Source organism: Pseudomonas mosselii, from assembly GCF_005796105.1.
Classification (GTDB): Bacteria; Pseudomonadota; Gammaproteobacteria; order Pseudomonadales; family Pseudomonadaceae; genus Aquipseudomonas; species Aquipseudomonas mosselii_C.
On record NZ_VAUO01000003.1, the window covers coordinates 1 to 56,936 of the forward strand.

A 56,936-nucleotide genomic window follows, 5' to 3' on the forward strand; every position below is an offset into this window, starting at 1 on the left:
GGGTTGGATTGGTGTCCAACTTCTTGGGGGCAGTCCAGGTATTGCACATGCCTGCAAGGCAGTGAACAGCCTGTGGGAGCGGGCTTGCCCGCGAATGGGCCGCCAAGCGGCCCCTGTTACTTGCGCCCCTTCACCGCCGCTGGCGCCTTGCCGGCTTTCATCTGCTGCAACAACGGCGTGCACTGGTTCGGCACATCGCCGCTGCTCGGCGCGATAAGCGCCAGCAAGCCCGCTGCTGGGCCGGCCACCACACCCAGCGCTACCATTCCCGCCCCCCGCAGCGCCAACGGCACCGCCTGCACCCCGGCACTCGGCTTGGCGAACGGGCCGCGAACGTACAGCGGCGAGCGCAGCGAGAACAGGCGCAGGCCCTTGGACTCGGGGTTGATCTTCAGGTCCAGTTGCTCACTGGTGAAGTTGGCGGTGCCGTTGATGTAGATGATCGCGTTCTCGGTATCGAAGACGAATAAACGCGTGGTCGCCAAGCCGTTCTTGACCCCGACATCGGCGGCGGCGCAATTGATCTTCACGTCCTCGTCACCGAACAACTTTCCGATCACGTAGTTACCCACGTTCAACCCGGCAATCTCCATCAGGCTACGGCTGATGGCGCCATCGTTGATCAGCAGGCGCAGGTCGCCGTTGGCGGTCCCGAGCAGCGCGGCCACGGAGTTGCCTCGACCACTGAGGTCGGCATCGCCGTTGAGTTCACCGAAACTGGTCTGCATGGGCGCGAACGTCGGGAACAGTTGCTTGAGCTTGAAGCCGCGTGCGGTCAACTGGGCGCGGCCCTCCATTGGCGTGGTGCGCCCATCCAGACGGATGTTGGCATCGAGGTTACCGCCCGCCACACCGAAGCGCAGCGGCTCCAGGCGCAGCAGGCCGTCGTCGAGGATCACATGCGCCGCCAGGTCGTTGAACGGCAGTTTCTCGCTATGCACGATGCGCTTGCCCGCGAAGCTGACGTCGGCGTCCATGGCACGCCAGCGCTCGGTGCGAAACGCTTCCACCGGCAGCACCTTGCCGCTCGGCTGCTTGCTGGCACCGCCGCGGGCTTTCTGCTCGCTGTTGGAGTCGGCACCGATCAACGGCGCGAGGTCCTTGAACAGCAGTTGGTTGGACACCAGGTTGCCCGACAACTTCGGCCGTGGCTGGCTGGCAACGAAAGCCAGGTCGCCGTGAATGTCGCTGTCACCGATCTTGCCGTTGAAACCTTCGTAGCGGAACTGCGCGCCGTCTGCGGCGTGCAGGTTGGCGGTCAGATGCCCGTCGGTGGCATACGCCGGGGTATCCGGCAGGGTGACGCCGGTCAGCGGGTAGAGGTTGCCCAGGCTGCTGCCGGAGAGTTTCAGGCGCAGATCCAGAGCACCAAGGTTGCGCGGGTCGGTCAGGGTGCCAGCCAACGCGACCTGGGTGTCGCCAATACGCGCATCGGCCTGCAAGGGGAACGGCTGGCGGGCGTCCTGCAAGGCCAGCAGCCCACCGATCTTGCCCGTGGCGGACACCGGCTGGTCCTTGTAACGCCCCTGGGCCTTGAGGCCGAAAGCATAGTCCTGAGCACCTGCGCTCTTCTCGGCGCGCGCCTTGCCGACGATGTCGCTGAACGGAATCGGCTTGCCGAGTGGATCGACCTGCACCTTCAAGCGGGTCTTGAGGGTTTGGTCGTCGAAACTGATGTTGCCTTGATCAAAGCCAATCGCACCGATATCCAGCACCCACTTGGAGGGCGGCTCATGCTCGTCCTTGGGCCCCAGGTCGAAGGTCCAGTTGGCGCGGCCATCGGCCAGGCGGGTGAGGCTGGCGGTGGGCTTGACCAGATCGATACGCGGGATGCTGATGCGCTGGACAATCAACGGCAACGGCGCCAGGCGAAACTCGACCCGCTGCAGGCTGACCATCTGCGGCGTCTTGAGCCAGTCAGGGTTGCCCAGCACCAGGTCTTCGGCGCTGAAGTGCGGCCAAGGCACGAAAGCCCGCCAGCCGCCCTCTTCAGGTTCGGTGCGCCAATGCACGGCCAAGTTGCCGTTGATCGCGAACGGCCGATGCAGGGCTGCGGAGACCTTTTCATTGAGCAGCGGCTTGACCCGGTTCCAATCGAATGTGGCGATCACCACGACCAGAATCGCCAGCAGCGTGGCGAGGGTGGCGAAACTCCAGACAAGGATTCTGGCGGGGCGCGTCATTGCGGGGTTCTCCTGACTGCGTGGCACGAGGCGGCGTAGCGGTGGCGCTTTGTATGTGGGACTGATGAAACACCGCTGGGTTTAATCCGCTGCACCATGATACCCAGGTTTTTCTGATGCCTTGCTCAGGTTTTGCCCGTCTCGACACCTCGATGTTACGCCCCGGCGCGCGTGAGGAATGCCTGCCGCGAGCGCCGGAACCCTTGATCCAGAGCCTCTGCGCTTAAGTATCAATGGCGTCGATTGTTACCATTATCCTGATGAACTTTTCTCTGGCGTTACTGGGCGTAGCATTGCCTTCGTACCCACTTTCCAGCCCTCCAGAGGAGCACCGAATCATGAAACGCCAACTGCTGCTAAGCCTGACCCTTTCCGTACTGGCTGCCAACGCCTTCGCGCTGCCTGCCGGCGACCAGCACCTGACCGCCGAGTCGCGCTCCAGCGCGGTGACCGTGGCCAAATCGCTCGACACCCTGGCCGAAGGTGGCGCAGAACGCCTGCAAGAACGCGCTGGTCGTCTGGCCGAAGGTGGCTCGGACCGCCTGATCGAACGTAACGACCGCGTTGCCGAGGGTGGCTCGGACCGCCTGATCGAACGCAACGACCGTGTTGTCGAAGGTGGCTCGGACCGTCTGATCGAACGTAACGACCGCGTTGCCGAAGGTGGCTCGGACCGCCTGATCGAACGTAACGACCGCGTTGCCGAAGGTGGCTCGGATCGCCTGATCGAACGTAACGACCGCGTTGCCGAAGGTGGCTCGGATCGCCTGATCGAACGTAACGACCGTGTTGCCGAAGGTGGCTCTGACCGCCTGATCGAATTCAGCCGTGTGAGCTGATCGCCATGGCCGAAAACAACAACTTACCCTGCTGTATCTGCTCCCCTCCAAGCCCGGTCCATTGACCGGGCTTCGTTTTTTTATCCAGAATGCCCAGCCGTACCCCCACAAGACCCTGCCCATGCTGCCGCGCGCCGAACAGAAGCTGCAAACCCGCCAGGCCCTGCTGGATGCCGCCTGCCTGCTGATGGAGAGCGGTCGTGGTTTCGGCAGTATCAGCCTGCGCGAAGTCGCCAAGGCAGCGGGTATCGTACCTACCGGCTTCTACCGCCATTTTCCCGATATGGATGCGCTGGGCCTGGCCTTGGTCGAAGAGATCGACGCCACCTTCCGCCAGACTATCCGCCTGGTGCGCCAGAACGAATTCGAACTGGGCGGTATCACCGACGCCTCGGTACGTATTTTTCTCGATGTGGTCGCCGCTCACCACGCGCAGTTTCTGTTCCTGGCGCGCGAGCAGTATGGTGGCTCACAAGCGGTCCGCCAGGCCATCGCCCGCCTGCGCCAGGCCATCAGTTCCGACCTGGCCACCGACCTTGCGCGCATGCCGCGCTGGCAGCACCTGGACGGCGCCGCGCTGGCAGTGATGGCCGACCTGGTGGTCAAGACCGTGTTCGCCACCCTGCCGGAACTGATCGACAGCCCCGAGCCGGGCAACCCTCAGGCCATCAGCGCCCAGGAAAAAATCACCCAGCAGTTGCGCTTTATCTTCGTCGGCGCGCGGCATTGGCAAGGGCTGGGTAACCCCAGCTGAGGCCGCTTCAAGCTTCAAGCTACGAGCGGCAAACAAGGCGCGCGCAGGCTTTTTCTTGCAGCTTGCAGCTTGCAACTCGCCGCTTGCTGCTACCATGGCGCCCTGCCCGACCGTCCACGAGCGCCAGCATGTCCGACCCCCGCCCCGCATTGACCCGCTTCCGCCAGCATTTCGCCGAACGCATCGTGCCGTTGTGGCAAGGTCCGGGCTGGAACGCCGACCTGGCGCTGCCCTATGAGGCGCTCGACGCCCAGCACCAGCCACTGCCCGTACAGCGCTACCGCGCCATGGCCTGCGCGCGCCAGCTCTACCTGTTCAGCAGCCGTATCGAGCAACCGGGCGCAGCCGAACGGGCTGGCGCGTTGTTCCGCTCGCTGCAACGCCACTTCCACGATGCAGAGCACGGCGGCTGGTTCTACAGCATCGACGCCGAAGGCAAGCCGCTGGACCGGCGCAAAGACCTGTACACCCACGCCTTCATCGTCTTCGCCTGCGCACATTACTGGGGCAAGGTGCGCGAAGGCTTGGTGGCGTCGGCGCTCGACGCCGCGCTGGAGATCGTCGCCGAGCAGTTCGCCCGGGACGATGGTCTGTACGAGGCAAGCCTTGGCGAGGACTGGTCGGACCTGGGCAGCGGCCCGTTGCAGAACCCGCAAATGCACCTGGCCGAAGCCTTCCTGCAGGTGCTGGCCGTGCGTGAGGACCACGCCACCCAGCAGGCCTTGCTGGACCTGTGCAACGCCTTGCAAACGCATTTCATAGAGCCGCAGCATGGGTTGATGCTGGAGAAGCCACGCGGAGCTGTGGATAACTGGTTCGAGCCCGGTCACCAGTTCGAGTGGTTCTATCTACTGGAGACTTCGCCGTTGCTGCGCGGCACGCCGTTGCATGCGTCCCTCGAACGTGCCTTCGGCTATGCCGAACGCTACGGCGTGAAGGATTCGGCCGTACTGGCGATGCTCGATGTGCACGGCAAGGTGCTCGACGCCACTCAGCGGATCTGGGCACAGGCTGAATACCTGCGCGCCCTGGCACTACGTCCAGACAGCGACGAGCAGCGGCAGGCGCAACTGCATGCCCTGCACGCAAGATTTCTGCACGACGCCGGCTGGTATGAATGTCGGGACGCTGCCGGCGCCGTCAGCCGGCATGACATGCCTTCGACGACCCCCTACCACCTGGCGACCTGCCTGGAAGGCCTGCAGCGCCTGCCCTGACAGCGTCCAGACGCTGACGCGCTCGTGGGCGACTGACATATCTAGTCGCCGCATGAGCGCGCAGGTCCGACGCCGCTGACACTCAGCCCTTGGCCGAACGATCGATCGAGAACCCGGCCCAGTCCTGGCTCACCGGCATCAGCTCAAGGTTGTTGATATTCACGTGGGCCGGCTGATTGAGCACCCAGAAGATGGTCTCGGCAATATCCTGCGGCTGGATTGGCTCGGCACCGGCGTAGGTGGCATCGTACTTGGCTTGGTCACCGCCGAAACGCACCAGCGAGAACTCGCTCTCGCACAGGCCCGGCTCGATGTTGGTGACTCGCACCCCGGTGCCGCGCAGGTCGCAACGCAGGCTCAGGGAGAACTGGCCGACGAAAGCCTTGGTGCCGCCGTAGACATTGCTGCCTGGGTACGGGTAGTTGCCCGCCACCGAGCCAACGTTGAGGATCGACGCACCGCGACCGTGAGCGATCAGGCGTGGCAGCAGCAGCCGGGTGGTGAACATCAAGCCTTTGATGTTGGTATCGACCATGGTCTCCCAATCGTCCAGGCTACAGTTTTGCGCAGCATCCACACCCAGCGCCAGGCCGGCGTTGTTGACCAAACCCTGAAGCTTGTCGAACGCCGGTGGCAGGCTGGCAATGGCCGCCTCCATGGCCTTGCGATCACGCACATCGACCACCAAGCCGTGCACTTCAGTCTTGGCCGACAGTTCGGCGCACAGAGCGTCCAGGCGCTCCTTGCGACGGCCGGTCAGAACCAGCTTCCAGCCGGCATCGGCAAAGCGACGGGCAGTGGCCTCGCCGAAACCGGAAGTGGCACCTGTGATGAATACGCTGGGCGTCATGCTTGTCTCTCCTCGCAGTGGATAATCGTCGGAAGGCCTCGCAGCATGCCCGTCGCGCGCGTTGACGACAACCGTTGCAGCGCTTGCTCAAAAAACGTACAGCATCGCCAAAGCCCCGTGACAGAGGGCTTGCATGAGGCTATGCGCACGTTATCCACAAGGCTTTCCCCACCGATTGGGGGCAACTCAGCAAAGCCGGTTTGCCCATTCGCGCCTGTGGAAATCTGCGGTGATGGCCCAACGCTTTCAAGCATGCCGCCTGCGGCAGTCTGTCCAAGGCTTTTGCACAGAGTTATCCACAGACTTTCTCACCTATGGAGAGACGCTTGCTTGTGCCGAAAAGTACAGTGAAATCCTGCACGAGGCACAGCTGCTCAAAAAACGACCAACCCCTTGAAAGCCTTGAAAAACAAGCCTTACAGAGAAGTGCCACCATGTTTTCCACAGCCGGTTCCACACAATCGGTGGAAAGCTTTGTACGTGTAGAAACAAGCGCTTGCGGCAGGATTGTGGAGTGCTTCGGGAAAGATATGCGACAAGTTGTCCACATGCTGTGCCTGATTCCCGTAGCACTGCGCAACAGCAAAATCCACCGCCCCCCTTGTAGGAGCGGCCTTGTGCCGCGAACACCGGCATAGCCGGTGCCATGCACCGCGCCGCCTGCTCCTGTAACGCATCGCGAAGCAGGCAAATCAGTGGATAGCGTTGGCTATGCGGGTGTTCGCGGCACAAGGCCGCTCCTTATAGCGCTGAACCGCGATGGGGGATTGTTCAGTGCCCGCCCAGATAGGCGTTACGCACCTCCTCGTTGACCAACAACTCCTGCCCGGTGCCGGTCATGCGAATCTGCCCGTTGACCATCACGTAGGCACGGTCCGATAACTTCAACGCGTGGTTGGCGTTCTGCTCGACCAGGAAAATGGTCATGCCGCTTTGCGCCAGCTCGCGCAAGGTGGCGAAGATCTGCTTGACCACGATCGGCGCCAGCCCCAGCGAGGGTTCATCGAGCAGCAGCAGCTTGGGCCGGCTCATCAACGCGCGGGCGATGGCAAGCATCTGCTGCTCGCCCCCGGACATGGTCATCGCTCGCTGGTTGCGCCGCTCCTTCAGACGCGGGAACAACGCGTACATGCGCTGCATGTCTTCGTCGGCATGCTGGTCGCCGATGGGGATGGTGCCCATCATCAGGTTTTCCTCGACGCTCATGTCAGGGAACACCCGGCGCCCTTCCGGCGACTGGGCGATGCCGTTGGAGGCGATGTAGTGCGACGACTTGCGAGTGATGTCGGTGCCACGGTAGACGATTTGCCCCGACGCCGCCCGAGGCTGGCCGAAGATCGACATCAGCAGCGTCGACTTGCCCGCGCCGTTGGCCCCGATCAGGCTGACCGTCTCGCCTTCGTTGATGTGCATCGAGACTTTCTTCAAGGCCTGGATCGGCCCGTAGAACACGTCCAGCTCCTTCAGTTCGAGAATGGGTGCACTCATACCAGTTCCTCTTCGTCGGCACCCAGGTAGGCGGCGATCACCGTGGGGTTGTTACGGATGTCCTGCGGCGCGCCTTCAGCGATCACGTTGCCGTGGTCAAGCACCACGATATGGTCGGAAATGCTCATGACCATGCCCATGTCGTGCTCGATCAACACTACGGTGATGTCGTGCTCGTCACGCAGCACCCGGATCATGCGGCTGAGGGCTTCGGTCTCCTGCGGGTTGAGGCCGGCAGCCGGCTCGTCCAGGCAGATGATCTTCGGCCGCGTGCACATGGCCCGGGCGATTTCCAGACGGCGTTGCTGGCCATACGACAGCTCGCCGGCCAGGCGGTTGGCGCAATCGACCAAGTCGACCACCTCCAGCCAGTAGAACGCATGGTCCAGCGCGTCGCTCTCGGCCTGGCGGTAGGCCTTGGTGTTGAGCACACCGGCCAACAGGTTGCGGTTGACCCACATGTGCTGGGCCACCAGCAGGTTTTCCACCACCGACATTTCCTTGAACAGGCGAATGTTCTGGAACGTGCGCGCCAGTCCTGCACGGTTGACCAGATGGGTGCCGCCGAACATCTTGTAGTAGAGGCGGTTGGCGAAACGTGCTGGCGAGACGAAGTCCGCCGGCTGGAAACGCTCGCCCAGCAACTGGATCACGTTGGTGGTAGCGCCGCGCACATTCAGCTCGATGCGTCCGCCGCTGGCCTTGTAGAACCCGGTGAGGCAATTGAACACGGTGGTCTTGCCGGCGCCGTTGGGGCCGATCAGGGCGAAGATCTGGTTACGCTTGACCTTCAAGCTCACGTCGCTGAGCGCCTTGATACCGCCGAACTGCATCATCAGGTTGTCGACTGACAGAATGATTTCATCGCTCATGGCGCCACTCCTTTACGCGGGACTACACCAGTACGGCTGATGCGAATCAGCCCCCGCGGTCGCCAGATCATCATCAACACCATCAACACGCCGAACAGCAGCACGCGGTATTCGGAGAAGCTGCGCAGCAGTTCCGGCGCCACGGTGAGCACGAAGGCCGCGATCACCACACCCACGGTCGACCCCATACCCCCCAGTACCACGATGGCCAGGATCAGCGCCGACTCGAAGAAGGTGAACGACGACGGGTTGACGAAGCCCTGATAGGTGGCGAAGAACACCCCGGCAAGGCCGGCGGTGGACGCGCCCAGGGTGAAGGCCGAGAGCTTGACCAGGACGTGGTTCAGGCCCATGGAACGGCAGGCGATTTCGTCCTCGCGCAGCGCCTCCCAGGCACGCCCTACCGGCATCCGGGTCAGTCGATGCTTGACGTACAGTACCGCCAGCACCACCAGGAACAGCACCGCGTAGATGAACACGAACTTGAGGTTGGCGTTGTATTCGAAGCCGAAGAACTCGTGGATCGGGACACCCCCATCCTTGGCTCGACGGCCGAACTCCAAGCCGAAGAAGGTCGGAGATGGTGCGGGCATGCCGTTGGGCCCGCCAGTGAACGACAGCCAGTTGTTCAACACCAGGCGGATGATCTCACCAAAGCCCAGGGTCACGATCGCCAGGTAGTCCCCGTGCATTCGCAACACCGGGAACCCCAGTATGCAGCCCGCCAGCGCCGCCGCGATGGCCGCCAACGGCAGCACGCTCCAGAAGCCCAGGCCCAGGTATTGGTAACCCAGCGCCAGGCCGTAGGCGCCAATGGCGTAGAACGCCACGTAGCCCAGGTCGAGCAACCCGGCCAGGCCCACCACGATGTTCAGGCCAAGGCCCAGCAGCACGTAGATCAGCCCGAGAATGACGACCGTCAGCAGGTACTTGTTGGCAAAGATGGGGAACACGATGGCGATCACGATCAACGCCGGAATGATGTAGCGCAGGCGGCTCTTGTAGTCCGGCGCCAGCACATGCACGCCGGAGCCGCCGCTGTCGAAACCTTGCTGGATGCGTTGGCCGCTGGCGGTTTGCAGGAACAGGCTGAGCGCAAAGCGCCCGACCATCACCGCACCGACCAGCCAGGCCACGCGCGACGGCTCGGCATTGAAGCTGTAGCCGTCGAGCACGACGCCCACGACCGGGCCGAACACGATGAGCGCCAGCAGACCGGCAACGACCGTTTCGATCAGGCTGCGCTTGAGGTCGAGACCCTTGGTTTGTGTAGCTTGGGCAGTATTGGCAACAGACATGTTCACACCTTAGCCACGAGCGGGCGGCCCAGCAGGCCTTGTGGACGGAAGATGAGGATGATCACCAGCAGCGAGAAGCTGAACACGTCCTTGTAGTCGGAGTTGATCAGCCCGGAGAACAGCGACTCGGAGATTCCCAGGATGATGCCGCCAAGCATCGCACCGGGTAGCGAGCCAATACCGCCCAGTACGGCGGCAGTGAACGCCTTGATGCCAATGATGAAGCCGGCATAGAAATCGAAGGTGCCGTAGTTCATGGTGATCAAAACGCCGGCCAGCGCGGCCATCACCGCACCGATGACGAATACGTAGGAGATCACTCGGTCAGTGTTGATACCCAGGATCGAGGCCATCTTGCGATCCTGCTGGGTCGCACGGCACATGCGGCCGAGCTTGGTGTACTTGATCACGTAGGTGAGCAGCCCCATGCCGACGAACGCGGCGACCAGGATGAAGATCTTGGTGTAGGTGAGCTGTACGAAGCCTGAGCCCACGTCGATGCGCATGGCGCCTTCGAGCAGGGTCGGCACGCCTTGCTGGCGAGCGCCTTGGCTGAGCTGGGCGTAGTTTTGCAGGATCAGCGAGATACCGATGGCGCTGATTAGCGGGGCAAGGCGGGTGGAGTTGCGTAGCGGCTTGTAGGCGATACGCTCGATGGTGAAGCCATAGACGCCGGTAACGACGACGGTGAACAACAGCGTGCCAAGCATCAGCAACGGGAAGGATTCGATGCCGAAGTAGGCCAGCAATGCCAGGCTGATCGCCGCGAGGTACGCGGAGATCATGTAAACCTCGCCGTGCGCGAAGTTGATCATGCCGATGATGCCATAGACCATTGTGTAGCCGATGGCGATCAGGCCATAGACCGACCCGAGGGTCAGGCCATTGACCAGTTGCTGCAGGAAAATACCATCCATAACGCAATCTCACCTGATTGAGATTGCACGAGCGCCGACCACGGGCAGACCACGCATGACGCGGCCCTCGCAGCGCAGAACTGTGCAGATCTACGGATAAAGACAGGTACCGCGGGGCCACGGCCCGGGCGCGCGAAGGCCCGGGCCGGTGGCCGTTGTTATTGTTGTTTTTCCAGCTGGTGGTACTTGCCTTGGGCATCCCACTGGTAGACCACGTAGTCCGAGACAGTCAGGTCACCCTTGCTGTCCCACTTCTTCTCGCCCATGACGGTCTTGACTGGGTTGGCCTTGAGCCACTTGGCCGCGTCTTCGCCCTTGTTCGACTTGGCGCCATTGAATGCGGCAGCCAGCGCCTGGAGCGAGGCGTAGGCGTACAGGGTATAGCCCTCAGGCTCGGTGCCAGCCTTGCGGAACTCCTCCACCACGGCCTTGCTGTCTGGCAGCAGGCGCGGGTCGGCGCCGAAGGTCATGTACACACCGTCGACGTACTGCGCACCGCCGGCAGTGGTGACCAGCTCGTCGGTGACGATGCCGTCGTCGGACATGAACTTGACGTCCTTCAGGCCCTGCTCGCGCAACTGACGGACCAGCGGGCCAGCCTCGGGGTGCAGACCGCCGAAGTAGACCACGTCGGCGCCGGCAGAGCGGATCTTGGTGACCACGGCGCTGAAGTCTTTCTCGCCACGGGTCAGGCCTTCGTACAGCACAGGCTTCACGCCGCGCTTCTCAAGCTGCGCCTTGGTGGCATCGGCCAGGCCTTGGCCGTAGGTGTCCTTATCGTGCAGCACGACGACCTTCTTGCCCTTAAGCACATCGACGATGTAGTTGCCGGCGACAATGCCCTGCTGGTCGTCGCGGCCGCACATGCGGAACATCGCGGACAAGCCGCGCTCAGTCACTTGTGGGTTGGTCGAACCGGGGGTAATGGCGATCACGCCAGCTTCGTCATACACCTCGGAAGCGGGGATGGTGTTGGAGGAGCAGAAGTGCCCTACCACGCCGATCACCTTGTCCTGATCGACCAGGCGGTTGGCCACGGCCACGGCCTGTTTGGGCTCACAGGCGTCGTCGCCCTTGACCAGGACGATCTTCTCGCCGTTAACGCCGCCAGCGGCGTTGATCTTGTCGGCCGCTGCCTGCGCACCTTTCATGTACTGCTCGCCAAACGCTGCGTTGGCTCCCGTCATGGGGCCCGCGACACCGATCTTGATGTCGGCCTGAACATACGAAGAAACACCCAGGGCGGTGGCAACAGCCAGTGCCAGGAAACCTTTCTTGTAAAACGTCTGCGACATGAGGTGGTGCTCCTAGAGTTTTTTTGGTTGGCACTACAACTTCTCAACCCTGTGCTCAGAGCAAGGGCCGTGCCATCGGTTTTGTCTTCTCGGAAAACGCAGGACCGCGGGCTGCACGAGGCGACCGACGGCCTTTTCTTTATGGAGCGTGCAACCGTCTGCAATGGGCAAGGCGCTACCAAACACATAGACAGGTCGCAACCCAGCCAGTGCCATCATTGCAACCCTCGCAAGTGTTAACGTGCAACCAACCTGTAACAGCAGACGTCACCGAAGTGCACACCACTGGTGCGCGACTGCTACAGGCGGCACCGTTTAAAGGCTAGCTGGTGCACGGAAATTTACCCGCCGCGCGTGTTTCGGCCTTGCGGATGGCCCGGTGAGAGCGCACTTGACCGTGAACAGGCCGGCGCAGACACAACAAGGCTGAAAAGGCTGGCACAATGTCCGCCATTCGCCGCTTCCGGAGCCTTATTGATGAGCGAGAGCGCATTCGCCGAGCGCATCGTGCACAACCTGCTCGACACCGATTTCTACAAACTGACGATGATGCAGGCTGTGCTGCACAACTACCCGGACGCCGACGTCGAATGGGAGTTTCGCTGCCGCAACGGCGAAGACCTACGCCCCTACCTCGCCGACATCCGCGCACAGCTCGAATTGCTCAGCGAACTCACCCTGGATGATGGCCAGTTGGCGTTCCTGGAGCGCATCAGTTTCCTCAAACCGGATTTCCTGCGCTTTCTGCGCCTGTTCCGCTTCAACCTACGCTATGTGCACTTGGGGATAGAGCACGATCAACTGTGCCTGCGCCTGCGCGGCCCTTGGCTGCATGTGATCCTGTTCGAAGTGCCGCTGCTGGCCATCATCAGCGAGGTGCGCAACCGCCACCTGCATCCGCGCCTGCGCCTGAGCGAGGCCCGCGACCAGTTGCAACGCAAATTCGACTGGCTGCGCGCGCATGCCAGCGATGACGAGCTGGCCGAGTTGCAGGTCGCTGACTTCGGCACTCGCCGGCGTTTTTCCAGCCGCGTTCAGCAGGAGGTCGTGCACGTTCTGCGCGACGACTTCCCAGGCCGCTTCGTCGGCACCAGCAATGTCGACCTGGCCTGGAAACTGGATATCAAGCCACTGGGCACCATGGCCCACGAATGGATCATGGCCCATCAACAACTGGGGCCACGGCTGATCGACAGCCAGATTGCCGCACTGGACTGCTGGGTGCGCGAGTACCGTGGGCTGTTGGGCATCGCCCTGACCGACTGCATCACCATGGATGCCTTCGTGAAGGATTTCGACCTGTACTTCGCCAAGCTGTTCGACGGCCTGCGCCACGACTCCGGCGAGCCGGTGGCCTGGGCTGAAAAGGCCATCGCGCATTACCAGAAACTGGGCATCGACCCGATGACCAAGACCTTGGTGTTTTCCGATGGCCTGAACCTGACCCGCTCGCTGGAAATCTTCCGTGCCCTGCGCGGCCGGATCAACGTCAGTTTCGGCATTGGCACCAATCTGACCTGCGATATACCCGGTGTGGCGCCGATGAACATCGTGCTTAAAATGACCGACTGCAACGGCGCGCCAGTAGCGAAGATCTCTGACGAAGCCGCCAAGACCCAGTGCCGCGACGAAAACTTTGTCGCCTACCTGCGCCACGTATTCAAAGTCCCCAGCAAGGAGTAACCCATGCAAGCCGTTCAGCAAGAAATTGCCCAGGCGCTGAAGGTGCAGCCGCCGTTCGCCGATGCCGCCGCCCTGGAGGCCGAAGTCGCCCGGCGCGTGGCGTTCATCAAGGAATGCCTGGCCAATGCCCGGCTCAAGACCCTGGTGCTGGGCATCAGCGGCGGCGTCGACTCGCTGACTGCCGCCCTGCTCGCCCAGCGCGCCATCAACGAGCTGCGCGCCGAGACCGGCGACAAGGCCTACACCTTCATCGCCGTGCGCCTGCCGTACCACGTGCAGCAGGACGAGCACGACGCCCAGGCGTGCCTCGACGTGATCAAAGCCGATGAAGTGCATACCGTGGACATCGCCCCGGCGGTCAAGGGCCTGTCCGGCCAGGTACAGGCGCTCAAGGACGGCTCGCCGACCCTGGTGGACTTCGTGGTGGGTAACGTCAAGGCGCGTACGCGCATGGTCGCCCAGTACGCCATCGCCGGCGCCCGTGCGGGCCTGGTGATCGGCACCGACCACGCCGCCGAGGCGGTAATGGGCTTCTTCACCAAGTTCGGTGATGGCGCCTGCGACCTGGCGCCGCTGAGCGGCCTGGTGAAGAACCAGGTACGGGCGATCGCACGCAGCTTCGGCGCGCCGGAATCGCTGGTGGAAAAAGTGCCGACCGCAGACCTTGAAGACCTAGAACCGGGCAAGCCGGACGAAGCTTCCCACGGCGTGACCTACCAGCAGATCGACGCCTTCCTGCATGGCCTGCCGGTGGATCAGGCGGCATTCGACATCATCGTCGCCACCTACCGCAAGACCCAGCACAAGCGCGAGTTGCCATTCGCGCCGTAAAAAGCATCGCGGGCAAGCCCGATCCCACAGGTCCTGTGCAGACCCTGTGGGCGGGCTTGCCCGCGAATAGGCCCGAAAGGCCTACACAGCTGTCTTTACTTCACGACAACCTTGCCCTTCATCATCGAGATATGACCTGGGAAGGTGCAGAAGAAGCTGTAGTCGCCACCGGCTTCGAGCTTGGAGGTGTCGAAAGTCACCTCGGTTTCTTTCTCGGGTGCGCCGATCATTTTGGTGTGCGCGATGATCGCGGCGTTGTCAGCCTTCAGGTAATCCTTATCCAGACCTTGCGACATGCCTTCGGTGGCGATGGCCTGCATGTCGGCGGTCTTGCTGATCACCAGGTTGTGGCCCATCACGTTCTTCGGCAGGTTGCCGGAGTGGGTCAGCTTGACGGTGAACGCCTTGCAGCTCTTGTCGACGGTGAATTCCTTGCTGGTGTACGACATCTGGTCGGTGGAATCGACAGTCACGGAGCACTCGGCGGCAAACACGGAGGCACTGGCGAGGGTCAGCAGGGATACCGCTACGGCTTTCGCAAACATCATGAATCTCCTTGGCAGGGTTTTATCAATTGCGAGACTGCCTGAAACCACCCTACCCCTCCCTGATGTGGGTCAAGGGCTGTCAAGTGGCCAGTCAGTTGAATTGTTCAATGGATTGTATACAACCAATCAAAGAGCACATCATGCCCTCTTGATAGACGATGGGACAACCTTTGATTTAGGAGTTATCCCCATGTCCTTCTCAAGTTTCATGAACAGCCTACTCGCCGCCTACGCCCAGGGCGCCACTGGCGCGGCATGCGAATTTTCCCGCCCCGAGTGACAACAGCCTTGGAACCTTGGGCCTTGCGCCTTACCCTGTCAGCCCTGTGAAGGGAGACAAGCAATGCCTGTACGTTCCGTTTGTGTGTTCTGTGGCGCCAGCAGCGGCGCCAACCCCGCCTACCGCGAAGCGGCCATCGCCCTCGGCCAGACTATCGCCCGACGCGGCCTGACGCTGGTCTACGGTGGCGGCGCGGTCGGCCTGATGGGCATCGTCGCCGATGCCGCCATGGCGGCCGGTGGCGAGGTGGTCGGCATCATTCCACAAAGTCTGCTGGACGCCGAAGTTGGCCATAAGGGCCTGACCCGCCTGGAAGTGGTGGACGGCATGCACGCGCGTAAAGCACGCATGGCCGAACTCAGCGATGCCTTCATCGCCCTGCCGGGTGGCCTGGGTACGCTGGAGGAGCTGTTCGAGGTGTGGACCTGGGGCCAACTGGGCTATCACGCCAAGCCGCTGGGGCTGCTGGATGTGAACGGTTTCTATGAAAAGCTTGGCGGATTCCTCGATCACGTGGTCGAGGAAGGCTTCGTGCGCCCGCAGCACCGGGCGATGCTGCAACTGGCGCAACAGCCGGATGCGTTGCTGGACGGGATGGACCGCTTCATTGCGCCAGTGGCGCCGAAGTGGGTGGACAAAGCCCCAGATTGAGCCGGATAGACGACCTGAACACCTAACCTGTGGGAGCGGGCAAGCCCGCCCCCACAAGGCACTACGCAGCCTTCCGAATCAGCGCGGGATCACCGGCTGACGCGGCTTCTTGCCCTTGCCGCCGCCCTTGGCCGCCTCTTTACGTTCCTTGGCCGCCTGCTGGTTGCGGGCGAACGCTTCGGCCTTGGCCTTCTCGCGCTTGTCCCACGGCTTGCTGCCGTCGCTGGCGCGCGGTGGCAGTCCGGTGTGCTGGGTGAGGATCTTCTGATCCTTGCCCACCTTATGGCTGCCGGCCGGGGTGGAGTTCTTGCGCCGCGCGCTCTGGTAGCTGTCGGTCTGCGGCTGGTGCAACGGGATCAGTTGGTGCTTGCCCGGGCCGATCAAGTCGGCCCGGCCCATGCGCTGCAGCGCTTCACGCAGCATCGGCCAGCCTTTCGGATCGTGGTAGCGCAGAAATGCCTTGTGCAGGCGGCGCTGCTCCTCGCTCTTGACGATCTCCACCCCTTCGCTCTTGTAGGTGACCTTGCGCAGCGGGTTCTTGCCCGAGTGGTACATGGCCGTGGCCGAGGCCATTGGCGAAGGGTAGAACGCCTGCACCTGGTCGGCGCGGAAACCGTTGCCCTTGAGCCACAACGCGAGGTTCATCATATCCTCGTCGGTGGTGCCCGGATGCGCGGCGATGAAGTACGGAATCAGGTACTGCTCCTTGCCCGCTTCTTTCGAGAACTTCTCGAACATGCGCTTGAAGCGGTCGTAGGTGCCGATACCCGGCTTCATCATCTTGTCCAGCGGACCGCGCTCGGTGTGCTCCGGGGCGATCTTCAGGTAGCCACCGACGTGGTGGGTAACCAGCTCGCGCACGTACTCCGGCGATTCAACCGCCAGGTCGTAGCGCAGCCCCGAGGCGATCAGGATCTTCTTCACTCCAGGCAGGGCACGGGCCTTGCGGTACAGCTCGATCAGCGAGCTGTGGTCGGTGTTGAGGTTCTCGCAAATACCTGGGAACACGCACGACGGCTTGCGGCAGTGCTTCTCGATATCGTGGCTCTTGCACGCGATGCGGTACATGTTGGCGGTCGGGCCGCCCAGGTCGGAGACAACGCCGGTGAAACCCGGCACCTTGTCACGCATCTCTTCGATTTCGTGCAGGATCGACTCGTGGGAGCGGTTCTGGATGATCCGACCTTCGTGCTCGGTGATCGAGCAGAAGGTGCAACCACCAAAGCAGCCACGCATGATGTTCACCGAGAAGCGAATCATCTCGTAGGCCGGGATGCGCTCCTTGCCATACGCAGGGTGCGGAACACGCGCGTACGGCATGCCGAACACGTAGTCCATTTCCTCGGTGGTCATGGGGATGGGCGGCGGGTTGAACCACACGTCCACCTCACCGTGCTTCTGCACCAGCGCGCGGGCGTTGCCGGGGTTTGTCTCCAGGTGCAGCACGCGGTTGGCGTGCGCGTAGAGCACCGGGTCGTTGCGCACTTTCTCGAACGACGGCAGGCGAATCACCGATTTTTCGCGGGTGACGCTCGGGCTGTCGAGAATTTGCACGACCTTGGCTTCGTTCGGGTCTTCCTGCTCGCCCTTGGCCTGCTCGATGGCGCAGGCCTGGGTGTCCTGAGTGTTGACGTACGGGTTGATGATCTTGTCGACCCGGCCCGGACGGTCGATACGCGTGGAGTCGATCTCGAACCAGCCCTGCGGCGTGTCGCGGCGGATGAACGCGGTGCCGCGCACGTCGGTGATCTGCTCGATAGGCTCGCCCTGGGACAGGCGCTGGGCGACCTCGACAATGGCGCGCTCGGCGTTGCCGTACAGCAGGATGTCGGCGCTGGCATCCACCAGGATCGAGTGGCGGACCTTGTCCTGCCAGTAGTCGTAGTGGGCGATGCGGCGCAGCGAAGCCTCGATGCCGCCGAGCACGATCGGCACGTGCTTGTAGGCTTCCTTGCAGCGCTGGCTGTACACCAGGCTGGCGCGGTCCGGGCGCTTGCCGGCCAGCCCGCCTGGGGTGTAGGCATCATCGGAGCGAATTTTCTTGTCCGCGGTGTAGCGGTTGATCATCGAGTCCATGTTGCCCGCAGCCACACCGAAGAACAGGTTCGGCTCACCGAGCTTCATGAAGTCGTCTTTGGACTGCCAGTTCGGCTGCGCGATGATCCCCACGCGAAAACCCTGGGCTTCGAGCAGGCGGCCGATGATCGCCATGCCGAACGAGGCATGGTCAACGTAGGCGTCGCCGGTCACGATGATGATGTCGCAGGAATCCCAGCCGAGCTGATCCATCTCCTCCCTGCTCATCGGCAGGAAAGGCGCTGGCCCGAAGCATTCGGCCCAGTACTTGGGATAGTCGTAGAGTGGTTTGGCTGCTTGCATGTCAGTGACCGGTTCTGGTGTGCAGGGAAATCGCGGGCGCGGAGAATAGCACAAATTTTGACCAAATCCGACTACAGCGGTCGGTTGATCTGCTCCTCAAGGGCCTTTCTTTTTTACCGGCGCTCTCAAAACCCAGTGGGTCTACGCAATAGACCCGGGCTTATTCATCGTCATCGAAGTTATACATCCCCGGCGCCAGGTTCTCGAACCGGGTGTATTTGCCGATGAACGCCAGGCGGATGAAGCCGATGGGGCCGTTACGCTGTTTACCGATGATGATTTCAGCAACGCCCTTGTGCTCGGTTTCAGGGTGATACACCTCGTCGCGGTAGACGAACATGATCACGTCGGCGTCCTGCTCGATTGCACCGGATTCACGCAAGTCGGAGTTGACCGGGCGCTTGTTCGGGCGTTGCTCCAGGGAGCGGTTGAGCTGGGACAGGGCGATCACTGGGCAGTTGAATTCCTTGGCCAGGGCTTTCAACGAGCGGGAGATCTCGGAAATTTCGTTAGTACGGTTGTCGCCCGCCGAACCCGGGATCTGCATCAGCTGCAAGTAATCGACCATGATCAAGGCGATCTCGCCATGTTCACGGGCCAGGCGACGGGTGCGTGCGCGCATCTCCGACGGACTGATGCCTGCGGTATCGTCGATGAACAACTTGCGGTCGTTGAGCAGGTTCACCGCCGAGGTCAGGCGCGGCCAGTCATCGTCGTCCAGCTGGCCGGAACGCACTTTGGTCTGGTCGATGCGGCCGAGGGACGAAAGCATACGCATGACCAGCGATTCGCCGGGCATCTCGAGGGAGAACACCAGCACCACCTTGTCGCTGCGCAAGACGGCGTTCTCGACCAGGTTCATGGCGAAGGTGGTTTTACCCATCGACGGACGACCAGCAACGATGACCAGGTCGGCCGGTTGCAGGCCGCTGGTCTTCTCGTCCAGATCGGTGAAGCCGGTGGACACGCCGGTGATGTCACTGTCGGAGTTGAACAGCGTATCGATTCGGTCGATGGCCATGGTCAACAGTTCGTTCACGCCCACTGGACCACCGGTCTTCGGACGCGCCTCGGCGATCTGGAAGATCTGCCGCTCGGCATCGTCGAGGATCTCTTCGGCGTTGCGCCCTTGCGGGTTGAAGGCGTTATCGGCGATGTCGGTACTGATGCTGATCAATTGGCGCAGCGTGGCCCGCTCGCGGATGATCGCGGCGTAGGCCTTGATGTTGGCCACCGACGGGGTGTTCTTGGCCAACTCAGCCAGGTACGCCAGGCCGCCGACCTGCGTCGAGAGACCTTCTTTTTCCAGTTGCTCGTGCAGCGTGACCACGTCGAACGGCTGGTTCTGGTCAGCCAGCTTATGGATGGCGCGGAAGATCAAGCGGTGGTCATGGCGGTAGAAGTCACCGTCCGACACTTGGTCGAGCACTCGCTCCCAGGCACTGTTTTCCAGCAGCAGGCCACCGAGTACGGCCTGTTCGGCCTCGATGGAATGCGGCGGCACCTTCAAGGCTGCGGTTTGCAGGTCGAGCTGGTCGGGGGAAGTGATCTCGTTCATGGCCACACAAGAATTCGGGTAGATGAAAAAGACAAAGGGCACGGCCTGTAAAAAACAGGACCGTGCCCGATGTTAACCGCCTGACCCACGAGGGGCCAGCCGATTACAGCCGCTTAGGCAGCTACGACGACCACGCGTACGGTGGCTTCAACGTCGCTGTGCAGGTGCACGGCTACGTCGTATTCGCCAACCTGACGGATGGTGCCGTTCGGCAGACGAACTTCAGCCTTGGCCACTTCAACGCCGGAGGCGGTCAGGGCGTCAGCGATGTCGTGGGTGCCGATCGAACCGAACAGCTTGCCTTCGTCGCCAGCGGTGGCAGTGATGGTCACTTCCAGCTCGGCCAGTTGGGCAGCGCGGCTTTCAGCCGAAGCTTTCTTGTCTGCTGCGGCTTTTTCCAGCTCTGCGCGGCGCTCTTCGAACGCGGCCAGGTTGGCGGCGTTGGCAACGGTGGCCTTGCCGAATGGCAGCAGGTAGTTACGGCCGTAACCAGCCTTAACGTTTACTTTGTCGCCCAGGTTGCCCAGGTTGGCGACTTTTTCCAGCAGGATCAGTTCCATTTGGTAAAACCTCTTAACTTTTAACCTTCACCGTTCGCGGAGTCGTCACCCTGCGAAGGGGACGTGCGACCGCGAAAATCAATCAGGCTGTCGACAATGGCCAGAACCACGAGCAACGGATAGATCAACTGCATCAGCAGCAGCAACGTCACGTACAGCCCCACCAGCCAGAAACCAGCCAGTCGCCGTTGTGCCACCAGCCCATGAACCAGGGCGATGGCTGCCAGCAGCAGTACCAGGCTGGACGCCGATGACAGCACGATGAACTGCGGCCCGAGAATCGGCCCGAGTACCATCAGCGCCACCAGTACCAGCATTGGCACCGGCGGTAGCCTCAGTTCGCGAAACTCGCGACCGAAACCACCGGGGTTGTACAACGCCGCTTGCCAATAGCGCGCCAGCATCAAAGCCACCACGCTTAACAACTGCAGCATTACTGCACTGGTAGCGACCAGCAACGGGCCGATCAACTCGCCAGGCAGTACCGGCTTGCCTTCGAACTGCGGCAGGGCTTTTTCAAGCGCCGTGGCCAGCACCGCGAAGGTATCGCGCAATACCACGTCCAGTATCAGGCTGAACACCAGGCCCAACACGATGCTGGACAACAGCACCCGGTTCCAGGAATGCCCGGCACGCAACACAGCGGCCAGCCCCAGCGTGCCCAGCAGCACCAGCAAGGTGCTCGGTTCGCCGAAGAACCACATGGCCAGCGCCGGCAAAAGGCCCCAGGCGATGACCGATGAAGCGTCCTTGAAACCACGCCGCAGGAACACCAGGCTCCCGGCGGCGGCACTCAACCAGAACAGCAGCGGCAGTACCGCACTGATGACCACCACGAGGGTGGCCTGCACACGACCGCGCATGATGAAACTTGCTAACGCTCGCATGCCTATCCCTTGCTACTTATGTCGACGACCCGGTCTCAGCGGCCGTGGCTGTCGGTGTAGGGCAGCAGGGCCAGGAAGCGGGCGCGCTTGATAGCGGTAGCCAGCTGACGCTGATAACGAGCTTTGGTACCGGTGATGCGGCTTGGAACGATCTTGCCGGTTTCGGATACGTAAGCTTTCAGGGTGTTGAGATCTTTGAAGTCGATCTCTTTCACGTCTTCAGCAGTGAAGCGGCAGAATTTACGACGACGGAAGAAACGTGCCATGTGATTGGCTCCTCAAAAAGTCCGTGGATTACTCGTCAGCGTTGTCGCTGTTGTCGCTGTCATTGCTGTCGTCGCCTTCGGCGCCATCAGCATTGTCAGGACGTTCACGACGCTCACGGCGCTCGCTGCGGTTCTCTTCGGCCTTGAGCATCTCGGACGGGCCAGTGACGGCTTCGTCGCGACGGATGACCAGGTTACGGATCACGGCATCGTTGTAGCGGAAGTTGTCTTCCAGCTCGGCCAGGGCCTTGCCGGTGCACTCAACGTTCAGCATCACGTAGTGAGCCTTGTGAACATTGTTGATTGCGTAGGCCAGTTGACGACGGCCCCAGTCTTCCAGGCGGTGGATCTTGCCACCATCTTCTTCGATCAGCTTGGTGTAACGCTCAACCATGCCGCCGACTTGCTCGCTCTGGTCCGGGTGAACCAGGAAGATGATTTCGTAATGACGCATGAATGCTCCTTACGGGTTAGTAGTCTGCCAGCTACCTGGTCAGACAAGGAGTGAATGACACTTGTATGTCTTGCCCTGAGGGGAGACGCATGCGCGCCTGCCAGCTCGGCAAGGGGCGCAATTGTAGAGAAGGCCGGGGGGACAAGCAAGGAGGCTGAAGCTTCAAGTTACAAGCGGCAAGCTGCAAGTTGAATGCAGTTGCCGCTCGGTTCTACCTTTTGCCACTCAAGACCGAACGCCGCGCTGCCTCACAGCTTCGAACAAGCACACCCCGGTGGCCACCGAGACGTTCAGGCTGCTGACGCTGCCCGCCATCGGCAGTTTCACCAGGAAGTCGCAGTGCTCACGGGTCAGGCGACGCATGCCCTTGCCTTCGGCCCCCATGATCATCACCAACGGCCCCGTCAGGTCCTGCTGGTAGATTTCCTGCTCGGCCTCGCCGGCAGTGCCGACCACCCACAACCCGCGCTGCTGGAGCTTTTCCAGGGTCCGCGAAAGGTTGGTGACGGCCACCAGCGGGATCACCTCGGCAGCGCCGCACGCCACCTTGCGCACCACGCCGGTGAGCGTGGCCGACTTGTCCTTCGGAATCACCACAGCCGTGGCGCCAGCCGCATCGGCGGTGCGCAGGCACGCGCCGAGGTTGTGCGGGTCGGTGACACCGTCCAGCACCAGGATCAGCGGCGGCGTCTCGGTGCGTTCGAGCAGTTCGTCGAGCATCGCCTCGCCCCACACCTGGCTCGGGCTTACCTCGGCGACCACGCCTTGGTGCACGCCCTCGACCCAGGCATCGAGTTCACGACGCTCGGCTTGACCGACCTGCACGCGATTCTGCGCAGCCAGTTCGAGCAACGCCTGGATGCGCGGTTCACTGCGCCCTTCCGACAACCAGATCTGCTTGACCCGTTTGGGGTGGTGCTGCAGCAGTGCCTGTACCGCGTGCACGCCGTAGATCTTTTCCAGCTGACTCATGACTTGTTCTTGCCTTTACGTGGCGCGCCGGACTTCGACGGCCCCTTGCGGTGCTTGGTTGGTTTACCAGACGGCTTGCCACCTTTCTCCGACTTGCTGCCGGCGTGACCGCCGCTGCGCGCCTCGGTCATCAGCGCCTTCTTCATTTCACGGCTCTTGCGCACCTCGGCATTGCGCTGCACGGCATCCTTGGGGAAGTACGCGTCGGCGGTTTCACCCTTGCGGCTACGCGGCTTGGGCGAAATTTTCGCTTCTGTGGCAGGCGCCTGGGCAGCGGCGCCCGCAGGTGCAGGCTCACCAGCAGCGGCACGCGGCTTACGGCCCACAGGCGCATTGACGGTGGCTTCGGACATTTCGAAATCGATCTTGCGCTGTTCGAGATCAACGCGCATGACCTTGACCTCCACCGTGTCGCCCAGGCGGAAGCTGCGCCCGCTGCGCTCGCCGGACAGGCGGTGGTGCACCGGATCGAAGTGGTAGTAGTCGCCCGGCAAGGCACTGACGTGGACCAGGCCTTCGACATAGATGTCGGTCAGCTCGATGAACAGGCCAAAGCCGGTCACCGCAGTGATCACCCCAGGGAAGGTTTCGCCCACGCGATCACGCATGTACTCGCACTTGAGCCAGTTGACCACGTCGCGGGTGGCCTCGTCGGCACGCCTTTCGGTCATCGAGCACTGCTCGCCCATTTGCTCCAGGGCGTTCTCGTCGTACGGGTAGATGCGCGCCTTGGGAATGCTCATGGCGCCGGCACGTTTGACGTGCGTGGTGTCGACCTTCGAGCGGATCACGCTGCGAATGGCACGGTGCACCAGCAGGTCCGGGTAGCGGCGGATCGGCGAGGTGAAATGGGTGTAAGCCTCGTAGTTCAGGCCGAAGTGGCCGTTGTTCTCGACGCTGTACACCGCCTGGCTCAGCGAGCGCAGCATGACGGTCTGGATCAGGTGGAAGTCCGGGCGCCCGGCGATGCTCGCCAGCAGCGCCTGGTAATCTTTCGGCGACGGGTCTTTGCCCTTGTGCAGGGTCAGCCCCAATTCGCCGAGGAAGGCACGCAGTTTTTCCAGACGTTCCGGCGGCGGGCCATCGTGCACGCGGTACAGCGACGGTACATTGTGCTTTTGCAGGAACTCGGCGGTGGCGACGTTGGCCGCGAGCATGCACTCTTCGATCAGCTTGTGGGCGTCGTTGCGTACAGTCGGGCGAATTTCGTCGATCTTGCGGTCTTCACCGAAGATAATCCGGGTTTCCTGGGTTTCGAAATCGATCGCGCCACGGGTATGACGGGCCGCCACCAGCGCCTTATACAGCGCGTAGAGGTGCTTGAGATCCGGCAGTACCTCGCTGTACTCCTCGCGCAGGGCCTTGCCCTCGCGGGTGCGGGCGTGTTCGAGCATGCTGCTGACTTTGTTGTAGGTCAGGCGCGCATGGGAGTGGATGACCCCTTCATAGAACTGGTAGTCGACCATCTGGCCAGCCTTGTTGATGGTCATTTCGCAGACCATGGCCAGGCGATCGACGTGCGGGTTCAGCGAGCACAGTCCGTTGGACAGCTCCTCCGGGAGCATCGGCACGACGCGCTCGGGGAAGTACACGGAGTTGCCGCGCTGCTGCGCCTCGACATCCAGTGCCGAGCCCAGGCGAACATAGCTGGACACGTCGGCGATGGCGACGTACAGGCGCCAGCCACCGGAGAACAGGCGCAGCTTGCCCAGCGGCTCGCAATAGACGGCGTCGTCGAAGTCGCGGGCGTCCTCGCCGTCGATGGTGACGAACGGCAGGTGGCGCAGGTCGATGCGCTTCTCCTTGTCCTTCTCCTCGACTTCCGAGCGGAACTTGCGCGCCTCCTTGATCACGTCCTTGGGCCAGACGTGCGGGATGTCGTAGCTGCGCAGGGCGATATCGATTTCCATGCCTGGCGCCATGTAGTTGCCGATCACCTCGACCACGTCACCTTGCGGCTGGAAGCGCGGGGTGGGCCAGTGGGTGATCTTGATCGAGACGAACTGGCCGATCTTGGCACCGCCGTTGCGCCCGGCCGTCACCAGCACTTCTTGCTGGATCTTCGGGTTGTCCGGGGTCACGTAGCCGATGCCGCCCTCTTCGAAGTAGCGGCCGACCACGCTTTCGTGAGCACGGGAGATGATCTCGACCAGCACGCCTTCGCGCCGGCCTCGACGATCGACGCCGGACACCCGGGCCAGGCCGCGATCGCCGTCGAACACCAGGCGCATCTGCGCAGGGCTGAGGAACAGGTCTTCACTGCCATCGTCAGGAATCAGGAAGCCGAAACCGTCACGGTGGCCGGAGACGCGGCCGCAGATCAGGTCGAGCTTGTCTACCGGGGCATAGGTGCCGCGCCGGGTATAGATAAGCTGGCCATCACGCTCCATCGCGCGCAAGCGGCGGCGCAGGGCTTCGATCTGGTCTTCTTCGTGAAGACCGAATTCGGCAGCCAGCTCTTCACGGGCAGCCGGTTCGCCACGGTCGGCGAGGCGCTGCAGGATCAGCTCACGGCTGGGGATAGGATTTTCGTATTTTTCCGCTTCGCGAGCGGCCTCGGGATCGAGGGATTGCCAATCGGCCATCAGAAGGGGTTCACCTTGGGGTATATAGATAGGAATTCTGGCATAGGCGTATTGAAACCGGAAATGTCAGCCTTGGACAGCCCCGTAAAGGACTCCTGTGATACGCAACAGGCCAGCGGAATCAACAAGTTGAATTTTTTGAAATTTTTTTCGTCCGGGGGCTTTACAGCCTCCAGGGGCGTCCGTATAGTGCGCACCACAACGACGGACAGCTCCGAAGTTGTAGTAGAGATGAACGGCGCTGTAAAGCCTCTTGTAGTCTCGAATGTGTGCCCAGGTGGCGGAATTGGTAGACGCGCTGGTTTCAGGTATCAGTGACTTAACGGTCGTGGAAGTTCGAGTCTTCTCCTGGGCACCAAGATTTTACAAGTAATAGATGACCAAGGATCTGTTACTACTGTGTGAAAGATGACCATGTCGCTTTCAGCAGACGTTGCAAAGCTTTGCCCAGGTGGCGGAATTGGTAGACGCGCTGGTTTCAGGTATCAGTGACTTAACGGTCGTGGAAGTTCGAGTCTTCTCCTGGGCACCAAGATTTTACAAGTAATAGATGACCAAGGATCTGTTACTACTGTGTGAAAGATGACCATGTCGCTTTCAGCAGACGTTGCAAAGCTTTGCCCAGGTGGCGGAATTGGTAGACGCGCTGGTTTCAGGTATCAGTGACTTAACGGTCGTGGAAGTTCGAGTCTTCTCCTGGGCACCATGATTTTACAAGTAATAGATGACCAAGGATCTGTTACTACTGTGTGAAAGATGACCATGTCGCTTTCAGCAGACGTTGCAAAGCTTTGCCCAGGTGGCGGAATTGGTAGACGCGCTGGTTTCAGGTATCAGTGACTTAACGGTCGTGGAAGTTCGAGTCTTCTCCTGGGCACCATACAAAAACCCACTAGCTTGCTAGTGGGTTTTTTCTTGCCTGCGATTTTTACGCAGCCCTGCTCGCCCCTCCATGAATTTCCCGTTACCCGGCCACTTGAGAAACGATTTCGTTTACCATTGTTTCCAAATATGTAGCCGTAAGCGAGGAAGTACCCGCATGACGATCCGCCCGCAACCGCTGATGCGCACCCTGGCCGCCGCTGTTCTGAGCCTGGTGATCGGCGCTCCGGCCGCCCTGGCAGACGAGCCGGTCACACTGACCATGTACAACGGTCAGCACAAGGAAATCGGCGACGCCATTGCCAAGGCCTACGAGGCCAAGACCGGTATCCACATCAACATCCGCAAGGGCAGCAGCAACCAGCTGGCCAGCCAGATCATCGAGGAAGGCGACCGCTCGCCCGCCGACATCATCTACACCGAAGAGTCCCCACCCCTGAACAACCTGGGTGAGCTGGGCCTGCTGGCGAAGATCGATGACGCCACCGTGAACATGATGCCCAAGGAGTACGTAGGCGCCAACGGCACCTGGATGGGCATCACCGCTCGCACCCGCATCGTGGTCTTCAACCCGAAGAAGGTCGACGAGAAAGACTTGCCGACCACGGTGATGGACTTCGCCAGCCCCGAGTGGGAAGGCCGCGTCGGCTACGTGCCCACCAGCGGCGCCTTCCAGGAGCAAGCCGTGGCTATCCTGAAAATGCACGGGCGCGAAGCCACCGAGGAATGGCTGACGGGCCTCAAGGCCTTCGGCAAGACGTACACCAACAACATGGTTGCCCTGAAGGCCGTGGAAAAAGGCGAAGTGGCAGCGGTTCTGGTGAACAACTACTACTGGTACGCCCTGGAGCGCGAGCGCGGCAAGCTGGACTCCAAGCTCTACTACCTGGCCGACGGTGATGCCGGCAACCTGGTGACCATCTCGGGCGCTGCAGTGGTCAAGGCCAGCAAGCACCCCAAGGAGGCCCAGGCCCTGCTCAACTGGATGGCCAGCGAAGAAGGCCAGCGCGTGATCACCCAGACCACCGCCGAGTACCCGCTGCACAAAGGCATGGTCTCCGACCGTGGCCTGAAGCCTTTCGAAGACCTGCGCCCGCCAAAGATCTCGCCAGCCGACCTGGGCAACGCAGAGGAAGCCATCGAGCTTGAACGCGAGGTTGGCCTGCTCTGATGACCGCCGCCCTGTCCACAGCGGTGCGAGCACCTTACGTGCCACGCCGCAAGCGCCCGTCGATCTGGGTGGTGCTGCCCGTGCTGTTCCTGGTGGCAATGAGTGTGCTGCCCTTGCTGTACGTCGCCATGAAAGCCTGGGAAGCCGGCTGGCGCGAAGCCCTGCACCTGCTGTGGCGGCCGTTCGTCTGGGGCTTGATGCGCAATACCCTGATGCTGATGGTCGGGGTGACGCTGGTGTGCATGGTGGTGGGCATGGCCCTGGCATGGCTATTGGAGCGCAGTGACTTGCCCGGCCGCCGGCTATGGGGCGTAGTGTTGTGCCTCCCGTTCGCCGTACCATCGTTCGTCAGCAGTTTCACCTGGGTATCGCTGAGCGCCGACTTCGAAGGTCTCGGCGGGGCGATCCTGGTGATGGCGCTGTCCAAGTACCCACTGGTGTTCCTGCCGGTGGCAGCCACCCTGCGCAACCTCGACACCTCTTTGGAGGAGTCGGCGCGCACCCTGGGGTGCAGCCGCTGGGGCGTGTTCTTCAAGGTCACCCTGCCACTGCTGTGGCCCTCGATGCTCGGCGGTGCGCTGCTGATTGCCCTGCACATGCTGGTGGAGTTCGGCGCGCTGTCAATCCTCGGCCTGCAAACCTTCACCACGGCGATCTACCAGCAGTTCGAGCTGGAGTTCAGCAACGCCAACGCCGCCATGCTGTCGGCGGTGCTCTTGGTGATGTGCCTGGCGATGCTGTGGTTGGAGCTGCGCGTACGCGGCAAGGCCCGCCATGTGCGCATCGGTCAGGGCGTGGCGCGCCGCGCGCAGCCGGTGCGCCTGCGCGGCTGGATGCCGCTGGCGCAGCTGTTCTGCCTGGGGCTGGCGGTGCTCGGTAGCGGCATTCCACTGGCCATGCTCGGCTACTGGCTGAGCGTGGGCTCATCGGCCGCGTTCCCAGTGGCGGCGATCGGAAAGGCGCTGCTGACTTCGTTGTCGGTGTCGCTGGGCGGGGCCGGCTTCTGCGTGCTGCTGGCCTTGCCAATCAGCTTCCTGGTGGTGCGCTACAAAGGCCGCCTGGCGCTGTGGGCCGAACGCCTGCCGTACCTGCTACACGCCCTGCCGGGCCTGGTGATCGCGCTGACGCTGGTGTTCTTCGCACTGCATTACGTGCCAGCGCTGTACCAGACCACCGCCCTGCTGATCCTGGCCTATGCGCTGCTGTTCCTGCCACTGGCCCAGTCACCGGTGCGCACGGCGCTGAACAAGGCCTCACCAACCCTGGAAGAAGCCGCTCGCACGCTGGGTGCGAGCAGTTTCGCAGCGTTTTGTCGGGTGACCTTGCCGATCATCTTCCCGGCCATGGCCGCGGCCTTCGCCCTGGTGTTCCTGGATGCCATGAAGGAGCTGACCGCGACCCTGCTGCTGAGCCCAACCGGGATGACCACTCTGGCCACCGAAGTATGGGCGCACACCGCCAACGTCGAGTTCGCCGCAGCGGCGCCTTATGCCGCGCTGTTGATCCTGGTATCGGGCTTGCCGGTGTATCTGCTGACCACGCGGATGTACCTGAACAAGGCGTAACCCCTGTTGCAGGGCACGTCGAACGACCTGCCCTGCGATGCCCTCAGGCTCTGAATTGACCAAGGCTGGCACGCAGTTGCGCGGCCAGGTCATCCAGCACTTTGCTGCTGGCAGTGGTCTGCGACACCACTTCAGCTGAACGCTCGGCCTGGGCATGAATGTTCTCGACCCGCCCGCGCACAGCCTGGGCACCCGTGGCCTGCTGCTCAGCCGCGCGAGTGGCCAGGCCGATGGCCGCATGCACCTGCTCCACCGCCGCCTGTACCGACTGCTGCCGGCGCTCGTTGTCGCGCAACACCAACAACCCCTCGCTGGCCTGGCGCCCAGCCTGACTGATGGTCGCCACCGCCTCCTTGGCGCCCTGCTGCAAAGCAGTAATGTGCGACTGGATATCTCCGGTAGAACTCTGCGTCTTGCTCGCCAGCGCGCGTACCTCATCGGCCACCACGGCAAAACCACGACCGGTTTCGCCAGCCCGGGCGGCCTCGATGGCGGCGTTCAATGCCAACAGATTGGTCTGCTCGGCGATGCCGTGGATCACCGTCAGCACCACCTCGATCTGCTCGCTCTGCTTGGCCAGGCGCTCGATTACCTGCGAACCGGTATCCACTTCACCCGCCAGGTTCTCGATCAACCGCGCCAGCTGCGTCGAGGCGCGGCTGTTTTCGTCGGTGGCCTGACGGATATCCACGACTTGCTGCAACGCAGCTTTCATCGCGTGGCTTTCGGCCTGGGCTTCGTCGGCCATGCTCGACAGGTCGCGCAGGCTGGCAGCTACTTCGTCACGCTGCAAGGCAGCAGCGGCATCGGCGCCGGCATTGCGCTGAGCCATGCTGCCAATCTCGACGCCAGTGCGCTGGGCCACCTCGCCGGCTTCACGAACGATAGGTTGCAGCTTGTCGACGAAACGGTTGACCGCCGAGGCCATGTCACCGATCTCGTCACGGCTGTCGAGGTTGACCCGCTTGGTCAGGTCACCTTCACCGGCAGCTAGGTCATCCAGCGCAGTGATCAGCAGGCGCAGCTTACTTAGCACGCGCCGCCCCAACACCAGCGCCACCACCAGCAGCACACCCAGCCCCACCAGCACCAGACCCAAGCCGATGCGCCAGCGCAGGTCGCCTGCGGCGTCACGCACGGTTTGCGCGGTGTTGGCCTGCATCGCCGTAGCGCTGTTCTGCGCGGTTTCAAGACGCGCGCGCAGAGCCTTGCCACTGTCCGCCGCGGCAGCCACCAGGCTATCGCCGACCAATTGCTCACCACTGGCGATCAGCGCCGTGAAGCGCTGGTCGAGGGCTCGAAGCGCCTTATCGACATCCGCCGTGGAAACACCCATCAGCACTTTGCCGATTTCGGCGCCATTGGGGCTGATCGAGGCCTCGACGAAATACACCGCAGGGTCACGACGCGCCGCATCCAGCACCTTGTCCAGCGCCCGCTCACCCTGCCCTTTCTGCATCAGGACCTGGTTAACCGGGTTGTCGCGGTTGAGGTAACGGGTCAGGTGCTGACCCTGGGCGTCGTCATAGATGACGAACAGCACATTCGGGTTGCGTTGGGCACGTCGGGCAAAGTCCGACAGCATCGGCACGTCGTTATCCCAAATAGCCCGAGGGGCAACCGAGGCCAACAGTTCGGCCATGTCGTTGGCCGAGTCCTTGAGGTTTTTTTCCAGCGTCGCACGCAATTGCTGCTGCTCGTCATGCAGGCGTTCCGACAGGCCCGCGCTCAAACGCTGACGGGTGCTCGCCGAAAGGCTGTCGAGCCCGGCGCGCACATCCTGACCGGCTTGCTCAAGCTCACCGGCCAATTTGCGGGTGTCGCTCCCCAGGCGCTCGTCCAGGTCGGCCTCCAATGCCGTGACCGTGCTCCGAGTCAGGGCAACGGCAACCAGTACCTGCACCAGCAAGGCGATACCAAGCGCAACAAACACAGGCCGCAACAGGCGGCTTCGTAACAGTGAGAGGATGGCAGACACGTTGAAACCCTCATACATTCTGGCGCCATTATATTGGTGGCACTTACAGAGGATTCTTACAGCAAGGGTTGTGCCTTAAACAGCTGGCATATGTGCCAATATTGAGTAATCGGGCCCAGAAACCAAAACGCCGCAGCCCTTTTCAGGGCTACGGCGTTTAATCAGCGCGTAGCGCGGATCAGGCGAACGGGTGACGCAGGACGATGGTCTCGTTGCGGTCCGGGCCGGTGGAGATGATGTCGATCGGCGCGCCGACCAACACTTCGATACGCTTGATGTAATCGCGCGCAGCTTGTGGCAGCTCTTCCAGGGTCTTGGCGCCCAAGGTCGACTCGCTCCAACCTGGCATTTCTTCGTACACCGGCTCCAGGCCGATGTAGCTATCGGCGTCCGATGGCGCGTCGATCACGGCACCGTTCTCGTTCTTGTAACCCACGCAGATGTTGATGGTCTCAAGACCGTCCAGCACATCCAGCTTGGTCAGGCAGATACCCGAGATGCTGTTGACGTCGATGGCTCGACGCAGGATCACGGCATCGAACCAGCCGCAGCGGCGGGCACGGCCGGTGGTCGAACCGAACTCGTGGCCGCGCTTGGCCAGGGTTGCACCCGTTTCGTCGAACAGTTCGGTCGGGAACGGACCGGAACCCACGCGGGTGGTGTAGGCCTTGGTGATACCCAGGATGTAGTCCAGGTACATCGGACCAACGCCAGAACCGGTGGAGATACCGCCAGCGGTGGTGTTGGAGCTGGTGACGTACGGGTAGGTGCCGTGGTCGATGTCCAGCAGCGAACCTTGGGCGCCTTCGAACATGATGTCCTTGCCGGCGCGACGCAGGTTGTGCAGTTCGGCAGTGACGTCGAGCATCATCGGCTTGAGCTGCTCGGCGTAGGCCATGCACTCGTCGAGAGTCTGCTGGAAGTCGATGGCCGGCTCTTTGTAGTAGTTCACCAGCTGGAAGTTGTGGTAGTCCAGCAGCTCACCGAGCTTGGCGGCAAAACGCTCGCGGTGGAACAGATCGCCCACGCGCAGGCCGCGACGCGCGACCTTATCTTCGTATGCAGGGCCAATGCCGCGGCCAGTGGTGCCGATCTTGGCTTCGCCACGGGCTTTTTCACGGGCCTGGTCCAGCGCCACGTGGTACGACAGGATCAGCGGGGCAGCCGGGCTGATACGCAGGCGCTCGCGCACCGGTACGCCTTTCTCTTCCAGCTTGGTGATTTCACGCATCAGGGCATCCGGGGCAACGACCACGCCGTTGCCGATCAGGCATTGCACGCCTTCACGCAGGATGCCCGAGGGAATCAGGTGCAGAACGGTCTTCTCACCGTTGATCACCAGGGTGTGGCCCGCGTTATGGCCACCTTGGTAGCGCACCACGGCGGCAGCATGTTCGGTCAGCAGATCGACGATCTTGCCTTTGCCCTCATCACCCCATTGGGTGCCCAGGACGACGACATTCTTACCCATTACATTGGTCCTCATTCACGCAAACTTGGTTGCCGGCCTGTTGCCGACGCAGAAACTCACTGGGTCAGCGGCAGAACCTGCCAGCGCCCGTCTTGCTGAATCAATTGCCGATCACAATCCGCCTCGAGAGCAGCACTCAACGGCTGGCCAGGCAGGGCCTGGACCACACGCTGGCCCTCGTTGCGCAACTGGCAGACCTGCTGCCAGAGGGCCGCATCGCTGCTGTCGGGCATCCAGATGCCACCAGCAGGCAATACGACCTCCGCTCGCCCCAGTGTGACCAGGGTCTTCAAATCCGTGGAGAAACCGGTGGCCGGGCGGGCCCGGCCGAAGTCGGCGCCGATGTCGTCGTAACGTCCACCCTGGGCGATCGAAGAGCCGACCCCAGGCACGAACACGGCGAACACCACGCCGGTGTGGTAGTGGTAGCCGCGCAGCTCACCGAGGTCGAAATACAGCGGCAGGTCTGGGTAACGCGCCGCCAGGCGATCAGCGATGGCCAGCAGGTCATCGAGCGCCGCCAGCACGCTGGCCGGGGCACGCCCCAGACGCACGCGGGCTTCGGCCAGCACTTCGCGGCCACCGCACAGCTCGCACAGGGCGCGCAGCATGCTGCCCAGGTCCTTCGGCAGGTCGGCGGTCAGTGCCTGCACTTCATCGACAGCCTTGCGCTGCAGGGCGTCGAACAGTTGCTGCTCGACCGCGCCGGACAGCCCGGCAGCACGCGCCAGGCCACGGTAGATACCGACATGCCCGAGATCCATGTGCACGTCGGCGACATCGGTCAGCTGCAGCGTGGCGAGCATCAGGCTGATGACCTCGACATCGCTGGTGGGGCTAGCATCGCCGTACAGCTCGGCGCCGAGCTGTATCGGGCCGCGCGAGGTCGACAGGGCGCGAGGCTGGGCGTGCAGTACGCTACCGGCGTAGCACAGGCGGCTCGGCCCTTCGCGGCGCAGGGTATGGGCGTCGATGCGCGCTACCTGTGGCGTGAAGTCGGCGCGAAAGCCCATCAGGCGGCCAGACTGCGGGTCGACAACCTTGAAGGTGCGCTGATCCAGGTCCTGGCCGGCGCCGGTGAGCAGCGACTCCAGGTACTCGATATGCGGGGTAACGACCAGTTCGTAACCCCAACTCTGGAACAGGTCCAACACCTGACGACGCGCGATCTCGATACGCGCCGCCTCAGGTGGCAGTACTTCCTCGATGCCATCTGGCAGCAGCCAGCGGTCTACCGTTGCCATTACGCCATTTCCCCTCTGGTCCGGGCGGCCTGCCCAAGGGCGAGCCGTGAGTAAAGCAGGCATTGGCACGCAACAGCGGGCAGCACTGATCCCAGCGCAACCACCGTAGCCAATACCCTCGAATTGCCATGCGTACTGAGCAAACCGTCAATTGGCCGCTAGCCAATCAACCTTGCAGACGCAAAAAAGCCGGGAATTTCCCGGCTGCCGCATCATACACCCCTTTTCATTCAGGATGCACCCCGCGCGGCATTTTAGCTGCCAGGCGGGGGCTTCCATCCTGCGAGCAGCCTTAGGGCTTGCTCTTGTCCAGGTAGCGGAAGAACTCGTTCTTCGGATCCAGGACCAATACGTCGCTCTTGCTGGAGAAGCTTTCGCGGTACGCCTGCAGGCTACGGTAGAACGCATAGAAATCGGCGTCCTGGGTGTAGGCCTTGGCATAGATGGCAGCCGCCTGGGCGTCGCCGTCACCACGGGTTTCCTCAGCTTCGCGATAAGCCTCGGCCAGCAGTACACGGCGCTGACGGTCGGCATCGGCACGGATGCCTTCGGCCAGCTCGTTACCCTTGGCGCGGTGCTCGCGGGCTTCACGCTCACGCTCGGTGCTCATGCGGTCGAACACGCTGCGGTTGACTTCCTTAGGCAGGTCGATGGCCTTGACGCGAACGTCGACGACCTCGATACCCAGCTCCTTGCTCGCCATACGGTTGAGCGAGGCAGTGATGTCGGCCATCAGCGCGTCGCGCTCGCCCGAGACCACTTCATGCAGGGTACGCTTACCGAACTGGTCACGCAGGCCGCTTTCCAAGCGACGCGACAGACGCTCGTCGGCGATCTGCTTCATGCCGGAGGTCGCGGTGTAGAAGCGCTCGGCATCCTTCACGCGCCATTTGGCGTAGGCGTCGACCATCACCGCTTTTTTCTCCAGCGTCAGGAAACGCTGGGTCGGCGCGTCGAGGGTCATCAGGCGAGCGTCGAACTTGCGCACCTGGTTCACGTACGGCACCTTCACATGCAGGCCTGGCTCGACATCAGCCTTGACTACGCGACCGAACTGCAGCAACACCGCACGCTCGGTTTGCGAAACGATGTAGAAGCAGTTCCAGGCAGCAATGCCCAGTACCACGGCGCCGATCAGGGCGAACAGCGATTTATTGCTCATCAGCGGCTCTCCCTGGAACGCAGCGGCGGTTGTTGCTGTTGCAGGTCCTGGGCGGCGCGTGCGGCGGCGTCATTGACCGACGGCGACACGCTGCTGGTGGACGCTGCCGAATTGTTGCGGCTGCCTTCGACCATCTTGTCCAGTGGCAGGTAGAGCAGGTTGTTCTGCCCATCCTTGGTTGCCACCATCACCTTGCTGGAGTTGCTGTAGACCTCCTGCATGGTGTCGATGTAAAGACGCTGACGCGTGACTTCCGGCGCCTTGCGATACTCGACGACCATCTTGCTGAAGCGATCGGCCTCACCCTTGGCGCGGGCGATGACTTCATCGCGGTAGCCGTTGGCGTCCTCGATAATGCGCTGCGCCTGACCACGGGCCTCTGGCACCACGCCATTGGCGTAGGACTCGGCCTGGTTGCGGGCACGCTGCTCGTCTTCACGCGCACGGATCACGTCGTCGAAGGCTTCTTGCACTTCACGCGGGGCTGCCGCGCTCTGCACGTTCACCTGGGTCACGGTGATACCGGTGCGATACGTATCCAGGAAACGCTGCAGACGCTCGCGGATATCCACGGCCATCTGTTCGCGGCCTTCGGTCAGCACTTGGTCCATGGAGGTGGAGCCCACCACATGGCGCAGGGCGCTGTCGGTAGCATGCTGCAAGCTGACTTCCGGCTGATCGACGTTGAGCACGAAGTCCTGCAGATTGCTGATGCGGTACTGCACGGTCAGCGGCACCTCGACGATGTTCTCGTCTTCGGTGAGCATCTGGCCCTGCTTGGTGTACGCACGTTCGCGCGTCACGTTTTCCATGAACTTGCGATCGATCGGCGGGAAATAGATATTCAGGCCGGGGCCCACGGTCTCGTAGTACTTGCCGAAGCGCAGCACCACGGCCTGCTCCTGCTCGTCCACGACGTACACGGCGTTGTACAGCCAGATGGCCGCCAGCACCGCCAGGCCTATGCCCAGCAGGCCATAGCCGCCGCCCTTGCCGATGTTGCGGTCACCACCGCCACCGCGTTTCTTACCACTGCCAAACATGCCGTTCAGGCTGTCCTGCAGCTTGCGGAAGGCCTCGTCGAGATCCGGTGGGCCTTTCTTGTCGCCACCACCGCCGCCGCCACCGCGACGACCGCCCCAGGGATCCTGATTGTTCGAGTTGCCACCCGGCTCATTCCAAGCCATAGCGCTCTCCATCTGATAAAGCAAAGACGCGCCCACGGCGCGCCGTCCAATGCTACAGAATGCCTGTCACGGCTGCCCGGCGACCTCGACGAGCATTTATTGCAAAGTGTGTTGCTCGACAAACACTTGCGGCTCCATGCCTTCACGGCTGACCAGGCGATTCAGTTCGACCCTGGGCAGTCGCACACTCAGCAGGCTGCGCCCTTCTTCATCATGCTCTTCACCCTGCACGGCACCGAGGGCAAAGAATTGCGCGCGCAAGCGGGCAAAGCGTTGCTCCAGGCATAGCGTGCCGACAAACAGATCATCCCCCAACAACTCGGCAACCGCCTGGCCAACCAACTCCAGGCCTCGCCCGTCACGGGCCGATACCCAGACCCGTTGCGGTTTGCCATCGGCATCGCGCTGGATCTGCGGCTCGACACCTTCGAGCAGGTCGAGTTTGTTATAGACCTCGAGGATCGGCAAGCTCTCGGCACCGATCTCGCCCAGCACTGCCAGCACTTGCTCGATCTGCTCCATGCGCTCTGGCTCGTGGGCATCGATCACGTGCAACAGCAGGTCGGAGTTGCTCGATTCCTCGAGCGTAGCCCGAAATGCCTCCACCAGCTTGTGCGGCAGGTGGCGAATGAACCCGACCGTGTCGGCCAGCACGATCGGCCCGAGGTCGGCCAGCTCCAGCCGGCGCAACGTCGGGTCAAGGGTGGCGAACAGCTGGTCGGCGGCGTACACCTCGGAGGAGGTCAGGGCGTTGAACAGCGTGGACTTGCCGGCGTTGGTGTAACCCACCAGCGACACCGACGGGATATCCGCACGCTTGCGTCCGCGCCGCGCCTGTTCGCGCTGGCTGCGCACCTTCTCCAGACGAGACTTGATCTGGCGCAGACGCACACGCAGCAGGCGGCGGTCGGTTTCCAGCTGGGTCTCACCCGGACCGCGCATGCCGATCCCGCCCTTCTGCCGCTCAAGGTGGGTCCAGCCACGTACCAGCCGCGTGCTCATGTGCTCCAACTGGGCCAGTTCGACTTGTAGCTTGCCTTCGTGAGTACGTGCGCGCTGGGCGAAGATATCGAGAATCAGCCCGGTACGATCCAGCACGCGACACTCGAAGACGCGCTCGAGGTTGCGTTCCTGGCTGGGCGTAAGGGTGTGATTGAAAATCACCAGGTCGGCTTCGGCGGATTTGACCAGGTCGCGCAACTCTTCGACCTTGCCGCTGCCGATCAGAAACTTGGCGGTAGGCTGATGCCGCGCCACTGTTACCAGCGAAACGATATCGGCTCCGGCCGACAGCGCCAGCTCCTGAAACTCCTGCGGGTCTTCGCGCGCCTCAGGGTTCTGACCTTCCAAGTGAACGAGCAGCGCTCGCTCACCACCACCGTGGCGCTCAAAGAACAATGCAGGCTCCTACTTTCAAGCGTTGCCTGGCTCGCTGTCGCCGTGGTCGCCATCAGTCGGGCTTGGCAGACGCACAGGACGGGCAGGAACGACGGTGGAAATCGCGTGTTTGTAGACCATTTGGCTGACGGTGTTCTTCAGCAATACGACAAACTGGTCGAACGATTCGATCTGGCCCTGCAGCTTGATCCCGTTGACCAGATAGATCGAAACCGGGACCTTTTCTTTTCTCAAGGTGTTCAAGTAAGGGTCTTGTAGCGAATGCCCTTTTGACATATGCCGCACTCCTGTAAGGATCAATAGTAAAAAATAAGAAAAATCAGTAATTCATACCGCCCTTCGCAAGAATAGACGGCAATAAGCAGGGACTCAGCTCAATATGGAGACGGTCCCCAGGTATTTCAAGGTGCGGGACAGATTGTCGCAGGCCAGGCTGTCGAGCCAGTGAACATCGGACCAGCCGCGCAACCAGGTGAATTGACGCTTGGCCAACTGGCGTGTGGCGATGATACCGCGCTCCTGCATTTCGCCCTCATCGAGCGTACCGTCCAGGTAATCCCAGACCTGCCTGTACCCCACTGCCCGTATAGACGGCAGCCCGACGTGCAAGTCACTTCTGGCACGCAGCGATCGGACCTCATCAACGAAGCCCTGTTCCAGCATCTGAGAAAATCGTAGCGCAATTCGTTCATGCAGAATGTGACGATCCGCGGGCGCGATCGCCAGGCTGGCGACAGTATAGGGCAAATGCCCGTTCGCGCCTGCGTCTGCACCGCGACTTTCCGCGAATTGACGTTGGCGATGCTCGGTCATGCTCTGGCCGCTGACACGATACACCTCGAGCGCGCGAATCAAGCGCTGCGGATCATTCGGATGGATACGCGCCGCAGACTCCGGGTCGACCGCGGCCAGCTGGCGGTGCAGCTCGGCCAGCCCCAGGGCGCTGGCCTCGGCTTCGAGTGCGGCGCGCACGTGCGGATCGGCAGGCGGCATGTCAGCCAGGCCGTCCACCAACGCCTTGTAATACAGCATCGTCCCGCCCACCAGCAGCGGGATCTTGCCGCGCGCGGTGATCTCGGCCATGGCGTGCAAGGCATCGGTGCAGAATTGCTTGGCCGAATAGCACTCGGCCGGGTCGAGGATATCGACCAGGCGGTGCGGATGTGCGGCCAGAGTCTGCTTGGACGGTTTGGCGGTGCCGATGTCCATGCCGCGATAGACCAGCGCCGAGTCGACGCTGATCAATTCGCAGGGCAGGGCCTGGGTCAGCGCGATGGCAAGGTCGGTCTTGCCCGCCGCTGTCGGCCCCATGAGGAATATCGCCGGGGGTTTGCCACGCATGTCATCGCCCCCGCAGGAACAGCTTGTCGAGGTCATCCAGACCCATCTGGGTCCAGGTCGGTCGACCGTGGTTGCACTGGCCGCTGCGCTCGGTGTTTTCCATATCGCGCAGCAGTGCGTTCATTTCAGGAATCGCCAGCCGGCGATTGGCGCGCACCGCGCCGTGGCACGCCATGGTGCCAAGCAACTCGTTCAGATGCGCCTGGATGCGATCACTGGTGCCGTACTCCATCAGGTCAGCGAGCACATCCTGTACCAGCCGATTGGCTTCTGCCTGCTTGAGCAATGCCGGAATCTGCCGGATCGCAAGGGTTTCCGGGCCCAGGCGCTGCAGCTCGAAGCCCAGGCGCTGGAACCACTGCGCGTGCTCCTCGGCGCAGTCGGCCTCGCGCTGGCTCAGCGCCAGGGACTCTGGCACCAGCAGCGGCTGACCACTCAGGCCCTCGCTGGCCATGGCCACCTTGAGGCGCTCGTACATGATCCGCTCATGGGCCGCGTGCATGTCCACCAGCACCAGGCCCACGGCGTTCTCGGCGAGGATATAGATGCCCTTGAGCTGCGCCAGCGCATAGCCCAGCGGCGGAATGTCGCCCTGACTCTCAGGCAGCGCGACTGGCCCTGCCTGCGGATTATCCAGCGGTGCGTAGAACTCGCGGTAGACCGCCTGCGCCTCGGCGGTATTCACCGGCTGCGAAGGACGCGGGGTGTACTGGTATTGATAGCCAGCGCCCGCGCCGCTGGCACCGAATGCCTGGCGCGACTCGCCCTGCGGCTGTTCGAGCACCGACGCGGCTAGGCGCATCTCACCCTGCGGCCCGAATTCGCCGACTTGCAGGCCGCTTGGGCGCACGATTTCGGTCGCGGCGGCGGGGGCTGCCAACTGGTCCTCGGGACGCACATCGGCCAGGGCACGGTGCAGCGTGCCGTAAAGGAAGTCGTGGACCATCCGCCCTTCGCGAAAACGCACTTCATGCTTGGTCGGGTGCACGTTGACGTCCACCCCGGTCGGGTCGCATTCGAGAAACAGCACGAAGGTCGGATGCCGACCATTGAACAATACGTCGCGGTACGCCTGGCGGACCGCGTGGGCCACCAGCTTGTCGCGCACCGCGCGGCCATTGACGAAGAAATACTGCAAGTCTGCCTGGCTGCGCGAAAAAGTCGGCAGCCCCACCCAGCCCCACAGTCGCAGGCCATTGCGCTCGACATCGATCGGCAGCGCCTGCTCCAGAAAGCCTGGCCCGCAAATGGTGCCGACACGACGCGCCCGAGCCATTTCGTCGGCCGCTTCGTGCAGGCTGAAGATGGTCTTGCCGTTATGCCGCAGGTGGAAGCCTACGTCGAAACGCGCCAGGGCCAGGCGGCGGATGACTTCCTGCAAGTGGTCGAACTCGGTCTTCTCGGCCTTGAGAAACTTACGCCGGGCGGGCGTGTTGAAGAACAGGTCACGCACCTCCACCGAGGTGCCAACCGGGTGCGCAGCGGGTTGTACGCGCGGCAGCATGTCCCGGCCTTCGGTTTCCACCTGCCAGGCTTCGCTCGCATCAGCGGTGCGCGAGGTCAGCGTGAGGCGGGCCACCGAGCTGATCGAAGCCAGCGCCTCCCCACGAAAACCCAGGCTGAGCACACCCTCGAGGTCTTCCAGCTCACGAATCTTGCTGGTGGCGTGACGGGCCAAGGCCAGCGGCAAGTCATCCTGCGCGATGCCACTGCCGTTGTCGCGTACACGCAGCAGCTTCACACCGCCCTGCTCCACCTCGATTTCAATGCGCCGGGCGCCAGAGTCCAAGCTGTTTTCCAGCAACTCCTTGGCGACCGAAGCCGGGCGCTCGACCACTTCGCCAGCAGCGATCTGGTTGGCCAGCCGCGGGCTGAGCAGTTGGATGCGCGAATCGCCACTCATTGCTGGGACGCCAGGGTGGTGGCCGGGATGTCCAAGTGCTGGCCGACTTTCAATTCATCGGACTTCAGGTTGTTGGTACTGCGCAGGCTGGCCACGCTGACCTGATAACGCACCGCGATCATCGCCAGGGTTTCACCCGAACGCACCGTATGGTCGCGCGGCCCCTGGGCGATCTTGCCACTATCGCGCAGCCAGGCGACGTACGTGCCAGGTGGCGGATTCTGTTGGAAGAACTGCCGCACACCGGTGTGAATCGAGCGGGCCAAAGCCTGCTGGTGACTCCTGGTGGCCAACTTGGCGGCCTCATTGGCATTGGAGATGAACCCGGTTTCCACCAGGATCGACGGAATATCCGGCGACTTCAGCACCATGAACCCAGCCTGCTCGACGCGCTGCTTGTGCAGCGGGGTGACCCGGCCCATGTTGCCCAGCACCTTCTGCCCGACGTTGAGGCTGGAGCTGAGGGTGGCGGTCATCGACAGGTCCAGCAGCACCCCAGCGAGCATGCGGTCCTTGTCGTCGAGGCTGACGTTGCCAGCACCGCCAATCAGGTCGGAGCGGTTTTCCGTGTCGGCCAGCCAACGCGCGGTCTCGGAGGTAGCACCACGGTCGGACAGCGCGAACACCGAGGCGCCAAAAGCAGCTTTGGACGGTGCGGCGTCGGCGTGGATCGAGACGAACAGGTCGGCGCCCTTCTTGCGGGCGATCTCGGTGCGCTTGCGCAACGGGATGAAGTAGTCGCCGGTGCGGGTCAGCTCGGCGCGGTAACCCTTCTCGGTATTGATCTGGCGCTGCAACTCCTTGGCGATTTCCAGCACGATGTCTTTCTCGTGCTGGCCGCGCGAACCCGAGGCGCCGGGGTCTTCACCACCGTGGCCGGCGTCGATGGCGACCACGATGTCACGCTTGCCAGCCGGGGCCGGCGGCAACTTGATCGCCGGTTGCGCTGGGGTGACCGGAACCGCCGGGGTGGTCGCGGGTGTGGCCGGTGGTGGCGCAGGCGTAGGGTTGCTGGCAGCGATGGCGTCGGCTTCCTGGTCATACAGATCGACCACCAGACGGTTGCCGTACTGGGCGTTGGGTGCCAGGGTGAAGCTCTTGGGCGTCACCGACTTCTTCAGGTCGACGACCACCCGCAGGTCGGTAGGCGTACGCTGCGCCGAGCGTACACTGGTGATCGGTGTATTCGACGTGGCGACGTTCAACGGCCCGCCAAGCGTAGCGCCATTGATGTCGATGACCAGCCGATCAGGGGCAGTCAGGGTGAAGACGCTGTGCTGCACGGGCCCGGACAGGTCGAACACCAGCCGAGTGTTGTCCGGCGCGCGCCACAGGCGCACGCTCTTGACTTGAGTGACGGCCAGAGCGTCAACGGTCACCGCTGTCAGCAGCAGCCCAACGACAGCGACCAGTGCGCGTATGCGCATACCTTTCCCCACTTACTGATTGATTGCTTTGGCCAGTGCGGCGCACCAGGACTCGCCGCGCGCGCCCTGCGGCGCAAGGTTCAGCGAGCGTCCGCCCGCTTGCGGGCTTATGGTAATGGTCAGGTCAGGCTTTGGCAAAACGCCCGCGCCTTTCTGGGGCCATTCGAACAGGCACAGGGCGTCATCCTCGAAATAATCGCGGATACCCATGAATTCGAGTTCTTCCGGGTCGACCAGGCGGTACAGGTCGAAGTGATAGGCGCGGATGTCGCCAATTTCGTAGGGTTCGACCAGGGTGAAGGTCGGGCTCTTGACTGCGCCTTCGTGCCCCAGGCCACGGATCAGCCCACGCGACAGGGTGGTCTTGCCAGCGCCCAGGTCGCCCTCCAGAAAAATCACGCCACGCCCGCCGGTCACTTCGGCCAGCGTTGCGCCAAAGGCGACAGTGGCCGGCTCATCGGCCAGAAACAGGGTCAACACGCAGAATGCTCCTCCAGTAATTCTCTTATGACCGGCACCAGATCGCTAGCGGCCAGCCCTCTCCCGCCGCGTCCCAGACGCTCGCCGGCACACGCATGCAGCCACACCGCCAGACACGCCGCAGACCATGCGACCAACCCTTGGGCCAAGAGTGCCGCAACCACACCGCTGAGCACATCGCCAAAGCCAGCACCGGCCATAGCCGGATGGCCGCGCTCGCACAGTGCCAGGCGCCCGGCCGGGTCGGCCACCCAGGTGCCTGCGCCCTTGAGCACGCAAACGCTGGCATACCGACGCGCCAGCTTGCGCGCAGCACCCGGGCGATCAGCCTGCACGGCCTCGGTCGAGATCCCCAGCAAGCGCGCAGCCTCGCCAGGGTGCGGCGTGAGCACACTGCCGCTGGGCAGCGCCAAGGGCGTGCGCGCCAGCAAGTTGAGGGCATCGGCATCCCACACCTGCGGCACGTGCGCGTTGGCCACTGCCGACAGCAAGCTACGCCCCCAGGCCGCCTGACCAAGACCCGGCCCTACCACCAGCACCGTGGCGCGCTCCAGCAGGCCCATCAACTGGTTGGCAGAATCGACGCCCAGCCACATGCACTCAGGCAGTCGGGCCAGGCCTGCACCGACATGCTCAGGCCGCGTAGCAACGCTGACCAATCCCGCGCCACAGCGCAGCGCCGCCTGGCCACTGAGCATCGCCGCGCCGCCCGCGCCGAGGTCGCCGCCGACCACCAGCACATGGCCGAAGTCGCCCTTGTGGGCGTCGAACGCGCGCGCAGGCAGGTCCGCCAGAGTCGTACGATCGATGATATGCGGCGCGCCGCTGGGGTGTTTGGTCTGAGGCATGGGGTCAAAGGCTCCGATGTCTGGCAGAATTATACGCACCTCCACCCGTATTACTGCCCCCTTCCATGTCCGCCACGCTTCCAGACATCGCTGAATTGGCCCAATCGATCAAGGATTGGGGCCAGGAACTCGGTTTTGCCCACGTAGGCATCGCCGGGGTCGACCTTGGCGAACATGAACAACACCTGCAACGCTGGCTCGACGCCGGCTATCAGGGCGAGATGGAATACATGGGCGAGCATGGCAGCAAACGCTCACACCCCGACCAACTGATCCCCGGCACTGTGCGCGTAATCTCGCTGCGCATGGACTACCTGCCGGGCGACACGCAAATGGCCAAACGCCTGGCCGAGCCGGAAAAAGCCTACATTGCCCGCTACGCCCTGGGCCGCGACTATCACAAGCTGGTGCGCAAGCGCGTGCAGCATTTTGCCGACCGCATCCAGCAAGCCATTGGTCCGTTCGGCTACCGTGCGTTCGTCGACAGCGCCCCAGTGCTGGAAAAAGCCCTGGCACAGGAGGCCGGCCTGGGCTGGATCGGCAAGAACACCTTGCTGCTCAACCGCAAGGCCGGTAGCTACTTCTTCCTCGCCGAGCTGTTCGTCGACTTGCCGCTGCCGATCGACGGCGTGCAGGGCAGCGATCACTGCGGTCGTTGCCAGGCCTGCCTGGACATCTGTCCGACCCAAGCGTTCGTCGGTCCCTACCAGCTCGACGCCCGACGCTGTATTTCGTACCTCACCATCGAGCTGCGTCACGCCATTCCGGTAGAACTGCGCCCGCTGATCGGCAACCGGGTGTTCGGCTGCGACGACTGCCAACTGGTGTGCCCGTGGAACCGCTTCGCCAAGACCACCACCGAAGACGACTTCATGCCGCGCCGCGGCCTGGACAACATCGAGTTGGCCGAGCTGTTCGGCTGGGATGAAAAGCGCTTCCTCGCCCGCACCGAAGGCTCGCCGCTGCGCCGTGCCGGCTACGAGCGATTTTCGCGCAACCTGGCGGTGGGGCTGGGCAACGCGCCGACCACCATCCCCGTGCTGGAGGCATTGAAGGCGCGGCGCGAGGACCCATCAGCCCTGGTGCGTGAGCATGTGGAATGGGCACTGGCGCAGCACGAATCCAGAGCTTGAGCGGCCATCATTCGTAGATTCGGCATGCTCTCTGGAGCGGCATTGCCGGGGCGCCGGACCTGCCGGGAAGCGCTGCGAAGCGGCCCCAGGCTTGTGCATTGCTCAAGATCGCCGTGGCCGATTTGCGGCGATTTCGCGGCACAAGGCCGCTCCTACAGGGGTCGCGGCGGTTTTTAGCGATTGAGTAGGACAGCGGCTCCTACTGCTGGTCGTTGTAGTGGAACTTGGGCATTTCCCAATGGAAGCGGATCGCCAGCAGACGCACCAGGAACCCGCCGAACAAGGTCAGCAACATCGCCTGCTCGGCCGGCAGCTTGAAGTACACACAGCCCAGGTAGAACCACGCCGCCGCGAACGACACGCTGGCGTACAGCTCACGGCGGAACACCAGCGGGATGTCGTTGCAGAAAATATCCCGCAAGATTCCGCCGAACACCCCGGTAATCACCCCGCTGATCGATGCCACCAGCATGCCTTGCCCCATCTCCAATGCGGTCATGCAGCCGATCAGGGTGAACGCGACCAGCCCCAGGGCATCGAGCACCAGAAACAGCGAGCGCAGGTGGCGCATCAACGGCGCGATAAAGATGGTCAGTAATGCCGCGAAACTGGTCAGCACCAGGTATTCCGGGTGCTTGACCCAGGTCAGCGGGTAATGCCCCAGCAGCACGTCGCGCACCGAGCCACCACCCAACGCGGTCACGCAGGCGATCAGCACCACGCCGAACCAGTCCATGCCGCGCCGTCCGGCAGACAGCGCGCCGGTCATGGCTTCGGCGGTAATCGCGATGAGGTAGAGCATCAACAACATGGTGCAGGTCCAGAAAAGAAGTAGAAAGCCGCAAGCTTCAAGCGGCAAGCCAAGCGCGCCACCTGGGCCGTCTGATCCAGATTCGAGAGCGCTATCGCTTGGCTTATGGCTTATGGCTTGTGGCTTGTGCTTGCCGCTCAGACCTTGATGAAATGCTCGCGGTAGTGGCGCAGCTCGGCGATCGACTCGCGAATATCGTCCAGCGCCAGGTGGGTGCTGCCCTTCTTGAAGCTGTCACGCACCTGCGGCGCCCAGCGCGCGGCCAGTTCCTTGAGGGTGGAGACATCCAGGTTGCGGTAGTGGAAGTAGTTTTCCAGGTCGCGCATGTGGCGGTAAAGGAAGCGGCGGTCCTGGCAGATGCTGTTGCCGCAGATCGGCGACTTGCCCTTGGGCACCCACTGCTCCAGGAACGCGATGGTCTGCGCCTCGGCCTCGGCCATGCCGATCTTGCTCTCACGCACGCGCTGGGTCAGGCCCGAGGCGCCATGGGTACGGGTGTTCCACTCGTCCATGCGCGCCAGCACTTCATCACTGTGATGAATGGCGATCACCGGCCCCTCGGCCAAGGTGTTCAGCTCGCTGTCGGTAACGATAGTGGCCATCTCGATGATGACGTCGTGATCCGGATCCAGGCCGGTCATTTCCAGATCGATCCAGATCAGGTTCTGTGGGTTGTGCATGAAAGGGCTCCTCGAATAGGCCGTCATATTAGCCTAGCGCGGCGGGCAATGGGCGTGGCGTGCTAAACTGCACGCCGTTTTCATTCCCCGCCTGCACGGAACCTTCATGGCCAAACGCCAGCTCAACCGCCGCCAGAACTGGCGCATCGAAAAGATCCAGGGTGAACGCGCCGCCCGCGCCGCCAAACGCGAGCAGCACGTGCTGCAAGAACTGGAAGGCGGTGACCTTGGACCCGAGCAACTGGGCCTGGTAATCGCCCACTTCGGCGTGCAGGTTGAAGTCGAGGCCCAGGATGGCGAGACGGCCGGCCAGGTCTTCCGCTGCCACCTGCGGGCCAACCTGCCGGCGCTGGTCACCGGCGACCGCGTGGTTTGGCGGGCCGGCAACCAGGGTATCGGGGTCATCGTCGCGCAGATGCCTCGCAGTACCGAGCTGTGCCGACCGAATAATCACGGTCAGCTCAAGCCCGTGGCAGCTAACGTCGACCTGATCGTGATCGTCTTCGCCCCAGCGCCCGAGCCTCACCCCAACCTGATCGACCGTTACCTGGTCGCCGCCGAGCACGCTGGCATCCGCCCGTTGTTGTTGCTCAACAAAGCCGACCTGATCAACGACGAGAATGGCCCGCCCCTGCATGCCATGCTTGAGGTCTATCGCGGCCTGGGCTATCCGCTACTGGAGGTGTCCGCACACCAGGGCGACGGCATGCAGCGCCTGCAACAAACCCTTGATGGCCACATCAGCGTGTTCGTCGGCCAGTCCGGCGTGGGCAAGTCGTCGCTGGTCAACAGCTTGTTGCCAGATGCCGGCACACGGGTGGGCGATCTATCGGAGTGGTCCGGCCAAGGCACCCACACCACAACCACCGCGCGGCTGTATCACTTCCCTAATGGCGGCGACCTGATCGACTCCCCAGGCATCCGCGAATTCGGCCTGGGCCATGTGAGCCGGGACGATGTGGAGGATGGCTTCATCGAGTTTCGCGAGCTGATCGGCAACTGCCGCTTCCGCGACTGCAAGCACGACCGCGAGCCAGGCTGCGCGCTGCTCAAGGCGCTGGAAGAAGGTCGGGTATCGGAGCAGCGCATGGGCAGCTACCGTTCGATCATCGCCAGCCTGCCTGAAGACAGCTACTGAGTCTGGCGCCGGCCTTAAGCACCGCACTACAACGCAAAAACAACGCAAAACGCCCATGAATGCCTGCGCAATCATGGGCGTTTTGTTTGCCTGCAACCGAGTTACTGGTTCTTCTGCTCGTCCATCTTCAACACACCATCCTCGAAGATGTTCAGCTTCTGACGCAGCTCACGGGGCTGCATTGGATCCTGCGGCGCCGGAGCGGCGGCACCCGGCGCGGCGCCGGCAGGCGGCTTGGCCTCAGGCTGTGCGGCCGGCGTGCCCTGCTCGCCTTCGATATCGCGCTGGGCTTTCTTGGTGAGCACGATGATGTCGATACGGCGGTTGACCGGGTTGAACGGATTCTTGCGGTCGAACAGCGACGAAGAGGCGTAACCCACCACCCGTGCCACCTGGTCATCCGGATAACCACCGGCCACCAGCGCCCGCCGCGCCGCGTTGGCACGGTTGGCCGACAGTTCCCAGTTGCCGAAGTCGCCGGTGCCCGAGTACGGCTTGGCATCGGTGTGGCCACTGACGCTGATCTTGTTCGGCACCGCCTTGATGGTGTCGGCCATGGCCAGCAGGATGTCTTCGAAGTACGGTTGCAGACGCGCGCTACCCAGGTCGAACATCGGCCGGTTCTCGGCGTCCATGATCTGGATACGCAGGCCGTCCTGGGTGATTTCGAACAGGATCTGGTCCTTGAACTTCTGCAGTTGCGGGTTTTCCTCGACCTTGTTCTGCAACTCCTGCAGAAGCAGTTCCAGACGCTCACGCTCGACCTGCTCGGCCATGGTCTCGACCTTGTCCTTGTCCAGCTGAAGGCTGGTGTCAGGCGTAGGCTCGGACTTCACTTCCGGGTTGATGGTCTTTTCCGGCGCCAGCTGAGGCGAACCGCCCAGGTCGATGATGTAGGGCGTGCCGCTTTCGGAGAAGCCGATGGGGTCCTTGAAGTAGCCGGCGATGGCGATCTTCTGCTCGGGCGTGGCGGTGGACAGCAGCCACAGCACGAGGAAGAACGCCATCATCGCCGTGGCGAAGTCGGCGAAGGCGATTTTCCAGGCACCGCCATGGTGCCCGCCACCGAAGCGCTTGACGCGCTTGATGATTATCGGCTGATTGTTTTCCATGACTCAGCGACCACGAACCGCTTGTTCCAGCTCGGCGAAGCTCGGACGGTGCTTCGGATACAGCACCTTGCGCCCGAACTCCACGGCCAGCGAAGGCGGCATGCCCGAGGCCGAGGCCACCAGCGAGGCCTTGATCGATTCGTAGAGGTTTAGCTCTTCCTTGGCATCGTGCTCCAGGCACTTGGCCAACGGGCCGAAGAAGCCGTAGGCCGCCAGAATACCGAAGAAGGTCCCCACTAGCGCCGCACCGACGTGCAGGCCGATGGAGGCCTGGTCGCCGTCCCCCAGCGAGGCCATGGTCACCACGATACCGAGTACCGCCGCAACGATACCGAACCCCGGCATGCCGTCAGCGATGCCGGTTACCGCGTGGGACGGGTGCTCCAACTCTTCCTTCATGCTCAGCAGCTCCATGTCGAACAGGCCTTCAAGCTCGTGGGGAGCCATGTTGCCGGTGGACATGATGCGCAGGTAGTCACAGATGTACGCGGTCATGCGCTCATCGCCCAACACCGCGGGGTATTTGGCGAAGATCGGGCTGGCCGCTGCGTCCTCGATGTCCCCCTCGATGGCCATCATGCCTTCGCGACGGCTTTTGTTGAGGATTTCGTATACCAGGCCCAGCACTTCCAGATAGAAAGTATGGGTAAAACGGCTGCCGAACATCTTCAGCGACTTCTTGATTACATGCATGGTCATGTAACCGGGGTTCGCCTGAAGGAACGCACCGAACGCCGCGCCCCCGATGATCAGCACTTCGAACGGCTGAATCAGTGCCGCAATCTTGCCGTGGGAAAGGACGTAGCCGCCGAGCACGCTCGCGAATACGACGATGATGCCGATAATTTTAGCCATAGGTTCAGAGCACTTGCTGTCGTGGTCAGGGTCGGGGACGGGAGCCTTAAAACTCTTCTTCTACTTATCGGCAGAACTGCGCCAGACTATAGCCACTCAAAGCGAAAAGCCAGTTCGGACTGATGTCAATATGCCAATTGAAACCAAGGTGCCAGCTCAGGCGCCGACAAGTCTAGCGGCCTGGGTAAAGCTGCTCGACAGTGTTCGAGTGCCGGTCCCGAAAGAAAGCCACGACCGCGTCCTGCAAGCCATCAACGACAGCCGCAGCTCGCTGCGTGATATCGCCGAACTGATGCAGGACAGCCCCGCACTGGTGCTGTGCGTGCTGCGCGAGGCCAATCACCCAACCAACGCCAGCCAGGCGGAGCCAGCCGAAAGCCTGGAAATCGCCATCAACCGCCTGGGCCTTGAGCGCACTAGCCAATTGCTGGCGCGCCTGCCCGCCGTACCCGGCGACGACATTCCGCCCGTCTTGCGCCAGTTCCTGTTGATCAGCCAGCATGCCACCCAGCAGGCCAACGGCCTGTTCGCCAGCCGCCTGGCGCGCCTGTGGCAGGAAATCCACTGGGGTAGCCTGCTGTTCCTGTCGCCGCTGTGGGCCATGGCCCTGGCCTACCCGAAGTTGCTCGACGCCTGGGAGCTGCGGGTCATCCACAAGGGCGAGGACGCCGCCGAGGTCGAGCAGCAGCTATTCGGCGTGCGCCTGATGGAGTTGTGCCAGGCGGTCGCCGAGCACTGGCGCCTGCCCGGCTGGGTCACCCAAGGCTACCGCTTGCTGCTCGAAGAGCGCGAACAACTGGCCCATGTGCTCAATATCGCCCGCGAAGTCGAGCCGCTGGAGCAACAGCATCGCCTGGACGAAGAGCCGGCCCTGCGGGTGTGGTTCAACCAACCGCGCAACACCGCGCTGCTGGCCAATGGCATCGCCCTGGCCGCGCAGGTCGGCTGGGCCAACCCGCATCTGTTGCGCTGGCAGCTGCTGACCGCGCTGTACCTGCAAACTTCGCTGGAGGACGTGCAACAGCAGGTCCACCAGCAGGCTGCCGCCAGCGCCCGTCATCACGCACGCCATGCCCTGTTCCACCCAGCCGAGGCGTTGATCTGGCCCTGGGATCAACGCCGTCCGCACCCGGACATGCTCACCCCTGCGCCACCCAACAGTGAACACCTCGCCCACTGGCGCAGCCTGTGCCAGAACCTGCTGGCCCAGCCCAGCCCGTTCAGCAATACCATCCACCTCACGACCCAGGCCCGTGAAGCGCTACAAGCGTGCGGCCTGGAGCGCATCATGCTGCTGAGCCTGGACAAGGCCAGCGACTACCTGCGCGTGCAACAGATCGCTGGCCTGCCGAACGAGGCCAGCACCATGGCCCTGCCGGTGGCGCAGAACAAACTGCTGCAAAAACTCATGGGGCAGGCCGGGCAACTGCGCATCACCCCAGATAACCATGCCCAGCTTGCGGCGCTGCTGCCCGCCCCGCTGCGCGCATTCTTCCGCAGCGAGCACCTGCTGATGCGTTCGCTGGCGGTCAACAACCAGGTGCTGATGCTGGCAGTGGCCGACCAGAGCGGTAAACCGCTCTCCGATGTCAGCGTGCAAGCGTTCGGCAAAACCGCACAATGCATCGAGCGTGCCCTGGCCATGTTTGCCAATCGCAATGCGTGAGCCTTGCGCTACAATCGCCCCTCTTTCCACCCCGGAGACCGTGGATGACTGATTTTTCCGGATTGCCGCTGGTGATCGAAGCCGCCGATCTGCTGCCACGCCTGGATTCGCCTGAGTTGATCCTGGTCGACCTGAGCAGCGCCAACCGCTACGTCAGCGGGCATATCCCCGGGGCGCGCTTCGTCGAGGGCAAGCGTACCCAGCTCGGCCAGCCGCCAGCACCTGGCCTGCTGCCGGCGCTTGGCGACCTGGAAAAGCTGTTCAGCGAGTTGGGGCACCGTGACGATGCGGTGTACGTGGTGTACGACGACGAGGGCGGCGGCTGGGCCGGGCGCTTCATCTGGCTGCTCGACGTGATCGGCCACCGCCACTACCACTACCTCAACGGTGGCATCCAGGCCTGGCCGGCGGACCGGTTATCCACCGATGTGCCGGCCGCAGCAACAGCGCCGGTTCGCCTGCACCTGCGCAGTGAACCGACCGCCACCCGCGAGTACCTGCAAAGCCGCCTGGGCGCCGATGACCTGGTCATCTGGGACGCTCGCGGACCGCAGGAGTTTACCGGCGAGAAGGTCCTGGCGGCCAAAGGCGGGCACATCCCCGGAGCCATCAACTTAGAATGGACCACCGGCATGGACCTCAACGACCACCTGCGCATCCGCAAGGATATCGCCCAGGTGCTCGAACAATCGGGCATCACCCCTGACAAAGAGGTGATCACCCACTGCCAGACCCACCGCCGCTCCGGCTTCACCTACCTGGTGGCCAAAGCACTCGGCTACCCACGCATCAAGGCCTACGCAGGCTCCTGGAGCGAATGGGGCAACCACCCGGACACGCCTGTCGAAGTTTAAGGACATTCCACCTAATGAAATCCCGTCTGTTCATCATCAGCCAGTACCTGCTGCCGCACCACCTGCTGTCGCGGCTTGCCGGCTGCGTCGCCGAATGCCGCGCACGCTGGTTCAAGAATGCCTTCACCGCCTGGTTCGCCAAGCGCTACCAGGTGAACATGTCCGAAGCGCTGGTCGAAGACCTCAGCGCCTACGAACACTTCAATGCCTTCTTCACCCGCGCCCTCAAGCCCGGCGCCCGCCCGCTGGACGAAACCCCGGACGCGGTGCTGTGCCCGGCCGACGGCGCAGTCAGCCAGTTGGGTCCGATCGAGCACGGTCGCATTTTCCAGGCCAAGGGCCACAGCTTCAGCGCGCTGGAGCTGCTTGGCGGTGATCCGGCGCTGGCGGCGCCGTTCATGGGCGGCGAGTTCGCCACCATCTACCTGTCGCCCAAGGACTACCACCGCGTACACATGCCGCTGGCCGGCACCCTGCGCGAGATGGTCTACGTACCGGGCCGCCTGTTCTCGGTCAACCAGACCACCGCAGAAAACGTCCCCGAGCTGTTTGCCCGCAACGAACGCGTGGTCTGCCTGTTCGACACCGAGCGCGGCCCGATGGCGGTGGTCCTGGTTGGCGCGATGATCGTCGCCTCGATCGAGACGGTATGGGCCGGCCTGGTCACGCCGCCGAAGCGTGAGCTAAAGACCTTCCGTTACGACGAAGCCAGCCGCACCCCGATCCACCTGGAAAAAGGCGCCGAACTGGGTCGCTTCAAGCTGGGCTCCACCGCCATCGTGCTGTTCGGGCCTGAGCAGGTGAAGTGGGCTCAGACCCTGGGCGCGGGCTCCGCAGTGCGCATGGGCGAGCTGCTGGCGGTGCCAGCGCAGGCTTGATCGCCGCACTAACGAAAAAGGCCCAGCATATGCAGTAATGCTGGGCCTTTTCATGGGAGAGCCGGGTCAGATCAACCGCGCGCGTCGCGGTCGCGCACGCCCAGCAGGTACAGCACCCCATCCAGCCCCAGCGTGCTGATCGCCTGGCGGGCCGACTGGCGCACCAGTGGCTTGGCGCGGAACGCCACGCCCAGACCGGCCAGCGACAGCATCGGCAGGTCGTTGGCGCCATCGCCCACGGCAATCGTCTGGTCCAGTTGCAGGCCCTCTTCATTGGCCAACTGCTGCAACAGGTCAGCCTTGCGCTGAGCATCGACGATCGGCTCGACCGCAACCCCTGTCACCTTGCCGTCGACCACTTCCAGTTCGTTGGCGAACACATAGTCGATACCCAGGCGCGCCTGTACCTGCCGCGCGAAGTAGGTGAAACCGCCCGACAGAATGGCCGTCTTGTAGCCCAGGCGCTTGAGTTCGGCGAACAGATGCTCGGCTCCCTCGGTCAGGCGTAGCGAGGCGCCGATCTGGTCGAGCACAGCGACATCCAGGCCCTTGAGCAGCGCCATGCGCTCCTTGAAACTGGCACGGAAATCCAGCTCGCCTCGCATGGCGCGCTCGGTGATCGCCGCGACCTGCTCGCCAACCCCAGCGGCCTTGGCCAGCTCGTCGATGACCTCGGCTTCGATCAGTGTGGAGTCCATGTCGAACACCGCCAGGCGGCGGTTGCGGCGGAACAGGTCGTCCTTCTGGAAGGCGATGTCGATGCTCAGCTCATCCGACAGGGCGAAGAACGCTGCACGCAAGGCCTGTGCATCGCTCGGCTCGCCACGCACGGAGATTTCCAACGCCGCCTTGCCCTTGTCGTGCAGGGCATCAAGCGCCACCCGCGCCGACAGGCGCTCGATACGCTCGATGGTCAAGCCGTACTGGCTGATGATCGCGCTGACGCGCTGCAACTGCTCAGGGGTGATTCGGCGGCTGAGCAGGGTGACGATCTGCCGAGGTTCGCCCTGGCTGTCGGCCCAGTGCTGGTAATCCGCCTCGGAAATAGGCGTGTAGCGCGCTTGCAGGTTCAGCTCGTGCGCCTTGCTCTGTACGCTTTGCAGCAGAGCAGTGGCCACTTCGTTGTCGGGAATATCGACCAGGATGCCGAACGACAGGGTGCCGTGCATCACCGCAAGGCCGATGTCGAGAATGTTCACACCGCCCTGGAGCAGGACGCCGGTGATGGCCGCAGTGAGACCTGGACGGTCTTCACCAGTGATGTTGATCAGGACGATTTCGCGCAAGACCGGGCTCCGACTTCGATGAAAAATGCCCATTCTACCGATTTTCCGTAGGCATCGGGCGCCAACGACACTTTGCCGACAAAACTCCGCTCGCTATACTGCGCTCCACTTTCTCGCCATGAAGAGCCGCGCTCTGTGAACCGGCCCACGCCCGTCAAACCCGACAATTTTTTCCTGATGATCTACCGAGCCCTGAGCCAGCGTCGAATCCCCCTGGCCCTGCGTATCGCCAGCCATAACATCTTTCTGGTGGCTCTGGCCCTGGTGATCTATGCCTGCGTGATGGGTTTGCAGTTCAAACAGGCCATGCACGAGCAGGCCGATGCCGTCGGGCAGAGCCTGACCACGCAAACCGCCACCTCGGCCACCGAACTGCTGGTGTCCAATGACATCCTCAGCCTCAACGTGCTGCTCGGCAACCTGGTGAAGAACCCGCTGGTCGCCCACGCCGCCATCTACAGCGTGGACAACCGTATCCTCGCCGAGGCCGGCCAGCGCCCGCGCAACAGCCTGCTGGGCGAGGCCGAAGGGCTGTACCAGACCAAGATCACCTTCCAGGACGTGACCGCCGGTCAGTTGCGCATTAGCCTGGACATGAGCCAGTTCCAGCAACCGATGCTCATCAGCCTGCAAAGCATGGGGATCCTGGCAGCGATCCTGCTGGCGCTGGCGCTCACCCTGAGCCTGCGCCTGGGCCGCTTCATCTCCACCCCGCTCTTGCAACTGCGGGTATGGCTGCGTGACCCGCACCCCTACACGCCTGCCATCGAGCGCCAGGACGAGATCGGCGACCTGGCCCGCCAACTGCACGCGCGCCTCGCCCCGCCGCCGCCGCCAGAGCCGGAAGAAGAGGACGAGGAAGATGACTTCGATGACGCGCCGCCACCGGTAAAGGCAGCGCCACGCGCCAAAGTGATGGCCCATGAGCCTGAAGATGACGACGACGCCTTCGTTGGCCTGATGGACGACGACACCGCCCCCGCAAAACCGCTCGCTCTCGTGTCGGACGAGCCGCAAAGCAGTGCGGTACTGGCCGTGCAGCTGGGCTCCCAGGAGCAACTGCGCCGCCTGCCGCGTGCCCGTCTGACCGAGCTGCTCGAGCGCTACCGCGACTGCCTCGAACAGGCGGCCTCGCTGTACGAGGGCGAAGTCCACACGCTGAACGACGGCAGCACGCTGCTGCTATTCCACAGCCGTGACAGCGGCGAGGACTACCTGACCAACGCCATCTGCTGCGGTGAGTTGCTGCGCGCCCTGGGTCATGCCCTGCAGATCGAGGTGGCCGACAGCGGCATCACCCTGCAACTGCAACTGGGCCTGGTGCTGGCGGACGACCTGCAAGGCATGGATCAGGTCGACCTGCTGATGACCGAACAGGCCCAGGACGCCCTGGCCCTGTCGCAGCATAGCCGCAACCTGCTGCTGGTGGAGCGCCGTATCAACGACGACGCCCTGCTGCGCCAGCGCGCACGCATTCGCCCAATCGCAAGCCCCGAGGGCGCCTGCTGCGTGGAGCGGCTGATGGAGCCCTACCCGTCGATGCTCGAGCGCCAGCTGGCGCGGATGCACGAACGCAGGACCTGATCCTGCGCAGCCATGCCAGGGATCACGCCCACGGCACCCACAAAAAAGCCCGCAACGTTGCGGGCTTTTTTGTGGCTCGAATATCAGAAGCGATAGACTTCCATGTCGGTGCGGATTGGTGAAGCCATCGGAATCTTTGGCTTTTCCGGCTCTTTCTTGACCTGAACCGGCGCGGCCCTGCGCGGTGCTTCCTCGGCGACAGCCGGCTGGTTGGCCAGCGGCTTGACCGTGGTGCTGAGTTGCTCGGCGAGTTTTTGCAGCAATTGGCCCTGGGCCTGCACTTGCGCCGATTCGCTGCCCGCGTGGGGCTGTTCCAGGTGGACGATACGGTTGTCACGTACCTGCCCACGGCGATCCAGCACACGCCATTGCGCATCGAGGATGGCCGGTTGGTTCTTGCCCGAATCCAGGCGGGTGATGGTCAACAGCACCTGCACATCCGGGGTGAAACCAGCGCTGGCCGGCGCCAGCACCACGCGCTGGCTGTCCAGGCGCCAGGCCAACTGACGCACCAGCAACTGGTCGATATCCGACGAAAGGCTGCCGGCCCAGCGACCGTCGGTCGCTGCAGTCAGGCTGCCGTCCGCTTGGCGTTGCAAGAACGTTTCCCGTTGCAGGTAGTCGGCCACCGATACAGGGCCGAGCACCACCGCCATACCCGCCGCCTGCGAGGGCTGGCCGGGGTCACCGCTGTCGAGCTGATACAACGCGACCGGCTGGTGCATGCTGCATCCGCTCAGGCCAAGCAGGCCCGTCATCAGCAGCGCAAATGGAAGGCGCAGAAATTTCATTCATCCCATCCAGGCGGCCGTCACAAGACTGACCGCAGTGATACTCATGTGAATTCATCCGGGCGCTCGGCCACGCCGGCGCCGCGAGGGGCTTATCATCCGCGAAATGACGGCCCGACTCCAGCGTTTCCGCCCGAAACAGCGCTGAAAGTGCCGATTCAGACTACTTGCACGCTTATGCAGGATGCTCCACCGTCAGCCCATCCACCCGCTGGAAACCACGTGGCAATTTGCTACCGCGGCGGCCCCGCTCGCCCTTGTAATGCTCAAGATCGTCAGGCTTGAGAGACAGCGTACGCTTGCCAGCCTGCAATACAAGGGTCGATCCCTCACTGATCACGGCAAGATCGGTGACGAATTCTTCACGGCTGGCAACCCGATCACCGGGCACACCGATGATCTTGTTGCCCTTGCCTTTGCCCAGTTGCGGAAGGTCAGCGACCTTGAACACCAGCAGGCGCCCTTCGGTGGTGACGGCAGCCAACCAGTCCTGCTCTCGGTTCGCCACCGGGCGAGGCGTCATGACCTTGGCACCGTTGGGCAAGCTGAGCAGGCCCTTGCCGGCCTTGTTCTTGGCTTGCAGGTCCTCGCCCTTGACCACGAAGCCGTAGCCGGCGTCGGAAGCCACCACGTACAGCGCCTCGTCGTCGGGCAGCAGCACGCATTCGAAGGTGGCGCCCGGTGGCGGCGTCAGCCGACCGGTTAGCGGTTCGCCCTGGCCACG

The 56,936-nt window shown here is 62.8% G+C and carries 48 protein-coding genes, 4 tRNA genes and 2 pseudogenes (1 of these 54 running past the window's edge); 18 read left to right on the top strand and 36 right to left on the bottom strand.

The window, feature by feature from the left end; translation table 11 throughout:
* Positions 1–116: 116 nt before the first annotated feature.
* A complete protein-coding gene (locus FEM01_RS09150) occupies positions 117–2,183 on the bottom strand; it encodes an AsmA family protein (RefSeq protein WP_138219122.1) in 2,067 nt (688 codons plus the stop codon).
* A 338-nt stretch (positions 2,184–2,521) separates the two neighbouring features.
* On the opposite strand from FEM01_RS09150, the gene FEM01_RS09155 reads away from it, so the two are divergent.
* The 3 genes from FEM01_RS09155 to FEM01_RS09165 all read left to right on the top strand — a co-directional run bounded on the left by FEM01_RS09155 (position 2,522) and on the right by FEM01_RS09165 (position 4,993).
* The gene (locus FEM01_RS09155) at positions 2,522–3,022 is read left to right on the top strand and encodes a phage infection protein (RefSeq protein ID WP_138219123.1); all 501 of its coding nucleotides are present in this window, start codon (positions 2,522–2,524) and stop codon (positions 3,020–3,022) included.
* 121 nt (positions 3,023–3,143) lie between these two features.
* Positions 3,144–3,776: a TetR family transcriptional regulator gene (locus FEM01_RS09160; protein WP_138219124.1), complete on the top strand. Its 633-nt coding sequence runs from the start codon at positions 3,144–3,146 to the stop codon at positions 3,774–3,776.
* Between the two features lie 128 nt (positions 3,777–3,904).
* A complete protein-coding gene (locus FEM01_RS09165; RefSeq protein WP_138219125.1) occupies positions 3,905–4,993 on the top strand; it encodes an AGE family epimerase/isomerase in 1,089 nt (362 codons plus the stop codon).
* 82 nt (positions 4,994–5,075) lie between these two features.
* On the opposite strand, the gene FEM01_RS09170 is transcribed toward FEM01_RS09165, so the two are convergent.
* The 6 genes from FEM01_RS09170 to FEM01_RS09195 form a co-directional block, all read right to left on the bottom strand.
* Positions 5,076–5,843, bottom strand: coding sequence for an SDR family oxidoreductase (locus tag FEM01_RS09170; protein ID WP_138219126.1), 768 nt, complete (start codon positions 5,841–5,843; stop codon positions 5,076–5,078).
* Between the two features lie 771 nt (positions 5,844–6,614).
* Positions 6,615–7,331: an ABC transporter ATP-binding protein gene (locus FEM01_RS09175; RefSeq protein ID WP_138219127.1), complete on the bottom strand. Its 717-nt coding sequence runs from the start codon at positions 7,329–7,331 to the stop codon at positions 6,615–6,617.
* A complete protein-coding gene (locus FEM01_RS09180) occupies positions 7,328–8,203 on the bottom strand; it encodes an ABC transporter ATP-binding protein (RefSeq protein WP_138219128.1) in 876 nt (291 codons plus the stop codon). The genes FEM01_RS09175 and FEM01_RS09180 overlap by 4 nt, the downstream gene beginning before the upstream one ends.
* Positions 8,200–9,501 carry a high-affinity branched-chain amino acid ABC transporter permease LivM gene (livM, locus tag FEM01_RS09185; protein ID WP_138219129.1) on the bottom strand — a complete coding sequence of 434 codons (1,302 nt, stop codon included), beginning with the start codon at positions 9,499–9,501 and terminating at the stop codon, positions 8,200–8,202. The genes FEM01_RS09180 and livM overlap by 4 nt, the downstream gene beginning before the upstream one ends.
* Before the next feature lie 2 nt (positions 9,502–9,503).
* Positions 9,504–10,418 (bottom strand): ABC transporter permease subunit, encoded by a 915-nt coding sequence (locus FEM01_RS09190; RefSeq protein WP_138219130.1) that lies wholly within the window; start codon positions 10,416–10,418, stop codon positions 9,504–9,506.
* 158 nt (positions 10,419–10,576) lie between these two features.
* The gene (locus tag FEM01_RS09195; protein WP_138219131.1) at positions 10,577–11,713 is read right to left on the bottom strand and encodes a branched-chain amino acid ABC transporter substrate-binding protein; all 1,137 of its coding nucleotides are present in this window, start codon (positions 11,711–11,713) and stop codon (positions 10,577–10,579) included.
* A 477-nt stretch (positions 11,714–12,190) separates the two neighbouring features.
* Between FEM01_RS09195 and pncB the strand changes: the two genes are divergently transcribed.
* Positions 12,191–13,396, top strand: coding sequence for a nicotinate phosphoribosyltransferase (gene pncB / locus FEM01_RS09205; RefSeq protein ID WP_138219133.1), 1,206 nt, complete (start codon positions 12,191–12,193; stop codon positions 13,394–13,396).
* A 3-nt stretch (positions 13,397–13,399) separates the two neighbouring features.
* Positions 13,400–14,227 carry an ammonia-dependent NAD(+) synthetase gene (gene nadE, locus FEM01_RS09210; RefSeq protein ID WP_138219134.1) on the top strand — a complete coding sequence of 276 codons (828 nt, stop codon included), beginning with the start codon at positions 13,400–13,402 and terminating at the stop codon, positions 14,225–14,227.
* A 95-nt stretch (positions 14,228–14,322) separates the two neighbouring features.
* Here the strand turns inward: nadE and azu are convergent, their stop codons facing one another.
* Complete coding sequence (azu, locus tag FEM01_RS09215; protein ID WP_138219411.1) at positions 14,323–14,772, bottom strand: azurin; 450 nt, start codon at positions 14,770–14,772, stop codon at positions 14,323–14,325.
* 346 nt (positions 14,773–15,118) lie between these two features.
* On the opposite strand from azu, the gene FEM01_RS09220 reads away from it, so the two are divergent.
* Positions 15,119–15,706: a TIGR00730 family Rossman fold protein gene (locus tag FEM01_RS09220; protein WP_138219135.1), complete on the top strand. Its 588-nt coding sequence runs from the start codon at positions 15,119–15,121 to the stop codon at positions 15,704–15,706.
* A 78-nt stretch (positions 15,707–15,784) separates the two neighbouring features.
* On the opposite strand, the gene FEM01_RS09225 is transcribed toward FEM01_RS09220, so the two are convergent.
* The 8 genes from FEM01_RS09225 to rnr form a co-directional block, all read right to left on the bottom strand.
* Positions 15,785–18,085, bottom strand: a complete 2,301-nt coding sequence (locus FEM01_RS09225; RefSeq protein ID WP_138219136.1) for a YgiQ family radical SAM protein — start codon at positions 18,083–18,085, stop codon at positions 15,785–15,787.
* 160 nt (positions 18,086–18,245) lie between these two features.
* Positions 18,246–19,643, bottom strand: coding sequence for a replicative DNA helicase (gene dnaB / locus FEM01_RS09230; RefSeq protein WP_138219137.1), 1,398 nt, complete (start codon positions 19,641–19,643; stop codon positions 18,246–18,248).
* 113 nt (positions 19,644–19,756) lie between these two features.
* The gene (gene rplI, locus FEM01_RS09235) at positions 19,757–20,203 is read right to left on the bottom strand and encodes a 50S ribosomal protein L9 (protein WP_134690280.1); all 447 of its coding nucleotides are present in this window, start codon (positions 20,201–20,203) and stop codon (positions 19,757–19,759) included.
* A gap of 20 nt (positions 20,204–20,223) precedes the next feature.
* Positions 20,224–21,090, bottom strand: coding sequence for a hypothetical protein (locus tag FEM01_RS09240; RefSeq protein WP_138219138.1), 867 nt, complete (start codon positions 21,088–21,090; stop codon positions 20,224–20,226).
* A gap of 35 nt (positions 21,091–21,125) precedes the next feature.
* Positions 21,126–21,356, bottom strand: a complete 231-nt coding sequence (gene rpsR, locus FEM01_RS09245) for a 30S ribosomal protein S18 (RefSeq protein WP_003249563.1) — start codon at positions 21,354–21,356, stop codon at positions 21,126–21,128.
* 28 nt (positions 21,357–21,384) lie between these two features.
* Positions 21,385–21,810 (bottom strand): 30S ribosomal protein S6, encoded by a 426-nt coding sequence (rpsF, locus tag FEM01_RS09250; RefSeq protein ID WP_138219139.1) that lies wholly within the window; start codon positions 21,808–21,810, stop codon positions 21,385–21,387.
* A 225-nt stretch (positions 21,811–22,035) separates the two neighbouring features.
* Complete coding sequence (rlmB, locus tag FEM01_RS09255; RefSeq protein ID WP_138219140.1) at positions 22,036–22,782, bottom strand: 23S rRNA (guanosine(2251)-2'-O)-methyltransferase RlmB; 747 nt, start codon at positions 22,780–22,782, stop codon at positions 22,036–22,038.
* Complete coding sequence (gene rnr, locus FEM01_RS09260) at positions 22,779–25,367, bottom strand: ribonuclease R (protein ID WP_138219141.1); 2,589 nt, start codon at positions 25,365–25,367, stop codon at positions 22,779–22,781. The genes rlmB and rnr overlap by 4 nt, the downstream gene beginning before the upstream one ends.
* Positions 25,368–25,638: 271 nt before the next feature.
* Between rnr and FEM01_RS09265 the strand changes: the two genes are divergently transcribed.
* The 6 genes from FEM01_RS09265 to FEM01_RS09290 all read left to right on the top strand — a co-directional run bounded on the left by FEM01_RS09265 (position 25,639) and on the right by FEM01_RS09290 (position 28,985).
* A tRNA-Leu gene (locus FEM01_RS09265) sits at positions 25,639–25,725 on the top strand.
* Positions 25,726–25,812: 87 nt separating this feature from the next.
* Positions 25,813–25,899: transfer RNA gene (locus FEM01_RS09270), tRNA-Leu, on the top strand.
* Positions 25,900–25,986: 87 nt separating this feature from the next.
* A tRNA-Leu gene (locus FEM01_RS09275) sits at positions 25,987–26,073 on the top strand.
* An 87-nt stretch (positions 26,074–26,160) separates the two neighbouring features.
* A tRNA-Leu gene (locus FEM01_RS09280) sits at positions 26,161–26,247 on the top strand.
* A 159-nt stretch (positions 26,248–26,406) separates the two neighbouring features.
* Positions 26,407–27,420, top strand: coding sequence for an extracellular solute-binding protein (locus FEM01_RS09285; RefSeq protein WP_138219142.1), 1,014 nt, complete (start codon positions 26,407–26,409; stop codon positions 27,418–27,420).
* A complete protein-coding gene (locus FEM01_RS09290; protein WP_138219143.1) occupies positions 27,420–28,985 on the top strand; it encodes an ABC transporter permease in 1,566 nt (521 codons plus the stop codon). The genes FEM01_RS09285 and FEM01_RS09290 overlap by 1 nt, the downstream gene beginning before the upstream one ends.
* A 43-nt stretch (positions 28,986–29,028) precedes the next feature.
* Here FEM01_RS09290 and FEM01_RS24715 read toward each other — a convergent pair.
* The 13 genes and pseudogenes from FEM01_RS24715 to FEM01_RS09350 form a co-directional block, all read right to left on the bottom strand.
* Positions 29,029–29,544 (bottom strand): annotated as a pseudogene (locus FEM01_RS24715) (methyl-accepting chemotaxis protein); the annotation flags it as partial.
* A gap of 390 nt (positions 29,545–29,934) precedes the next feature.
* Positions 29,935–30,981 (bottom strand): annotated as a pseudogene (locus FEM01_RS24720) (methyl-accepting chemotaxis protein); the annotation flags it as partial.
* Positions 30,982–31,141: 160 nt separating this feature from the next.
* Positions 31,142–32,434 carry an adenylosuccinate synthase gene (locus tag FEM01_RS09300; protein WP_138219144.1) on the bottom strand — a complete coding sequence of 431 codons (1,293 nt, stop codon included), beginning with the start codon at positions 32,432–32,434 and terminating at the stop codon, positions 31,142–31,144.
* A 56-nt stretch (positions 32,435–32,490) separates the two neighbouring features.
* Complete coding sequence (locus FEM01_RS09305; protein WP_138219145.1) at positions 32,491–33,678, bottom strand: ATP phosphoribosyltransferase regulatory subunit; 1,188 nt, start codon at positions 33,676–33,678, stop codon at positions 32,491–32,493.
* 292 nt (positions 33,679–33,970) lie between these two features.
* Positions 33,971–34,840 carry a protease modulator HflC gene (gene hflC, locus FEM01_RS09310; RefSeq protein ID WP_138219146.1) on the bottom strand — a complete coding sequence of 290 codons (870 nt, stop codon included), beginning with the start codon at positions 34,838–34,840 and terminating at the stop codon, positions 33,971–33,973.
* Positions 34,840–36,027, bottom strand: coding sequence for an FtsH protease activity modulator HflK (hflK, locus tag FEM01_RS09315; protein WP_138219147.1), 1,188 nt, complete (start codon positions 36,025–36,027; stop codon positions 34,840–34,842). The genes hflC and hflK overlap by 1 nt, the downstream gene beginning before the upstream one ends.
* A 96-nt stretch (positions 36,028–36,123) precedes the next feature.
* Positions 36,124–37,425 carry a ribosome rescue GTPase HflX gene (gene hflX / locus FEM01_RS09320; protein ID WP_138219148.1) on the bottom strand — a complete coding sequence of 434 codons (1,302 nt, stop codon included), beginning with the start codon at positions 37,423–37,425 and terminating at the stop codon, positions 36,124–36,126.
* Between the two features lie 15 nt (positions 37,426–37,440).
* Positions 37,441–37,701 carry an RNA chaperone Hfq gene (gene hfq, locus FEM01_RS09325; RefSeq protein ID WP_138219149.1) on the bottom strand — a complete coding sequence of 87 codons (261 nt, stop codon included), beginning with the start codon at positions 37,699–37,701 and terminating at the stop codon, positions 37,441–37,443.
* A gap of 93 nt (positions 37,702–37,794) precedes the next feature.
* Positions 37,795–38,766: a tRNA (adenosine(37)-N6)-dimethylallyltransferase MiaA gene (miaA, locus tag FEM01_RS09330; protein ID WP_138219150.1), complete on the bottom strand. Its 972-nt coding sequence runs from the start codon at positions 38,764–38,766 to the stop codon at positions 37,795–37,797.
* Between the two features lies 1 nt (position 38,767).
* Positions 38,768–40,669: a DNA mismatch repair endonuclease MutL gene (mutL, locus tag FEM01_RS09335; RefSeq protein WP_138219151.1), complete on the bottom strand. Its 1,902-nt coding sequence runs from the start codon at positions 40,667–40,669 to the stop codon at positions 38,768–38,770.
* The gene (locus FEM01_RS09340) at positions 40,666–42,096 is read right to left on the bottom strand and encodes an N-acetylmuramoyl-L-alanine amidase (protein WP_138219152.1); all 1,431 of its coding nucleotides are present in this window, start codon (positions 42,094–42,096) and stop codon (positions 40,666–40,668) included. The genes mutL and FEM01_RS09340 overlap by 4 nt, the downstream gene beginning before the upstream one ends.
* Positions 42,097–42,108: 12 nt before the next feature.
* Positions 42,109–42,573, bottom strand: coding sequence for a tRNA (adenosine(37)-N6)-threonylcarbamoyltransferase complex ATPase subunit type 1 TsaE (tsaE, locus tag FEM01_RS09345; RefSeq protein WP_416781171.1), 465 nt, complete (start codon positions 42,571–42,573; stop codon positions 42,109–42,111).
* A complete protein-coding gene (locus FEM01_RS09350) occupies positions 42,570–43,424 on the bottom strand; it encodes an NAD(P)H-hydrate dehydratase (RefSeq protein ID WP_138219154.1) in 855 nt (284 codons plus the stop codon). Before FEM01_RS09350 ends, tsaE begins: the two co-directional genes overlap by 4 nt.
* Positions 43,425–43,489: 65 nt before the next feature.
* Between FEM01_RS09350 and queG the strand changes: the two genes are divergently transcribed.
* Positions 43,490–44,557: a tRNA epoxyqueuosine(34) reductase QueG gene (queG, locus tag FEM01_RS09355; RefSeq protein ID WP_138219155.1), complete on the top strand. Its 1,068-nt coding sequence runs from the start codon at positions 43,490–43,492 to the stop codon at positions 44,555–44,557.
* Between the two features lie 199 nt (positions 44,558–44,756).
* Here queG and FEM01_RS09360 read toward each other — a convergent pair whose 3' ends face one another.
* Positions 44,757–45,368 carry a trimeric intracellular cation channel family protein gene (locus tag FEM01_RS09360; protein ID WP_138219156.1) on the bottom strand — a complete coding sequence of 204 codons (612 nt, stop codon included), beginning with the start codon at positions 45,366–45,368 and terminating at the stop codon, positions 44,757–44,759.
* Between the two features lie 137 nt (positions 45,369–45,505).
* Entirely contained in the window at positions 45,506–46,048 is a 543-nt protein-coding gene (orn, locus tag FEM01_RS09365; RefSeq protein ID WP_138219157.1) for an oligoribonuclease, read from the bottom strand.
* Between the two features lie 106 nt (positions 46,049–46,154).
* Between orn and rsgA the strand changes: the two genes are divergently transcribed.
* On the top strand, positions 46,155–47,186 hold the full coding sequence (gene rsgA / locus FEM01_RS09370) for a small ribosomal subunit biogenesis GTPase RsgA (RefSeq protein ID WP_138219158.1): 1,032 nt from the start codon (positions 46,155–46,157) through the stop codon (positions 47,184–47,186).
* 101 nt (positions 47,187–47,287) lie between these two features.
* Here the strand turns inward: rsgA and motB are convergent, their stop codons facing one another.
* Both motB and motA read right to left on the bottom strand, forming a co-directional pair.
* On the bottom strand, positions 47,288–48,298 hold the full coding sequence (gene motB / locus FEM01_RS09375; protein ID WP_138219159.1) for a flagellar motor protein MotB: 1,011 nt from the start codon (positions 48,296–48,298) through the stop codon (positions 47,288–47,290).
* A 3-nt stretch (positions 48,299–48,301) separates the two neighbouring features.
* Entirely contained in the window at positions 48,302–49,153 is an 852-nt protein-coding gene (gene motA, locus FEM01_RS09380; RefSeq protein WP_138219160.1) for a flagellar motor stator protein MotA, read from the bottom strand.
* Between the two features lie 130 nt (positions 49,154–49,283).
* Here motA and FEM01_RS09385 point away from each other — a divergent pair, with 130 nt between their 5' ends.
* The 3 genes from FEM01_RS09385 to asd are packed head-to-tail and all read left to right on the top strand — an operon-like array spanning position 49,284 to position 52,551.
* Entirely contained in the window at positions 49,284–50,819 is a 1,536-nt protein-coding gene (locus FEM01_RS09385) for an HDOD domain-containing protein (protein WP_138219161.1), read from the top strand.
* A 44-nt stretch (positions 50,820–50,863) separates the two neighbouring features.
* A complete protein-coding gene (locus FEM01_RS09390) occupies positions 50,864–51,673 on the top strand; it encodes a rhodanese-like domain-containing protein (RefSeq protein ID WP_138219162.1) in 810 nt (269 codons plus the stop codon).
* A 14-nt stretch (positions 51,674–51,687) separates the two neighbouring features.
* On the top strand, positions 51,688–52,551 hold the full coding sequence (gene asd / locus FEM01_RS09395) for an archaetidylserine decarboxylase (protein WP_138219163.1): 864 nt from the start codon (positions 51,688–51,690) through the stop codon (positions 52,549–52,551).
* 71 nt (positions 52,552–52,622) lie between these two features.
* Here the strand turns inward: asd and serB are convergent, their stop codons facing one another.
* The gene (gene serB, locus FEM01_RS09400; RefSeq protein WP_138219164.1) at positions 52,623–53,837 is read right to left on the bottom strand and encodes a phosphoserine phosphatase SerB; all 1,215 of its coding nucleotides are present in this window, start codon (positions 53,835–53,837) and stop codon (positions 52,623–52,625) included.
* A 135-nt stretch (positions 53,838–53,972) separates the two neighbouring features.
* On the opposite strand from serB, the gene FEM01_RS09405 reads away from it, so the two are divergent.
* Positions 53,973–55,421 (top strand): histidine kinase, encoded by a 1,449-nt coding sequence (locus tag FEM01_RS09405; protein ID WP_138219165.1) that lies wholly within the window; start codon positions 53,973–53,975, stop codon positions 55,419–55,421.
* Positions 55,422–55,504: 83 nt separating this feature from the next.
* Here the strand turns inward: FEM01_RS09405 and FEM01_RS09410 are convergent, their stop codons facing one another.
* Entirely contained in the window at positions 55,505–56,212 is a 708-nt protein-coding gene (locus tag FEM01_RS09410) for a PqiC family protein (RefSeq protein ID WP_138219166.1), read from the bottom strand.
* Positions 56,213–56,387: 175 nt separating this feature from the next.
* Positions 56,388–56,936: the 3' end of a DNA topoisomerase IV subunit A gene (parC, locus tag FEM01_RS09415; RefSeq protein ID WP_138219167.1), read on the bottom strand. It continues 1,710 nt past the right edge of the window; the window shows 549 of its 2,259 coding nt (coding positions 1,711–2,259); its start codon lies off the right edge, out of view; its stop codon occupies positions 56,388–56,390.

What these genes read in the sequence shown, in the direction of transcription:
- mutL (WP_138219151.1), bottom strand. Translation starts at nt 40,669, where the DNA reads ATGAGTGGCGATTCGCGCATCCAACTGCTCAGCCCGCGGCTGGCCAAC.
- FEM01_RS09285 (WP_138219142.1), top strand. Translation starts at nt 26,407, where the DNA reads ATGACGATCCGCCCGCAACCGCTGATGCGCACCCTGGCCGCCGCTGTT.
- rlmB (WP_138219140.1), bottom strand. Translation starts at nt 22,782, where the DNA reads ATGAGTCAGCTGGAAAAGATCTACGGCGTGCACGCGGTACAGGCACTG.
- rpsF (WP_138219139.1), bottom strand. Translation starts at nt 21,810, where the DNA reads ATGCGTCATTACGAAATCATCTTCCTGGTTCACCCGGACCAGAGCGAG.
- azu (WP_138219411.1), bottom strand. Translation starts at nt 14,772, where the DNA reads ATGTTTGCGAAAGCCGTAGCGGTATCCCTGCTGACCCTCGCCAGTGCC.
- FEM01_RS09175 (WP_138219127.1), bottom strand. Translation starts at nt 7,331, where the DNA reads ATGAGTGCACCCATTCTCGAACTGAAGGAGCTGGACGTGTTCTACGGG.
- dnaB (WP_138219137.1), bottom strand. Translation starts at nt 19,643, where the DNA reads ATGAACGAGATCACTTCCCCCGACCAGCTCGACCTGCAAACCGCAGCC.
- FEM01_RS09340 (WP_138219152.1), bottom strand. Translation starts at nt 42,096, where the DNA reads ATGCGCATACGCGCACTGGTCGCTGTCGTTGGGCTGCTGCTGACAGCG.
- FEM01_RS09240 (WP_138219138.1), bottom strand. Translation starts at nt 21,090, where the DNA reads ATGCGAGCGTTAGCAAGTTTCATCATGCGCGGTCGTGTGCAGGCCACC.
- FEM01_RS09220 (WP_138219135.1), top strand. Translation starts at nt 15,119, where the DNA reads ATGCCTGTACGTTCCGTTTGTGTGTTCTGTGGCGCCAGCAGCGGCGCC.
- orn (WP_138219157.1), bottom strand. Translation starts at nt 46,048, where the DNA reads ATGCACAACCCACAGAACCTGATCTGGATCGATCTGGAAATGACCGGC.
- FEM01_RS09160 (WP_138219124.1), top strand. Translation starts at nt 3,144, where the DNA reads ATGCTGCCGCGCGCCGAACAGAAGCTGCAAACCCGCCAGGCCCTGCTG.
- FEM01_RS09290 (WP_138219143.1), top strand. Translation starts at nt 27,420, where the DNA reads ATGACCGCCGCCCTGTCCACAGCGGTGCGAGCACCTTACGTGCCACGC.
- FEM01_RS09390 (WP_138219162.1), top strand. Translation starts at nt 50,864, where the DNA reads ATGACTGATTTTTCCGGATTGCCGCTGGTGATCGAAGCCGCCGATCTG.
- nadE (WP_138219134.1), top strand. Translation starts at nt 13,400, where the DNA reads ATGCAAGCCGTTCAGCAAGAAATTGCCCAGGCGCTGAAGGTGCAGCCG.
- hflK (WP_138219147.1), bottom strand. Translation starts at nt 36,027, where the DNA reads ATGGCTTGGAATGAGCCGGGTGGCAACTCGAACAATCAGGATCCCTGG.
- hflC (WP_138219146.1), bottom strand. Translation starts at nt 34,840, where the DNA reads ATGAGCAATAAATCGCTGTTCGCCCTGATCGGCGCCGTGGTACTGGGC.
- FEM01_RS09410 (WP_138219166.1), bottom strand. Translation starts at nt 56,212, where the DNA reads ATGAAATTTCTGCGCCTTCCATTTGCGCTGCTGATGACGGGCCTGCTT.
- FEM01_RS09300 (WP_138219144.1), bottom strand. Translation starts at nt 32,434, where the DNA reads ATGGGTAAGAATGTCGTCGTCCTGGGCACCCAATGGGGTGATGAGGGC.
- rnr (WP_138219141.1), bottom strand. Translation starts at nt 25,367, where the DNA reads ATGGCCGATTGGCAATCCCTCGATCCCGAGGCCGCTCGCGAAGCGGAA.
- FEM01_RS09150 (WP_138219122.1), bottom strand. Translation starts at nt 2,183, where the DNA reads ATGACGCGCCCCGCCAGAATCCTTGTCTGGAGTTTCGCCACCCTCGCC.
- FEM01_RS09225 (WP_138219136.1), bottom strand. Translation starts at nt 18,085, where the DNA reads ATGCAAGCAGCCAAACCACTCTACGACTATCCCAAGTACTGGGCCGAA.
- hfq (WP_138219149.1), bottom strand. Translation starts at nt 37,701, where the DNA reads ATGTCAAAAGGGCATTCGCTACAAGACCCTTACTTGAACACCTTGAGA.
- motA (WP_138219160.1), bottom strand. Translation starts at nt 49,153, where the DNA reads ATGGCTAAAATTATCGGCATCATCGTCGTATTCGCGAGCGTGCTCGGC.
- queG (WP_138219155.1), top strand. Translation starts at nt 43,490, where the DNA reads ATGTCCGCCACGCTTCCAGACATCGCTGAATTGGCCCAATCGATCAAG.
- FEM01_RS09350 (WP_138219154.1), bottom strand. Translation starts at nt 43,424, where the DNA reads ATGCCTCAGACCAAACACCCCAGCGGCGCGCCGCATATCATCGATCGT.
- FEM01_RS09165 (WP_138219125.1), top strand. Translation starts at nt 3,905, where the DNA reads ATGTCCGACCCCCGCCCCGCATTGACCCGCTTCCGCCAGCATTTCGCC.
- FEM01_RS09155 (WP_138219123.1), top strand. Translation starts at nt 2,522, where the DNA reads ATGAAACGCCAACTGCTGCTAAGCCTGACCCTTTCCGTACTGGCTGCC.
- FEM01_RS09360 (WP_138219156.1), bottom strand. Translation starts at nt 45,368, where the DNA reads ATGTTGTTGATGCTCTACCTCATCGCGATTACCGCCGAAGCCATGACC.
- FEM01_RS09180 (WP_138219128.1), bottom strand. Translation starts at nt 8,203, where the DNA reads ATGAGCGATGAAATCATTCTGTCAGTCGACAACCTGATGATGCAGTTC.
- FEM01_RS09190 (WP_138219130.1), bottom strand. Translation starts at nt 10,418, where the DNA reads ATGGATGGTATTTTCCTGCAGCAACTGGTCAATGGCCTGACCCTCGGG.
- livM (WP_138219129.1), bottom strand. Translation starts at nt 9,501, where the DNA reads ATGTCTGTTGCCAATACTGCCCAAGCTACACAAACCAAGGGTCTCGAC.
- rsgA (WP_138219158.1), top strand. Translation starts at nt 46,155, where the DNA reads ATGGCCAAACGCCAGCTCAACCGCCGCCAGAACTGGCGCATCGAAAAG.
- asd (WP_138219163.1), top strand. Translation starts at nt 51,688, where the DNA reads ATGAAATCCCGTCTGTTCATCATCAGCCAGTACCTGCTGCCGCACCAC.
- FEM01_RS09305 (WP_138219145.1), bottom strand. Translation starts at nt 33,678, where the DNA reads ATGGCAACGGTAGACCGCTGGCTGCTGCCAGATGGCATCGAGGAAGTA.
- FEM01_RS09195 (WP_138219131.1), bottom strand. Translation starts at nt 11,713, where the DNA reads ATGTCGCAGACGTTTTACAAGAAAGGTTTCCTGGCACTGGCTGTTGCC.
- FEM01_RS09385 (WP_138219161.1), top strand. Translation starts at nt 49,284, where the DNA reads ATGCCAATTGAAACCAAGGTGCCAGCTCAGGCGCCGACAAGTCTAGCG.
- rpsR (WP_003249563.1), bottom strand. Translation starts at nt 21,356, where the DNA reads ATGGCACGTTTCTTCCGTCGTCGTAAATTCTGCCGCTTCACTGCTGAA.
- rplI (WP_134690280.1), bottom strand. Translation starts at nt 20,203, where the DNA reads ATGGAACTGATCCTGCTGGAAAAAGTCGCCAACCTGGGCAACCTGGGC.
- FEM01_RS09170 (WP_138219126.1), bottom strand. Translation starts at nt 5,843, where the DNA reads ATGACGCCCAGCGTATTCATCACAGGTGCCACTTCCGGTTTCGGCGAG.
- pncB (WP_138219133.1), top strand. Translation starts at nt 12,191, where the DNA reads ATGAGCGAGAGCGCATTCGCCGAGCGCATCGTGCACAACCTGCTCGAC.
- motB (WP_138219159.1), bottom strand. Translation starts at nt 48,298, where the DNA reads ATGGAAAACAATCAGCCGATAATCATCAAGCGCGTCAAGCGCTTCGGT.
- miaA (WP_138219150.1), bottom strand. Translation starts at nt 38,766, where the DNA reads ATGCGTGGCAAACCCCCGGCGATATTCCTCATGGGGCCGACAGCGGCG.